Raw genomic sequence first — 57,671 nt, 5'->3', positions numbered from 1 at the left:
ACGGCGAATTTGTGAATTATAAGCGTTACGAAGGCGATGAGAGCGACGGCTCTGACGGTACTATGTGGGTTCTCACTGATCTGACAATGACCCCTGAAGCAGGTGGCACGACTCCTGCCGAGAAGTACGCTGTTACCTACACCGACGGCGTGGACAATGAGGAAATCTTCAAGGATCAGGTTTATACCGTGGAATTCGGCAAGGCTACCCCTGCCTTCAACGGCACTCCTACCCGTGACGGCTATAAGTTCACCGGCTGGACTCCGGCAGTTGCCGACACTGTGACCAGGAATGCTACTTACACCGCACAGTGGGAGAAGCTGACTCCTGCCGAGACCTTTACCGTTACCTACACCGACGGCGTGGACAATGAGGAAATCTTCAAGGATCAGGTTTATACCGTGGAATTCGGCAAGGCTACTCCTGCATTCAACGGCACGCCTGCCCGTGACGGCTATAAGTTCACCGGCTGGACTCCGGCAGTTGCCGACACTGTGACCAGGAATGCTACTTACACCGCACAGTGGGAGAAGCTGACTCCTGCCGAGACCTTTACCGTTACCTACACCGACGGCGTGGACAATGAGGAAATCTTCAAGGATCAGGTTTATACCGTGGAATTCGGCAAGGCTACCCCTGCCTTCAACGGCACTCCTACCCGTAAGGGCTATACCTTTGCCGGATGGAAGCCTGCGGTTGCAGCCACAGTGACAAGCAACGCTACCTATGAGGCAACTTGGAAGTCCGACTCTGCAACGACAACGCCGAGCGATAACAAGCCGAGCACTGGCGAAACAACAAGCCCGAATACCGGCAATGGGACAAAAAGCCCAAAGACCGGCGATAACAGTAACCTTGCTTTGTGGTTTGCCGTTCTGTTCATCAGCGGCGGCGTCCTGACTGTGCTTGGCATCGCAAGCAGAAAGAAAAGTAAAAATGCCTTGAAATAAGGCTTTTATAAAGGAGGAACTCTTATGAAAAAATTAAAAAACCTTAACAAAAACTCAGGAGGGAAAGTCAGTATAAAATTGAAATCGGCACTTTTGTTATTACTCGTAGCAATATTCAGCATTTCAGGCATAATGACGGTCAATGCCGCTACAGTCAAGGACAACGGAAAATACACGCTGCTACTCACCTGCGGCCTTAACGGTATGGACGGCAAGGTCGACGGCGATTATGCAAAAATGATAAAGTTTGATGCTGCCGACGGGGACACAACGGTAAGCTTATCCGAATTGACTGCGGGCGTACTTCCATTCAACGGCAGCACCAAATTCGCCTATTGGGCAACGGATTGGACGGGCGAAACAAAAGTCGCAGAGGATATACCTTTGTCGGATTTCAATTCGGAGGGTACATTTTGGGTAAGCGACGGTGAGGTGGCATACACCAACGGCTTTGAGATTTACGCAGCATTCTCCGAGGAACCGTTAAAGGGAACAGGCACATATTACCTGACGCTTGACGGCGTCGGCGGCAAAGTAAACGGCAAGTATGAAATGACCCTGACAAGCAGCTCGGGCGAGTATAAGACGGTTGATTTAACCAAATACACCCCCGTAAGAGACGGCTATACCTTTGTCGGTTGGGCTTTGAACGGCGAGTTTGTAACGGAAATATCGGCTGATTGCTTTAAGGAAAGCGACGCTGTAACGGTTCTCGCAACCTATACCAAAAACACCTTTGACAACGACGGTATCGTAGTAACTCTCAATGCTAACGGCGGACAGCTCAACGGTAAGGAGTCTAACACATACGACTATGTAGGCGGCAGAGACTCCGGCGCATTAATGTCACTTTTGCCCTATGTTCCCGTAAGAGAGGGGTATACCTTTAACGGCTGGAACACCAAAAGCGACGGTAGCGGTACTATGGAGAAGTATATTTATTGGAGAATTTGGGACAATAACGAGGAGACCAATAAGAAATATGATAAGGATACCTTGATTACGGAAGACAACGATTATGTGCGGTATAAAAATGTGACCTTGTACGCCTCCTGGACGAAAGCCTCCGGAGAGCCGGAAAAACCCGGTAAGGACACGGTAAAGGAAATTCAAAGCACGGGAGAGACAAAGGCAAAAATCGAATTTGCAACAGAGGTCAGCAAGGATTACAAGCTGGATATCAAGTCCATTGAGGTCAAGAAGGAATTGGCAGACAAGAATGTGAAATTTATTGCGGACATCAATGTGCTGGACGGAAACAACAATGTTGTGAAGATCAGCGATACCAAAATGAAGATCAGAATTGCTCTGCCGGAAGATTTGAAGGGGTATGACAAATACGAAGTCGTTTACATTGTAAATGATGAGATTAAAGAGACCTTGCCTGCTACGGTAGAAAACGGTTATATTGTATTTGAGACAAACCATTTGAGTCAATATGGAATCATTGCGACAAATACCGGCAATGGGACAACAAGCCCGAAGACCGGCGAAACAACAAGCCTGAAGACTGGCGATACAACAAGTCCGAAGACCGGCGATACAACAAGCCCAAAGACCGGCGATACCAGCAATATTGTTCTGTGGGCTGCGCTGCTGTTCATCAGCTGCGGTGCATTGGTCGGTACTCTGGTAATTGATAAGAAGAAAAAGACCATGAAATAAGCGACCTTTTGAAGGGCGGTTCGCCGACTGCATGACAGGCGGTGAGCCGCCTTTTATAGCCACATATCTTTCAAAATTTTACACAATCCCTGTAAAAATGTGTTGCAGGATGGTCAGAACCAGATTATAATTATTACGGTTTTTTGTACATTTGTATGACAAGGTAAACGCGATTCCCGCCAAGCAGTCAGAACTGGAAAAGCAGCTACAGCTGCAGTACTTAAACTTAACATAAAAGAAGAGTACAGAGATGATGCGATTTCTTTAGCTGAAAATCTTGTAAACGGCGAATGTGACTTTACACAGGCTTTAAATAATGTTATTGCAAAATATCCGCAATTTATTACAACAACTACACCAAAATTAAATTTAGGCGGTCCAACAGGTGGACTACATAATATTACAACAAATGACCGTGACGCTTTTGTTTCAGGTGTAAAAAATATGGCAGTAAATTACGCTGAAAAATATTCTGATGTTATTGATGAACGCTTTAAACAAGGAGCGTTGACCGATTCGGTATTAAACACACAATATGAATTTGACGGAGTAAATAAAGTAAATGTTTATTCTATTGAAACTGTTCCGCTTAATGATTATAACATTAATGCAGCGGCAAACAGATACGGTCAGCCAAAGGAACTGGGCAATGATATTCAAAGTTTGAAATTATCACAGGATAAGTCTTTTACATTTACTATTGACCGAAAAAACCGTGATAATACAATGATGGCAAACAGTGCAGGTCTTGCCCTTAACCGTGAAATGGACGAAGTTGTTATACCTACAATTGACAAATACCGTATTAAAGTTATTGTTTCAAATGCTGGCACAGTAGAAAAGCAGGAGATTACAAAAGAAAATGCTTATGAAAGTTTTTTGCTTGCTTCTGCTGCTATGGTTGATAAGAAAGTACCAATTAATGACCGTGTAGTATTTGTTACACCGCTTTATTATACATACCTTAAACTGGACAAGCGTTTTACTTCATACGGTGACAAAGCACAGGAAATAGCAACTAACGGAGCAGTTGGAAAAATTGACAATACCGAAGTTGTAGTTGCTCCAACTGATTATTTTCCCGAAGGTGTCAATTATATTATTATTTACAAAACTGCACTTCTTTTACCACTTAAATTATCAGAATACTTACAGCACGAAAACCCGCCAGGACTTTCGGGCTGGCTCTGTGAAGGAAGAATTTATTTTGATGCTTTCGTTTTAAAGAATAAGAAAGACGGTATTTTTGTATCAGTTAATTCAAGTTATGTTGCTGATAAAGCCGTAACAGGCGAATAAAATAACGCTTTTTCCTCTTTTTAATACATTTAAAACCACCCTTGCATTTAGTTTATACTGTTGCAAGGGTGGTTTGATTTTACATTGAAGATGTTGCATTTTATGCATATTCATCCGTTTTGTAACGGTGATTTTACACGCTTTTATCTTTAAGTTTACAGTTATAACGGCTTTTTGCGGTTATAGTTTTGGTGAAGTCAATTATTGATTAGCTGACGGGCAACAGCAACCGTACACAGAATTTTATGGGATGCATTTATTTTGCGTTATTTCTTTTTCATACAGTTTTTAAAACATTTTTTATCAAATGACGGGTTGAATGCGTAGAAATTCTTTTCGTCAAGTTTGTCGGTCATAAGTCTCAGATTTTCACCGAAGCGTTGATAGTGTACTACTTCACGCTCACGCAAAAATCTTATTGCGTCTTTTACATCGTAATCATCGCAAAATCTTAAGATATTATCATAGGTCGATCGCGCTTTTTGTTCGGCCGCCATATTTTCGTGGAGATCTGTAATTGGATCGCCTTTTACCTGCATAGATGCGGTTGTATAAGGTGAACCTCCTGCCGATTGCGGATATACGCCTGTTGTATGGTCAACAAAGTAATCTTCAAAGCCTTGCTTTTTGATTTCATCTTCCGTGAGGCCTTTTGTAAGCTGATATACAATTGCACCTATCATTTCAAGGTGATTTAATTCCTCGGTACCGATGTCGGTTAAGGTGGCTTTTAATTCCGGCAGCGGCATTGTAAATCTCTGACTTAAATATCTGAGTGATGCGCCGAGTTCTCCGTCAGGTCCACCGTACTCCGAAAAGTGATAATCAGATATAAAGAAATATATCAACCGAAGAAGTTGAGCGGTTAAAGACTATGCAATCTACAAAGCCTTTTAGTATTTCGTTCTTTTCTTTTTCGCTTATTGCAGGGCTTTTTAGAGTTGCTAAAAAGTTTTTCTTTTCTTTTACATTTTCTTTTCTTGGTTTAGTTTTTTCTTGTTTTAATTGAACTTGACGGGAAGAGAGATTTTTTATTTTATCTTCTACAGACTTTTTGTATTCTTTTACTTCTTCAACGGTGTAGATTCCTTCAAGATATGCGTTTTTTATCCGTTGTATTTTTTGATTTTCTTTTTCGATTAAGTTAATGTAATCAATGCAGTCAGCACAAGTTTGAGATAAAGACTTGACCGAAAGTTTAAAATCTTTGTTTTTAAAAACCTGTTCAAGTCCGAGTATTACAAGATTATTAATATTGGTAAGGCTGATGTAATGTGACTGTTTACATATTGATTTTGAGTATTTAATGCATTGCAGTCCTTTGTTTGAATATGCTAATGCAGAGCCGCAGTTGCTGCATTTTATAAAACCGTGCAGCATATATTCTTGTTTAATATTATTGTGTATGCCTTTTCTTTGTTTACGACCGTTAGCTTCTATCAAATTTTGAACTTTATAAAAAATTTCATCGCTGACAATAGATTTATGTACTCCTTGAGTGTACACAATATCTTTGTTGTTTGAATATCTGTAATCTGTTTTTCCGTTTTGATTCCAACGGATTTTTCCTATATAAACGGGATTTTTCAGGATATAATCTATTGTTCTGTTTTCAAAAGGATTTCCTCTTGTAGTTTTGACACCGATTTCGTTTAATTCGGATGCAATTTGCATGCTGCTCTTTCCGTCTATATAATCGGTAAAGATTTTACGAACAATTGTTGCTTTTTCTTCGTTGATAACATATTGTTTATCGACTATATCATAACCGAAAGAGGGAATAGTCACCGGCTGACCTCGTTTGACTTTTTCTGACATTCCTCGCAGCACTTCCCCGGAAAGGCGGATTGAATAATATTCGTCCATCCATTCTATGATACGCTCAATAAGTGAGGAAAACGGATTTTCTTCATCAAGAGTTTCGGAACAGCTTATTACCGAAACATCATTCTTTTTAAGCATAGATTTATATACAATGCTTTCTTCTTGATTCCGTGCAAATCTACTGAACTTCCACACAAGTATTGCACTAAACGGTGCAGGCTTTTGCTTTGCAAGCCCTATCATCTCGATAAATTGTGGCCGTTTTTTGACATATTTGCCTGACAATCCGTCTTCTCGAAATATGTACTCTGACGGGATATTGTAACCGTTTTGTTTTGCGTATTCTTTTATTATACGCAGTTGACTGTCAGGAGAAAGCTCGGTTTGTCGGTCTGTAGATACTCTGATATATGCCGCAGCGGTTTTAAGTTCTTTTTCCATAATAATCACTTTCTATCGCTTAATCTAAGTGAATTTGCTATAAGTCATAATATGTTTCAGAGATAAAAATGTGTTGATTTTTGCTATATATGTTGCTTGGCATCTGCTAATTGATTTTGCATAGCACATAATATATATGTAGGAATAGAATAAAGTTAAGGGGTGGTTATAAATTGTCAAAGGGGCAAAGTTTTATGGTTAGAATACATTTACCGATTAACGGGAAATATTATTTGTGGTATGAAGTTGACGAAGAGAGAAATGTAAAATGGTATTTGCCTCGTGACGAGGCAGTGGCACAAGAGGCTGTACAGAAAATGCTTGAAAATGTCGGAAAACATATGAGTAATTTTTACTCAAACAATTCAGAGTACATTAAAAATCTGTAAATATTGATATTTCAAAAAAATCAGGTCAATCTTTTATCAGATTGACCTGATTTAATATAATAGAATTTTGTATAAACAGTTTTATTTAGAAAAATCCCAATCAAGGAGTCGGTTACCTTTTACGATAAATGCCTTTTCGGAAATTTTAGCAAGTGGAGTGTCACTGTAGCTGTCGGAATAAAATTCGTAAATTTTTGTGTCACCAAACATTTCTCTGTATCGCCTTACTTTTTCTTCACCGTGGCAGTTTATACCGCTGTATTTGCCTGTATGTTCGTCAACGACAGATGCCATAAGATAATTTATTTTGAGAGTTTTGCATATTGGTGCAAGTAAAAATTCAGGGGAGGCGGATATTATTACATCATCTTTTTGCTGTTGATTTTTATAAAACGGTTTGATTTTGTCAATATTAATATTCCAAAAGTCGTTTATGTCTTTTTGTATGTCGCAGTATTTTAAAAATTTATACATTTTTTCTTTAAACTGCGTTTTTGTGCCGATTTTAAAAACATAGAATTTAAGAAAAGCACCGATAAGTGAGGGGGCAAGCAATAAAATTTTTTTATGCCTTTTTAGAGAAAAAATATAGAAATCGGCGGTTGAGTCGCCGTCATATATTGTTTTATCAAAGTCATATACATTCATAAATAAACCTCTTAGTAAATTATTAGCTTTATAAATACTTATATTTTTATATTTTATAATTAATTATAGATTTTTGCAATACCCTTGTTCACCTAATAATCACTTATTTTCGGCATACTTACTGTTGCTTTTTACCCTGAAATATAGTATAGTATAATGTGAGTAATAATATAGGAGTAATACAGTGTTCGGTTATTTACAGATTGAAAAAGAGGAACTTCTTGTAAAAGAGTTTGAAACATATAAGGCTGTTTATTGCGGACTTTGCAAGCAAATGGGTAAAGATTATTCTTTTTTAACCCGTCTTACATTGAGCTATGACTGTACTTTTTACGCAATGCTTTTGATGTCATTACATTCTTCGTGCGGCGGTTTTAAGAAAGGCAGATGTACCTGCAATCCTATTAAAAGATGTAATTTTGCTTACAGCAAAAATGACGATTACCAAAAGGCTGCGGCTTTTTCAATTATTACCGTTTACTACAAACTTATTGATGATATAAATGACAGCGGATTTTTTAAATCTCTGTTTTCGAGAATGATTAAGCCGTTTTTCTCACATCAGAGAAAGAAAGCTAAAAAGCGTTATCCGTGGATTGACGAATATGTGGCTGAAATGATGGAAAGACAGGCTGTTATTGAACAGGATAAAAGCTCTTCTGTTGATATTTCGGCAGACCCGACAGCCCAAATGCTCGGAAAAATCCTTGCAAAAGACGGTAATGACGAAACCGAGAGCCGAGTTTTATACGAATACGGATATAATATAGGCAGATGGATTTATCTTATGGATGCGGCAGACGATATAGAAAAAGACGCTAAGTCATTAAGTTTTAACCCTTTTATACAAGAGGACGGTTTAACTTTAGACAACAATATTATTTCGCTCACTCTTAATCAGTGCCTTGCAAGGGCATATGATGCGTATAATTTACTTGATATAAACGGTTTTAAGGGGATACTTGACAATATGATGCTTAGAGGATTCCCGAAAATTCAGAATAAAATTACAGATAAAACCCAAAAGGACTCGGACAAATCTTTTGAGTCGCAGAAAGGAAGTAAAGATGAATAATCCTTATGAGGTTCTTGGCGTATCTGAAAATGCCAGCGATGAAGAAATTAAAGCAGCGTACAGAAAGCTTGCCAAAAAATATCATCCCGACAATTATGCGGACAGTCCGCTTGCAGATGTTGCCGAACAAAAAATGAAGGAAATCAATGAGGCTTATGATACAATAAATCAATTAAGGCAAAAGGGCAGAGGCTCGGGTTCAACTTCAAATGCAACCGGCGGATATTCTCACCAATCCACAAGATTTCACGGTGTAAGAATTTATATTCAGCGCAATATGATTAACGAGGCCGAACAGATTCTTGATAATACAGAGCAACAGTACCGTGACGCAGAATGGCATTACCTTAAAGGTATGTGTGCATATCGCAAGGGTTGGGCAAATCAGGCTTATTCTTACTTTACACAGGCTGTAAATATGGACCCTAACAATCAGGAGTACCGTGCGGCTCTTAATAATATGAATAATCAGAGGGCTTATAATTACGGCGGCTACACTCAAGGTACACCAAATACAGGTGACGGTGCTATGTGTGATTACTGCACCACATGTCTTTGTGTAAACTGTCTTACAAACTGCCTTTGCAACTGTTGCAGAATGGGCTGTTAATATGAAAAAGTCATCTTCAAGTCCGTTAAAAACAACCTTTAAAGTTACAATTTCGGGTGTGTTGTCGGCACTTTCGCTTGTCTTTATGATGCTCACATCATTAGTGCCGCTCGGTACTTTTGCCTTTCCTTGTATGGCAGGAATTGTGCTTATGGTGATTGTAGTCGAAGCAGGTCATAAGTGGGCGTGGGGCGCATTTATATGCGTTTCACTGCTTTCGCTTTTCCTTGCGGGCGACAAGGAAGCTGTTGTATATTACATTATGTTTTTCGGTTATTATCCGATAATTAAAGGTGCAATAGAGGGAAAAATAAAAACAAGAGCCGTACAGTTTGTGCTTAAATATGCGGTATTCAATGCAGCGGTAATAGGAGCATTTTTTATAGCGGCTTTTTTACTTGCCGTGCCTGCAGAGGAATACACTATAGGCGGAATGTATGTACCGTGGATTTTCTTGCTTGCAGGAAATATATTCTTTACAATTTATGACTTGGCGGCAACAAAACTCGTTACATATTATATAGTTGTACTCAGAAACAAGCTTATAAAACCAAAATACAGAAAATGACAGAGGGGTAGTATTATGAGAAAAGTAAGCGCAAAAAAATTAATAATCCCGATTCTTGCCGCCGTATTGTTGTTTTTTTCACTTCCCGTAAATGCGGCTGAACTTTCACAGACAGAGCAGGCTGTGAGCGCAAGTGTGACAGCAGGAGCGTCAGGTTATGTAAATGATGACGGAGTAAATCTTCGTTCGGGAGCGGGTACAAGCTACAGTGTTGTGACTGTTATGGGATACAAAACAGAATTTACCTTTGACGACGGAACTCTGTACAACGGCGAGTGGTACAAAATCACTCTTTCGGACGGTACAAAGGGATATATTTACTATGAATATGCTACCGCAAAAGAGGTTACAGATACTCTCGGAACGGGTTACATAAATGCAAGTGATGTAAATATGAGATCGGGTGCGGGTACAGATTATTCTGTTATTACTACTCTTGATTACGGTACAAAAATTACCGCCGTTTCAAAAAGCGGTAATTGGTATTACATTGAACTTAGCAGCGGTACAAGGGGATATGTTTATGCGGATTATGTAACGCTTAATGCCGATGAACCGCAAAAGTCGGGACTTTCAAAGACAAGTCTTAGTATGTACAAAGGAAACTACAGCACTTTGTATGTAAACGGCGCAAAAGGTAATGTAAACTTTGCTTCATCAAATTCTAATATTGTATCTGTAACTTCGGACGGACTTTTATATGCAAAAGCTGCGGGTTCGGCAGTTATTACTGCAAGATATGACGGAATATCAGAGAGTTGCTATGTAACGGTTACAAGCGGAAGTTATGTAGGTATTTCCGATTCTGCGGTTCATATAAATAAAGACAAATCTGTTTTTCTTACCACAGATTCATATGTAGATTGGAAAACTTCAAATTCAAATGTAGCTACAGTCAGCGACGGTGTTGTATATGCCAAGAGCGAGGGTACTGCCGTAATTTCGGCAGAAACAAGCTACGGTGCAGGTACCTGTATTGTAACTGTAGAAAAAACTGCGCCTGTTCGTTTCGTATATGCCACACCTAATTCGGCGCCTCTTAACAGCCTTGTTACTTTGAATGCCATAACCGATAATACAAAGCGTGGTTTGTATTTTACGATATCCAATGAAAAAGAAAGCTATACACTTCACGCCGATTCAATAGAGAAAGACGGCGACAATATTATTTGGTCTGCAAAAACTGTGCTTGATACTTCGGGTACATGGAACTATACAGCGTATTCGCTCGCAGAGGACGAAAACTATTACAGAACTGTCGAAGATGATGCAGAGGGCGAAGTTTTTGTTACAACTTCAACCGATACTACAACTGCGGTTCTCGGTGAACGCCGTGCAAGCGATGAAATAATCTCTCTTATCGCAAATTATGAGGGATTTTTGCCTACGGTAACACCTGACTATATTACGGGTGACGCAACATTAGGTTATGGCAAGGTTGTGTGGTCCGGCGAACAATTTTACAATAATCTTTCAAAAACCGAGGCATATGCTTATCTTTGCCAAACCGTAAACAGTGGCGGATATACTTCTCGAGTTAATAAGTTTATGATTTCAAATAATGTAAAGTGTAACCAACAGCAGTTTGATGCACTTGTGTGCTTTACATATAATGTAGGAGCATATGCGCTTGAAAATGACAGCGATTTGTCGGACACTTTACTTAATACAGCATATCAGCCTGCATTAAAACCGTCTGCAAATGCTCAAGGCTATGTAAGCGGTGACGGCGTAAATTTGAGAAGCGGAGCGTCAACATCTTATTCTGTTGTATCCGTTATGTCTTACGGTACAACCTTTACTTTCGTTGACGGCAGTCTTTATAATGATAATTGGTATAAAATTAAATTGAGTGACGGCACGGTGGGATATATTTATTCCGACTATGCCTCTGTAATGTCAGCAAGCAGATGTCTTGATAATGTAAGTCAGTCTGCATATGCTAAGAATTTCTTTGCATATCACCATGCGGCAGGCGATTGCTATGAGGGACTTTTATACAGAAGAGTTGATGAGGCTGAAATATTCTTTTACGGTGATTACATAAGGGACGGTTACGAAAACAAGTACGGTTTCAGTTACACTTGCGCCCGTAACCCGAGCTTTGGATTGTGATAAATATTTAATTGGTATTACTTATTTGAAAGGGAGTATTATAATGAAGAAAATCGGTTTTATTGGTGCAGGAAATATGGCAACTGCAATTATCGGCAGTCTTATGGGACAGAATGACGGCAAGGCTGATTTTATTAATGTTTTTGACCTTGACAAGGAAAAATGCGATATTATGAGCAAAAAAGGCATTAATATTAAAAAATCCGCCGCTGATGTTATGCTTGAAAGCAACATTACCGTTCTCGCTGTTAAGCCGCAGAATTATCCCGAAGTGCTTGAGGCATTAAAGTCACAGGTAACAGCTGACAAAGTTTTTGTTTCAATTGCGGCAGGTATTTCTATTGCATATGTGCAGAATCTTCTTGATTGTAAATGCCCTGTAGTAAGAGTTATGCCTAATACTCCGCTTTTGCTCGGCAAGGGTGCGTCTGCACTTTGCCCGTCAGATAATATCTCCGAAGAAGACAAACAGATTGTTTATAATATGTTTGCGGGCAGCGGTGTTTGTGAATATATTGCAGAAGAGCATATGAACGAGATTATATCTGTAAACGGAAGCAGCCCGGCATATATTTATCTCTTTGCAAAAGCTATGGCAGATTATGCTCAAGAGTGCGGCATTGATTATGACAAGGCAATGAATCTTATTTGTGCAACTCTTGAGGGTTCGGCTAAAATGCTTAAAGAGAGCGGCGACAGTGTTGATACACTCATTGAAAAAGTAAGTTCAAAGGGCGGTACTACCATTGCTGCTCTTGATGCAATGAAAGACCTCGGCTTTTATGATGCCGTTAAAAAAGGTATGGCTGCCTGCACAAAGAGGGCAGAAGAGCTCGGTAAGTAATTACATTAATAGATAATTAGCATACAAGCAAAATATTCCGCATATTTTTATTAAGGATAATTATATGGAGGAATGTTTTGTGAAAGGCTTTATATTTTCGATAAAGGAAAAAACAGATTTAATCAGAACAGGCAGGTTTTCTCTGACAACACAAGATATAAAATATTACATAAAGAGATACGGAATTTATATATTGTTTATTTCAATGTTGATTGTCGGACTTGCCTGCGGAACTGTGTATGCAATGTCTGCCGACAAGGAAATGCTTGCTTCTCTTGATTTTTTGTTTTTTACAAATCTTGACGCACGGCTTTCACAAAATGTAATTAACACATTTTGTGCCTGCTTTGCATCTGATTTTATATTTTTGTTCGCAGTATTTTTACTCGGATTAACCCCTTGGGGAATCCCTGTACTGCCTTTTATTGTGTTTTTAAAGGGCTTCGGTACGGGAATTACTGCCGGATATTTGTTTTCGGTTCATTCGTTAAAAGGTATAGTTTTCTATCTTTTTGTACTGTTGCCCGGAACATTTTTATTTTGTCTGGCACTTATTTTATTTTCTTCCGCCGCTTTTACCGCATCGGGAAATATGTTTTGGCAGATTATAGCGGATAAAAAAATGGGCGGATCTTCGCACAGGTATATATCGGACTTTCTTTCAAGGGGAGTGAGTTGCCTTATACTCGCTTTTCTTTCTGCCGTGCTTGACGCTGCATTATGGGGAGTTTTTGCGGGGAATTTTAATTTTTAACCTATGGAGGTCGAACAATGGCAGGGAAAAAAGCAAAGTTCGCTTTGACTGATTTTTTCAACAACCTATTTAATAATTTCGGTAAAATAGTTTTTACAAACCTATTGTTTGCCGTACCGCTTGCGGTGTTGGTTACGGCTTTTTATTTTCTTGACAGTGCACTAAAACTTAACGGATATTTTATTCTTATGCTTTCGATTATTCCGCTTTCACCTTTTTTTGCAGGCGTAACCCTTGTTACCTCAAGACTTGCAAGAGGAAAAGAAAATGTGGATGTTTTCAAAACATTTATTGAGGGCATAAAAAACAATTGGAAAAGATTTTTAATTCACGGTGTAATTACATACTTTGCGGTTATATTCAGTTATTTTTCAATAAGGCTGTACAGCGCATTAATTTCACAGCCGAATGCAGACTCGTTTTTCCTTGTAATGCTCTATGTTTGCCTGATAATTTCAATTATTATTGCAGTTGCATTTCTTTTTATTTTCTTTTATGTACCGTCAATGACAGTTACATTTGATTTGTCACTTAAAAATATTTATAAAAACAGTGCGCTTATGTCATTCGGTGAGTTAAAGCATAATATTATTGCAACATTCGGTCTTTTTGTAATTGTGCTTTTTTGCGCTACAATTCTTATTTTTGTAGGCAATACAGACAGCAGTATTGCGCTTATAATTACAACCGCAATTCTTATGTTTGTACTTGTGCCTGCGCTTGCTTCTTATGTTATAAATGCCTCGGTTTATCCCGGAATGTATAATCTTATGACAGAAAAAGAAAAACGCTCTAAAAAAATTGATAAGAAAATGGACAACAGAAGAAAAGGTCAGTTTATTGACGAGGAAGATGAGGAAAACAATATAGCCGAGGAATTTCTTGACCTTGATGTCGAAGAGAATAAAGACGGCGATGAATATATTTTCTATAATGGAAAAATGGTTAAGCAAAGTGTAATCATTAAGATGAAAAAGGAAAGAGAGAAAGCAGAGGGGAAATCTGATGAAAGCAAAACACGCTGAAAAACGACCTAAAATAACAATAAGTCTGTGGCTTTTTATTGCTATAATTGCGTTTTTGGTGCTTTTGATTATCGGTATTACTTTTTATTCGGTACAGCGAGAACTTAATTCCGATAATAAAAACAATAACTCAACGATTGCTGCAACAGAACAGACGACGGCAGCAGAAACCACACAGGCTGTTACAGAAGAAACAACCGAGCAGTCGATACAGAAAACTACAGAGGAAAGCACTGAAAAGGAAGAAGCTTCTGTTGAGCCGACCACACAGGCAATTGTAGTAAGCGGTGCAGAGAGTGCGGACAAAAATCTGAATTTTGACGCAGAGATGTATCCGTATAAGGCTTTTGACAATGTAGGCAAGCGTGATGCATCTGTAAAAGAAGTTTTCGGCTCGGTATATGGCGGAGAGGGAATTACCTTTGATAAAAACGGACTCTTTTCCGATAATATTACCCAGTCGGAGTATAACTATGGTGCATATACCGTAACTGACGGCGTAATTAATATGACATACTCAAATGACAAAAATAAATCTGCGGAAATTATCTCGTACAAAGGCAATGTTCCGAGTGAAATAAAGATTGATTATGTCGGATATGATGTTTATTTTAAAATTGGAAGTGCAAATTAATGAGCAAAACCAAAAAGAATAAAAAAAGAAACAAAGTAAATCATACCGATAATAAAAATAAATTTAACCGTAAAAAGGCAATTACAGTCACTGTTGTTCTGCTTGTAATTGTCGTAGCGGTAGTAGCTTTGATTTTTACAATACATAATAAAGCGAATGATATTGTCGGTACAGATTGGGTATCATCGAGTGCTGTAAATGCAAGCGGCGATGAAGTGAAAATGGCAGAGGTTTATAATACAAGCTATACTTCGTATCAAGGCTCGCTTTCATTTAAGGATGACGGTACTTTTTCGCTTTGGCTCACACCCGGCACATCAGAGGACGGTACGCACTCCGGAAAGTATACTGTAAACGGCGATACAATTACCGCCGCTTTTGATGACGGAGAAACTACAACAAGTTTTTATATTCACCGTAACGGTGATAAAATTGAATCAATTTCATTGAATTATGAAGATTACGAAGTTTATTTCACTTTAAATAATTAATATCAAAGCAACAGGCTGTCGCACTTTTATAGCGGACAGCCTGTTTTTTATATGTTTTGGAGTATGCACCACCGTACTGCGTAATAATGATTTTAGCAAGTTTTGCATTGGTTTGTTTGATGTTTACGGGATACTGCAATTTTTTTTCATATACAAACATTACAAATCCTCCTCGTTATCCCACGGCCAAGGATTTTTAACCCACTGCCATTTATTAGCTGTATTTGCCTCTTTGCGTAAAGGTCCGTATTTTTCTTCGTATTCTTCAATCAAGGGCAAAAGTTTTTCTTTACATTCTTTTATCTGCGAGAGTACCTGTTGGTCGTATGGGTGAGTGTCAAGAAAAATCTGTAAATCAAGAATTGAGAATTGATATGTTGATATTTTCTTTAAAAGAATTTCTCTCTCAGTCATTTTTTACACCACCGCATTTATTACCGTAAAAAGGCTTGTTCAATTCCGGAAAAACTGTGCCTGCGTCAAGCGCCTGAACAGGGGAGTAGGTTTTTGGATTACTTTCCTGAAACGGAACATATGCCATTGCCGGAGGTGTTTTTTCAGGAAATTTTGATGTTGCGTATCTTGAAATTACTGTATTGATAATGTCCACATAAATTTCTCCTTTCCGAGCTTGTTTACTCAATAACATATTATGCACTTGTATAAAATTAGTACCAAACTGCTTTTACGGGAATACTTTTTATGGCAAAAACTTGAATTGTCAGTGAAATTTTGATAAAGTATATAGGGAAGTTTTGTGTACGAAAGGATGATTTTATGAGCTGTGTTTATTTTGTAAGACACGGTGAAACCGTATGGAATGTTGAAAATAAAATTTGCGGTTCTACGGATATTGACTTAACGCAAAAGGGTCATGAACAGGCTATAGAAACAGGTAAAAAGATTTTAAACGATAACATAAAGGCAGATAAAATCCTTTATTCTCCGCTTATCAGAGCTAAAAAAACGGCAATGCATATTTCAGAAATAACAGGTATTCCTGCTTTTGAAGAGCCAAGACTTACAGAACAGAATTTCGGAAAATTTGAGGGAACTCCAAGAAACGGTGATGAGTTCAGAATTGCCAAAGGCGAGTTCATTTGCCGATACAGCGGCGGCGAATCTATGTTGCACCTTGCGCAAAGAATTTATAATCTGCTTGATGATGTAAAAGCGAGCGGTGAAACCTGTATTCTTGTTGCGCACAACGGAATATCAAGGGTGATTAATTCATATTTCTATGAAATGACTAACACTGAATATGCAAATTTCGGAGTTAAGAACTGTGCTGTTTTAAAATATGAATTTGAATGATTTGTGGAGGCAAATTTAATTGGATAGGGTAAAGAAAAAAGAATTGGATTTCGGCAATGATAAAATATTCAGTATATTGTTAAGACTTGCACCCCCTGTTATGCTTGCCCAACTTATACAGGCATTGTACAATATAATAGACAGCTTTTTTATAGGTAATTATTCAGAATCGGGACTTACGGCGCTGTCAATAATTTATCCGATACAGTTGTTGATGATTGCGCTTGCGGTCGGTACGGGCGTTGGTATAAATACTCTCATGGCGCATTTTCTCGGTGTTGACAACAAGGAAAAAAGTGATGAAACCGCAGGCGTAGGAAATTTCCTTGCGTTTGCAATGTGGTTTGTTTTTGCTCTTATATGTTGGTTTATAATGCCGTTTTATGCACAAATATCAACAAATTCACAGGAAATTATAGATGAAGTAATTGTGTACGGCAGAATAGTTTGTGTATTTAGCTTTGGTTTGTTTTTTGAAAGCATTTGGACAAAAGTTATGCAGGCGACGGGAAATATGAAAATACCTATGATTGCTCAAATTGCGGGTGCTTTTGTTAATATTGCTCTTGACCCATTGTTAATTTTCGGTATCGGATTTTTCCCCGAATTGGGCATTGCCGGTGCAGCTATCGCTACAGTAGTAGGACAGATTGCGGCGGCTTTAATTGTAATGAAAAAAGGCTGCAAAAGATCGCCGAAAATATCCAAATACAAAGAATACATAAAGAGAATTTACCACTTAGGTTTTCCGAATATTCTTATGCAGTCTGCATACACATTGTATATATTCGGATTAAATCTAATATTAAAGGGATTTTCCGATCAGGCAGTCACCGCTTTGGGTTTATATTATAAATGGCAGACAATATTTTTTATTCCTCTCGGTGCAATGCAGACCTGTATAGTGCCTGTTATCAGTTTTAATTACAGTGCAGGAAACAGAGAAAGATGCGGAAAAACTCTAAAAGATTCGGTTATACTTGGAATGGTACTTATGCTTATCGGTGTACTGTGCTTTGAAATAATGCCCGATGTACTTATGGGTACATTCTCAAAGGACAGCGAGGTAATCAGAATAGGCTCATATGCGTTAAGGGTAATTGCCGTTTCTTTTATACCAATGGTTACATCACTGATTTTTCCTGTATTTTTTCAGGCAATCGGTTCGGCTTTTAAAAGCTCCGCACTTACAATTCTGAGAACAATTGTGCTTTTTGTACCGCTTGGTTGGGTGCTTGCACATTTTGGACTTGAAAGTTTTTGGTTTACATTCCCGATAACAGAAGTTATTACAACCGCAGTAGGTTTTATTATGTACAGGAAAAGCAGATTTGGCAGAAGGTTAAGTAACGGATATACGATATAATGCTTACAAATTATACAAATTGCCCTGTAATGTTATTGACAAATTTCGCATAATGTGGTATTATAATAAAAATATAATCTTACAAGGAGTATGATTTTCTATGAAAAGAATTAAGACTATTGAAACTCGTGACCTTAAGAAGAGCGTTAAAACAGGCGGTTGCGGTGAGTGTCAGACATCTTGTCAGTCAGCTTGCAAAACATCTTGCGGCGTTGCTAACCAGCAGTGTGAGAAGTGCCTCAGCGAGAAATAATTTAGCTGTGCAAATTTTGCATTAAAAAGGATTTTCAGCCGTTTCACCTTTTGGAGAACGGCTTTCCTTTTGTCTATAAAAAGGATTTGGAGAAAATATATGATACACCAGTATAAGTTAAACGGATATAACATAGTGCTTGATGTTTTCAGCGGCAGTGTTCACTGCGTAGATGACCTTGCTTATGATGTTATTGAAATGTACGAAAATTCCGATAAAGATAATATTATCAAGGCTATGCTTGAAAAGTACAAAGATAACCCTGAAATTACAGCAGAAGAAATTTCGGATTGCTATGATGATGTTACAGAATTAAAGGATAACGGCAAGCTCTTTACTGCTGATAAATATGAGGACCTTGCATTTGATTTTAAAAAGAGAAACACTGTTATTAAGGCTTTGTGCCTACATATTGCTCATACCTGTAATCTTAATTGCGAATACTGCTTTGCAAGTCAGGGTAAGTACCACGGTGACAGAGCTTTAATGAGTTTTGAAGTAGGCAAGAGAGCTATTGATTTTCTTATTGAAAATTCAGGCAGCAGAGTAAACCTTGAAGTTGACTTTTTCGGCGGCGAACCGCTTATGAACTTTGATGTGGTTAAGCAGATTGTCGCTTACGCAAGAAGTATTGAAAAGGAAAAGAACAAGAATTTCCGTTTTACTCTCACAACAAACGGTATGCTTGTTGACGATGATGTAATTGAATTTGCAAATAAAGAATGTCATAATGTTGTACTTAGCCTTGACGGCAGAAAAGAAGTACATGACCACCTTAGAAAAACCGTAAGCGGCAAGGGCAGTTACGATATTATTGTACCAAAGTTCCAGGAATTTGTTAAAAAGCGTGGTAACAAAGGTTATTATGTGCGTGGTACTTATACACATAACAATACTGATTTTACAAATGATATTTTCCATATGGCAGACCTTGGCTTTACAGAGCTTTCAATGGAGCCTGTTGTTTGCTCACCGGAAGACCCGTATGCGCTTACATACGATGATTTACCTGTTCTTTTTGAGCAGTACGAGATACTTGCAAAGGAAATGCTTAAGCGTGAAAAAGAGGGCAGACCGCTTACTTTCTATCACTATATGATTGACCTTACGGGCGGACCTTGTATTTACAAGAGAATTTCGGGCTGCGGTTCGGGTACAGAGTATATGGCAGTTACACCGTGGGGTGAGTTATATCCTTGTCATCAGTTCGTAGGCGACCCTAAATATAGTCTTGGAAACATTTATGAAGGTGTTACAAATACTGCTATTCAGGACGAGTTTAAACTTTGCAATGCGTACGCAAGACCGAATTGTAAAGATTGTTGGGCAAAACTTTATTGCAGCGGCGGCTGTGCTGCAAACGCGTACCATGCTACAGGCTCAATTACAGGCATTTATGAATATGGCTGTGAGCTGTTTAAAAAGCGTATGGAATGTGCAATTATGATGAAAGTTGCCGAAGCAGAGCTTTAATACAATAATTTTAGCGGTATGGGTTTTCTCATACCGCTTTTTGGTGAGTGATTTTATAAATGAGTAAAATATTTACTTTTTTAAAAAAAGAGATTGTGCTTACTGTATCGTTTGTGCTTGCGATTATTTCAATGATTTTTGTAACGCCAAACGAAAAATATTTTGATTATATAGATTTCCGCACGCTTGGACTTTTGTTTTCTCTGATGACAGTAATGGCTGGGTTTAACAAAATGGGTGTATTCAAAGTGATTGCTGAATATCTGCTTAATAAAGTCAATACAATGCGAGGTGTTACGCTGTCGCTTGTACTGTTATGCTTTTTCAGTTCCATGATAATTACAAATGATGTTGCATTGATAACATTTGTGCCGTTTACAATAGTGCTGTTAAAACTTGCGGACAAGCAAAGCCGAGCAATATATGTTGTAACGCTTGAAACAATAGCCGCCAATCTTGGCAGTATGCTGACTCCGATAGGCAATCCGCAAAATTTGTACTTATTTTCGGCTTATAATATGAATATATCTGATTTCTTTAAGACGATTTTGCCGTATGCCTTGATTTCTCTTGTTATGCTTGTATGTTGTTCACTATTTTCAGGTAAATCTCCAATTGTATATAATGAAAATAGGGAAGAATTAAATTTTGATAAAAGACTTATAGCAATGTATATTGCATTGTTTGCAATTGCTCTATTAAGTGTTTTTCGAGTATTAAACTATCTTATACTCCTTGCTGTTGTAATTGTTTTTGTACTTATATTTGACCGCAAGGTGCTTTTAAAGGTAGATTACAGTTTGCTGTTTACTTTCATATTTCTTTTTGTATTCATAGGTAATCTCGGTAATATAAGTCAAATTAACGGTTGGTTTTCGAGTGTAGTTAATGGCAATGAAGTGCCGGTTGGAGTGCTTGCAAGTCAGGTATTTTCAAATGTGCCTGCCACAATTTTACTTTCAGGTTTTACAAATAATGCTACAGATTTAATGATTGGTGTAAATATCGGAGGCCTTGGTACATTGATAGCATCAATGGCAAGTCTTATATCGTTTAAATTCATTCAGAAAGAAAATGTAAGTATCGCAAAATACTTTGGATTATTTACTTTATTTAATGTTTTGTTTTTGGCGGCAAATATAATTTTATGGCTTGTGATTAAATGATTTTGTGTTTTGTTTTTATGTTTGATAACATTAAAAATTGTGGTTTAGCGGAATAAATTGGAAAAGCAATTATAAAAGTTTGGTCGACCTTTTCAAAGGTCGTGGGTATGGGCAAAGCCCACAAATACTTTCCGTTTATGTAATCTGACGATAGCCAAACAGCTTGCTGTTTGGCGGCTTGAAAACAACGGCGTTAGCCTTTAAAAATGCGATAGCACCAAGAAAAGGAATTCGTTATTCCATTAATAAAATATAGGCTTTTTTAATGGCTGTCGCCTGTTTTAACAAACTTAGTTTTAGCACGCAAACAGCCACGCTGTTTGCACCTGAAGAATTGTAATATCGGAAGATTTTATGGGCGCTGCCCAAACCCGCAATTTTTGAAAAAATTGAGTAAACTTTTTTTGTTTTTGGACGGATAATTTAGCGTTAGTTAAATTTCAATGCCCAACCGACACTCCGCTAAACCATAATTTATTCAACTAACTATTGATAAAAAATTTTTCCTTAAAATAGTAAAATCCCACTCTGTTTTTTCAGAGTGGGATTTTTTTAAGCATTTTCTGCTTGTGCTTGTTTTTCTTTTTCAGCCTGTGCTCTTTTTAGTTTTGTTCTCTTAATAACCTTAAGACGGCTGAATTCTTCTCTTTCCTTTTCATCAAGAGCATCAGAAATAAACTTTACGGTTTCTTCAAATTTAGGAATCATAATGTTCTTAAGAGCGTTGGCTCTCTTCTGTGTTTTCTTGATTGAAACCGCAAGACGGTAAACACTGTTTTCTATCTCGGCAAGCTCTGCGGTAAGATACTTAACTTCGGTGAATTTCTCGTAAGTTTTATCAATACCTGAGTTTGTAAGTCGCAGTCCGTAGTGCAGGTAGGTTTGAGGTTTTTTCTCGTCAATGGTGAGAATCGGAATTTCAACACCCATTACACTTCTTGAATCAAGTTTTAATGAGTCTTCTTCAGGAATCGTGTTTGAAAGGTCATCGCAAAAGCCGTTTGTAACATTGGCAGTCTGAAGTGCTATGTAAGCTTCTTCATATGCATTGTCGATCTTCTCCTGAATTGCATTGGCGTGGTCGATAAGCGTCATCATCTCTCTTATAAGAATATTACGCTTACGGTCAAGCAGTTCATAGCCGTTTTTGGCAAGAGCAAGCGACTTTTTGGTGTTCATCAGATTACCTTTTGTAGGTACAGCCTGTACAGCCATAGATGCTCAGCACTCCTTTCTGACGGTTATTTCTCAACATAATACTTGTCAAGAATCTGATCGTCAACACGGTCAAGTTCTGATTTCGGAAGTGTAGAAAGTAATTCCCAACCGAGGTCAAGGCTCTGTTCAATACTTCTGTTTTCGTTGAATCCCTGATTAACAAACTTTGATTCAAACAGTCTGCCGAATTCAATATATTTCTTGTCGATAGGGGAGAGTTCTTCCTCGCCGATAACAGATGCAAGTGAACGAGCGTCAATTACCTTTGCATATGATGCAAAGAGCTGGTTTGCAAGTGCCTGATGATCTGCTCTTGTGTAACCCTCACCGATACCGTCCTTCATAAGACGGGAAAGTGAAGGAAGAACGCTTACAGGCGGATAAAGACCTTGTCCCTGTAATGAACGGTCAAGTACGATCTGACCCTCTGTGATGTAACCTGTAAGGTCAGGAATCGGGTGAGTAATATCATCGTTAGGCATTGTAAGAATAGGAATCTGTGTAACAGAACCGTTCTTGCCTTTAATCATACCTGCACGCTCATAAAGTGATGCAAGGTCTGAATAAAGATAGCCCGGGTAACCTTTTCTCGCAGGAATTTCACCCTTTGATGATGAGAACTCACGAAGAGCCTCGGCATATGAGGTCATATCTGTCATAATAACAAGAACATGCATCTCAAGCTCAAATGCAAGGTACTCGGCAATAGTAAGAGCACATCTTGGAGTAAGTGTTCTTTCGATAATCGGGTCATTAGAAAGGTTTAATAGCATTACAACTCTTGAAAGTACGCCGCTTTCTTCAAAACTCTTTCTGAAGTATTCAGCAACATCTTTCTGAACACCCATTGCTGCGAATACTACGCAGAAGTTATTAGCATTTGCACCGCTGATTTTTGCCTGACGAACAATCTGTACTGCAAGGTCGTTGTGCTTCATACCTGTACCTGAAAAGATAGGAAGTTTTTGACCTCTGATAAGTGTCATAAGTGTATCAATGGTAGAAATACCTGTGTTGATGTAGTTCTTAGGATAAATTCTTGAAACAGGGTTGATAGGTGTGCCGTTAATGTTAGCACGCTTTACAGGGAAAATATCTCCGAGTCCGTCAATAGGTCTGCCTGCACCGTCAAGTACACGACCGATAATTTCAGGAGAAAGAGGCATTTCCATTGGGTGACCTGTAAGTCTTGTCCTTGTATTTGTAAGGCTGATTCTTCTTGTACCCTCAAATACCTGAACAACAATCTTTTCGCCCTCAATCTGTACGACACGGCCCTGTCTTACTGTGCCGTTTTCAAGGCGGATGTCAACAATTTCCTCGTTGGAAACGCCTTTTACTCCGTCAAGAACTATGAGTGAGCCGTTAATTTCTTTAACGCCGACATAATCTATAATCATTGTGCGTTTCCTCCTTACATAATTGAGTCAAGCTTTTCATCAATTTCCTTGATATATTCATCAAAGAGTTCAGGCTTGCTGTTAGGAATATCATATTTCATCTTTGTAAGTTTATCGAACAAACCAAGCTCAATAACCTTTGAAATAGGAATTTCCTTTGTAACAACCTTCTTTGCCTTATCGTAAAGGTGAAGAATTGTTTTCATCATAAGTTTCTGCTTTTCAAGCGGAACATAAGTATCATCAGCGTGGAAAGCATTTTGCTGTAAGAAACCTACACGAACTACTCTTGCAGCTTCAATGACAAGTTTCTGGTCATCAGGAAGTACATCGGAACCGATAAGTTTTACGATTTCCATAAGCGAGCTTTCTTCCTGAAGAAGTGCGCTGATTCTGTTACGATACTCAATAAAGTCTTTACCGAGGTTTTCTTCAAACCAAGGGTCAAGGTCGTTAAAGTATTCGCTGTAGCTGTTCATCCAGTTAATAGCAGGATAATGTCTTGAATAAGCAAGCGACTTATCAAGTGCCCAGAAACAACGGGTAAATCTTTTTGTGTTCTGTGTAACAGGCTCAGAGAAGTCTGAACCCTGCGGAGAAACCGCACCGATAAGTGTTACAGAACCCTCACCGCCTGAAAGAACTTCCGCACGGCCGCCACGCTCATAGAACTCGGCAAGTCGTGAAGGCAAGTAAGCCGGGAAACCTTCCTCGGCAGGCATTTCCTCAAGTCGGCCCGAAATCTCACGAAGAGCCTCGGCCCAACGAGAAGTTGAGTCAGCCATCATAGCAACATGGTAACCCATATCTCTGTAATATTCGCCAAGTGTGATACCTGTGTAAATTGATGCCTCACGGGCTGCAACAGGCATATTTGATGTGTTGGCAATAAGAACGGTTCTGTCTGTCATAGGACGCTGTGACTTAGGGTCGATAAGTTCAGAGAATTCTTCGAGTACCTGGCTCATCTCGTTACCACGCTCACCGCAGCCTACATAAATAATAATATCAGCGTCGCACCATTTTGCGAGCTGGTGCTGTGTCATAGTTTTACCTGTACCGAAACCGCCCGGTATAGCGGCTGTACCGCCCTTAGCAATAGGGAAGAGAGAGTCAATAACTCTCTGACCTGTAATAAGCGGAATTGAAGATGCAAGTCTGTCCTTTACAGGACGAGCGGTTCTGATAGGCCATTTTTGACAAAGTGTGAGGTTGTGCTCAACGCCGTTATCATCTTTAATAACAACAATTGTGTCAAAAAGCTTGTATTGACCGTCAGGCATAACCTTGGTAACAACGCCTGAAAGTTCAGGGTGAACCATAAGTCTGTGTTCAATGATTGGTGTTTCGGGGAGTGTAGCATAAATCTGACCACCCTCGAGCTTGTCGCCAACCTTTACTTTCATTGTAACATTCCAGAGCTTTTTGTCATCAAGAGAAGAAACAGATGCACCTCTGTCAATGAAAGCGCCTGCCTGTTCCTCAATAGCCTTAAGAGGACGCTCAATTCCATCAAAAATATTATCAATAATTCCCGGTCCGAGAAGTACATTCATAGGTGCGCCTGTACCTGTAACAACATCTCCCGGTTTAAGACCGGTTGTTTCTTCATATACCTGAATTGTGGTAAAATCAGAAGTTATACCGATTACTTCACCGACAAGGTTCTGTTCACCTACATGAACCATTTCCATCATTTCAAAGCAATCAGCATCTTTTACGGTAACAACAGGTCCGTTAATTCCATAAATAACATTATTTTCCATTTGTATTACCATCTTCTTTCGGATAAAATCAAGAAGGTCAATTAGTTAAGAACGCTCAGACCTGAGTTCTCAATAAACCATTCTCTCTGTGCAGAGAGCTTTGTGTCGAGTGTTTCATCGGCAACAATTCTCATTGATTTGCAGTAGCCTTTAAGACCGCCGATTTTGATTGAGTTGTCTTTAACAAGTTCAGCCATTCCGTGGAATGCGGCAAGGATTTCTGTTGAATACTTCATATCCTTTTCATTTATATAAACAACACAACGGTTATCGTCAAAAAGTTCTGCAATCTGTCTTGCACTGTCAACAAGTTTTAATTTATATTCTTTGGTTTCTGTGTATTTAATAAGCTTTTGTGCAGCCATTTCAAATACTTCGTCAGTCATTTTTGCTCTTTCTCTAAAGAGTTTTTTCTGACTTTCCTGAACAAGTCTGGCAAGTTTGCTTGTTTCTACATACTTTTTAGCTTCAAGCTGCTGCTGTATGTAGCGTTCGCTGTCACGCTTGCCGTTTTCTTCGGCTTTTTTGAGTTTTTCTTCCTTTAAAAGCTCAACTTCAGTATTGGCAATAGACTTTTGTTCTTCGGTGTATCTTTGTATGGCTTGCAAAAAGTTATCGGTTTTTGTGGTATTTTCCATATTAATAACCTCTCAGCTCATTCAGAGTTTTACGCCAATAGCGTCCTGAACATATTTTGTGATACTGTCTTTGGTGCGTCCGTTGCCATGACGGTCGGGGATTTCTACAATCAAAGGCTTTTTGCGGTTGAGCTTTAAGTCATAGATAAGGTCAGGGCAGAGAGAAACAAGAGTTTCTGTCATAAGAATAACAGCCACATCTTCTCTCTCCATAGCCTTAGTAAGCTCTCGTGTAACCTCTTGTTCCGTATGAACAACTACACCGTCAATACCTGCAAAACGCATACCCATTTTAGTATCAACATTATCGCTTATAAGAAAAAATTTCATTTTTCGTCATATCCTTTATTTCTTCAATTAGCTGAAGAGAATCAAGATTGAGATAAGCATACCGTAAAGGGCAACACCTTCACCGAGAGCAACGAAGATGATTGCTTTACCAAATGCCTTTGGATCTTCACTTGTTGCACCGATAGCTGCAGGAGCTGCGTTACCTACGGCAATACCACCGCCGATACATGAAAGGCCAACTGCGATAGCTGCGCCGATATATGCAAAGCTCTTAGATGACTGCTGAGCAACCTGTACTGCCTCTGAAACTGTGTTTGCATCTGCTGCACCTGCTACGATTGGGCAAAGAAGGCAAATTGCAAATACTGCTGCGAATGAAGCAATCTGCATTAAAACTGTTTTCTTTCTGTTATGACCTTTTTCGTAAGCCTTTACAGCTACAACTACTGATGCTACAAGAAATACAACAGGGAGTGCCAACATAACTAAATTTAAGATGCTCATAATGATTTACCTCCAAAAATAAATAAACAATAAAATATATAATTAAGTTTTTCAACTTAACTGTTTTGTGTAAGTTTTAGCTTGACAGGTTCGTATGGTCTGCCTTCGCCTGAATAGAAACGGCTGAAAAGCTCATAGTATTCAAGTCTTAATACCTGAATTGCTACGAGGAGAGCCTCAAGTACCATTACTATAACATTACCTACTACAACAATTGGCCAGTAGGCAATAGGACCTGCGGTTTCGGCAAGAACAAATACAACCATCATCATACCTGCGTGAACAAGAACGAATGCGCCTACACGCAAGAAACTCATTGTGTTTGTTACATAGCTTAAAAGAACTTCAATTGATTCAAAAATATTTTCAACAATGTAGTCCTTCCAGCTTTCCGGTTTCCAGTCAGGTTCTTTGTTTACCAATCCGCCAAGCGGCTCGGCAAAGAAAATTAAGATAAACGGAATTACAATCAGGAATATAATGTACGGAGCGTTGAATACGGGAAGTCCGAACAAAAGCTGACCTGCAATACCGAATACTATTGCGCTGTAGAAAATTATACCTGCCACACCGCTCGTGCTGAACAATGCTCTGCCATAATCCTTTTGACGGATTGATGTGTAGACATTGAGGAACATTGCGGTAATTAAAAGGAATACGCCAATGCCTATGGCTACAAGAATAATCTTTGTTGCCATTTCGGAGCTCATTACCTCAATAGGCTTTTCTTCAAGTCCGAAGAGAGCTTTGTACATGGGGTCGAGCAAATGCTCAAATCCGAACACACTGCCGAATACAAGTCCGAAGAATGCAGATGAAATACCGCACGGTGCAAGTATTTTACCAATTGCCATCTTTTTGATTTTATACATCAATATACCTACAATAGTAAGGCAGATACCCTGACCGACATCGGCAAACATAATACCGAATATAATAATGTAAGTTATTGCAACAAAAAGTGACGGGTCAATTTCATTGTATTTTGGCACGCCGTACATTGAAGTATAAAACTCAAACGGTCGTGCAAGGAAACAGTTTTTGAGTTTAACAGGCGGAGATTTTTTAATCTCGTTCTTTGCGTCTGAAAATTCAACTGTAACGCTTCTGTGTTTGCAAAGTCGTTTTTTAAGCTGTTTTGCAAACTCGGTCGGCACCCAGCCTACAATAATAAAGCTCTTGTTGTACTGCAAAGCTTTAGTTCTTATAGTTGAGTACAAAGAAAGTTCTTCAAGTTTTGACAAATATTTTAAAATTCTTTCTTTGTTAATGGAAAGATAATCGTCAATACGCTTTTCGGTATCTTTGTAAACATCCTCAAGGTGGGGAATAAGTGCCGTAAGTTTTTTCATATGCAGAGTTGGCGTTGAATTAACACCGATTATGTCGCATCTCTCAAAGAAAAGACTTGAAAAAACTCTGTCAATTTCTTCTGTCTTATCAGCCGGAGCAAGATAAACGCCCCAATAATAAGCTTTATCTTCTGTACACACCGAAAAATCAATATAAGGGTCATCCTTATAATTTTCCAGTTTTACATAGCTGTCCTTAGGAAGTCTTCCGAATCTTGCATTTACATATTTAAGCTCAAGCAGCTTTTCTATTTCAATGTCAAGTCCGACAAAGTGCTTTGTTTCGTCAAGATTTTGTTTTGTCTCAAGCAATTGCTCGGCGGCAAAATCTCTGTCTTCAACAAGCTCGTTTAGTTCATCGCAAATCTTATTGCAAAACAATTGAATATCCTGATATGTCGGATTAAAATTGCTTACATCGACAAGCGGGAACTGCCTTTTTGTAAGTCCTAATGAAGCCTTGAGGTTAGTGAGATGTTCGGCATAAATATTTTTGGTCTGAAGATGTGAAAAACCTTGGGTATTGTTGTAAAAAACAGACACATCATCGGGATGAAAAACTCCCGATTCTCCCAAAACGGTAATAACATCGTCAATCTCATCCATAAAGCCGATTATATTAACAGCTTGCATGGTTGATACAGCCAAATAAAATCACCTCTTTGTTAGTGGTACTGCTTACTAAACGATAAGCAGGGACTGTATTTTTTTAGAATCAAGTTTATATCGTGTACCTTCAATCAAGGTTATAATATTCATAAGCTCGGTTTCGGCAACGAACATATATGAAATCATCACAACAGAAGGATTGTTTGAGAAATACATATTCTTTCTTGCAAGTTTGTATTTTACTCTTGGGCTGATGTCACTTGCGTAAACATAACCTATTTGTTCAATCATCTTACCGGTGTGAGTTTCCTGCATTACGGAGAATACTTCTCCGGAGGATTCCGCACGGCACATTCTGTCGAGAGTTTTTTCACTGATGCTTGAGAAAGGGTAGAGCAGGTTGTTTTTTATTTGCTCCGGTGTAAGGTTATAATACTTTTTAAGACGAAGTACACGGGAGAAATTATTGTAATCGTTGATTACGGTAAAAAGCTCCATAAGCTCTTTTCTTTCAGTGCCTTTTGTTTTGCTCTTTATTACCTTTTTGAGGTTGGAGAAAACAAAAGTATAAAGATCATTTTCAATATCCGATATAGGCAAAAGATTGTTTTCGTCGGGCTTGTATTTTTCAAATATTTGAGAATACTTTGTATTGCTCAAAATGGTGAGAAATTCATCGTAATTTCTTGCAAGCGCGAGTTTCTGCAAATCAATCTCCGTATGTTTTGCAAAATATGTCGGATACTGATAAATAAACTTTTCAGTAGATGAAGTATTCAGCAAAGTGAGAAAGCGCATTATCTGTTCAATCTCGGTTCTGCTTATAACATAAGCTGAAAAGCCGGTGCTCATCTGGGAATCATATCTGCAAAGCGAGTCAAACTCATAGAAAAGATGCTGCCTTAAAAGAACCTCAAGTCTGCCGCGGTGAACATCACGCTCATTTATATCACGCAATGCCTCCGCATAGTGCGTATATGACTTAAGATAAGACATTACTTCTGCAACACTGTTTGAGTTAAGCAAACTGTTGTAGTCCTTTTCGGTAAGTCTTTTACCAAACTTTGCTCTTGCTTTTGCAAGCACCGCAAACGAAGTGGAAGACACAGCTTTCGCACCTCCTTTAAAATAATATGCTTAATAAATGGATAGTTATCCGATAGTTCGTTTAGCAATTTCATCTGACCATTTGTCAGCATTTGCCTCGAAATCAGATTTAAGTTTAATTAAAACAGATTTATGCTTCTGACGAGTATCCTGCCACTGATGTCTGATGTCCTTGTCAATATAAGCACTCTGGCGCTCAATGGTTTCGTCAGCTTTTGACATATAGGAATCGTAGATTACCTTTGCTTGAGCGTCAATCTCTTTGGCAAGTGCTTCTTTGTTTTTTTGATTTTCTTCATCGAAGGCTTTTGCCTCAGCGTCTGCTTCAACAATCTGTTTAATCATATCCTTCAAAAAATCACCCCCTGAAATTAGTTCTTGAGAGCCTGAAGCGGTGCAGGAATTCTTCCTCCTCTGTTGATAAATTCAGCCGGTGAGCCTTTTCTTAGCGGCATTACAGGACCGTAGCCGAGAAGTCCGCCAAAGTTAAGTGTTTCGCCTGCTTTTTTACCAATAGCGGGAATAAGTCTTACAGCGGTTGTCTTAGTGTTTACCATACCGATAGCTGCTTCGTCTGCAATAATTGCAGAGATAACCTCGGCACTTGTGTCACCCGGTACAATAATCATATCAAGACCAACTGAACATACGGCTGTCATAGCCTCAAGTTTAGTTATGTCGAGATATTCGTTTTCAGCTGCATAAATCATACCTGCATCCTCCGATACCGGAATGAAAGCGCCGCTAAGTCCGCCAACATGTGACGAAGCCATTACGCCGCCTTTCTTAACAGCATCGTTAAGAAGTGCAAGAGCAGCAGTTGTACCGTGGCATCCGCATACTTCAAGTCCCATTTCTTCAAGAATATGTGCAACACTATCGCCGACTGCCGGTGTAGGTGCAAGTGAAAGGTCAACGATACCAAAAGGTACGCAAAGTCTTTTGCTTGCTTCTTTTGCTACAAGCTGACCCATTCTTGTGATTTTAAATGCGGTTTTCTTAACCATATCGGCGATTTCGGCAATATTTTTGCCTTCGCCGCCCTTAGCAAGAGCAGCTCTTACTACGCCCGGTCCCGAAACACCGACATTGATAACGGTATCAGCCTCGCCGACACCGTGGAAAGCTCCTGCCATAAACGGGTTATCTTCAGGAGCGTTACAGAATACTACAAGCTTTGCAGCGCCGATGCAATCACGGTCTGCTGTAGCTTGAGCAGCCTGAACTACAGTTTTACCCATCATTTTGACTGCATCCATATTGATACCGGCTTTTGTTGAACCGATATTTACCGAAGAGCAAACAAAATCGGTAGTTGCAAGTGCTTCAGGGATACTCTCTATAAGCGCATAGTCACCGCTTGCGAAACCTTTTTGTACAAGAGCGGAATAACCGCCGATGAAGTTTACGCCGAGTTCTTTTGCGGCTTTGTCGAGTGCGTGAGCAAATTTTACTACCTTTTTACTCTGGCATGGTGCAGCTACCATTGCGATAGGGGTAACTGAAATTCTCTTATTTATAATAGGAATACCGTACTCCCTCTGGATATCCTCGCCTGTTTTTACGAGGTCTTTGGCAGAACGGCAGATTTTGTCGTATACCTTTGTGCAGGCTTTGTCAATATCGTCATCAATACAGTCTAAAAGTGAAATGCCCATTGTAATTGTTCTTACATCGAGATTTTCGTTATCAATCATATTGATAGTTTCAAGTATATCTTTTGTTTCGAGCATAGGTGTTTATCCTTTCAATCCATATTTAAGGGCAAATTAAATTCTGTGCATACTGTTGAATATATCTTCGTGCATTACATGAATCTTAGTTGCGGTAGCCTCTCCGACAGCGTCAAGGTCGGTTCTTAACTTTTCAAAATCAATTTTCTCTTCATTGAATTCAATAAGCATAACCATTGCAAACATATCCTGAAGAACGCTCTGTGTTACCTCAACGATGTTTGCGTTGTCAGCAGCACAAGCAGCTGATACCTTTGCAAGTATTCCGACTGTGTCCTTACCGATTACTGTAATTATAGCTTTCATAAGTTACCTCCGTATTTGCAAGATTTTAATTTTATTCCTGCAAAAGAATTATAAAAGAATTATATGATTGTTTATTATCATTACCTTATTATATAACTAAAATCTAAGAAAGTAAAGCCTTATATTGCATAAATTTGGCGAATATGGTATTATTTATTACGGAGGCTTGATAACTATGATTTTATGTGATGTTCATACTCATTCAAACAATTCTTTTGACGCTGAAAGTACAGTGGAAGAAATGTGTAAATCTGCCCTAAATAAGGGATTTTACGCAATAGCAATTACCGACCATTGCGAAGCACCTTTTATCAAGTTTGCCTATAACAAAGAATTCGGAGATTTTAACGAAAGAATACCTTTGTCATTTTTGCAAACCAAAAACGCACAGATAAAATATAGACAAAAACTCAAGGTTTTATGCGGAATAGAGCTCGGCGAGCCTATGCACGATCCGGAATGTACCGAAAAAGCGCTTTCTTTTGGCGATTTTGACTTTGTTTTAGCGTCTTTGCACAATTTAAAAGATATGGAAGATTTCTATTTTATCGACTTTAATAATTGTAATATTTCCGAAATTTTGAAATTATATTTTAATGAACTTGCAGAAACAGCGACCTTCAGTGACTTTGACAGCCTTGCTCATCTTACATATCCTTTAAGATATATTTTTGAAACAACAGGGGAATATCCCGACCTTACACCTTATCAAGATGTTATTGACGATATATACAGAACACTGATTTCAAACAAGAAAGCTCTTGAAATTAATACTTCGGGTTTATTCAAACCCATCGGCAGAACTTTGCCCGATGAATTTCAGCTAAAGCGCTATCGTGAACTCGGCGGAAAGCTTATCACTATCGGAAGTGATGCCCACACAAGCACTGCTGTCGGAAACGGAATAGATGAGGGAATAAGACTTGCACATAAGTGCGGATTTAAGTCGTATACTATCTTTGAAAAGCGCCGCCCGATTACTATACCGATAGAATTTTAATTAAACTATATCGTATATCTTAATAGATATTGTGTTGTTTATCATATTATAACGCAAGTTTAAAATAATTCAACCACTAATTTCGGTTACTGTATCTATTAATGTACAAAACTATAAATATTGTTTAATAAACCGAATAAAAACAAATAAAAAACAGACATTTCTCAAAAGTTGGAAATGTCTGTTTTGTGCTTTAGTTTAATTATATTATGTCAAGACAGCTTATTATAATGTTTTTGCAAGTTCTTTTATGTATTCTCTTAATTGGTCTTTAGTTTCGGGATGTTCAAGACCTACTTCGATTTGAGCCTGAAGAATACCGAATTTATTGCCCATATCGTATCTTCTGCCCTCAAATTCAACGGCTGTCATACCGTCTGTAACAGCGATTTCACGCATTGCGTCTGTAAGCTGAATTTCACCGCCTATGCCCGGCTGTGTTCTTTCAAGAATTTCAAAAATTTCTGACGGAAGAACACATCTGTCTATGATAGAGTAAAGTGAGAGAACTTCCTCCGGAGTTTGCGGTTTTTCTTTCATATCTGTGCATTTAAATACATTGTCATAAATATGCTCAACTTTAAGTGAACCGTATTTATGAATGTCTTTTGCATCAACTTTTTTAACGCCGACAACACCTTTGCCAAACTCGCCGTAATGTTCAATAAGCTGACCTATGGCTGGTTTTTCGCCTACGATTGCGCCGTCGCCGAAAAGTACGGCGAAAGGTTCATTACCTACAAAAGACTTTGCTTTTAAAATAGCGTGGCCTAAACCCTTCATTTCTTTCTGACGAATGAAAGTGATATTTGCGAGATTTGAAATACCTCTTACTGTTTCAAGAAAATCAAGTTTGCCGCTTTTTTCAAGTATTGCCTCAAGTTCAGGGGATGCATCAAAATGGTCTTCGATAATGCCTTTACCTCTGTTTGTAACGATAAGAATATCTGTTATTCCGGCTGCAACTGCCTCTTCAACGATATACTGAATGGTCGGTTTGTCTACGATCGGGAGCATTTCCTTTGGCATTGATTTTGTCGCGGGAAGTACTCTTGTGCCGAGTCCTGCTGCAGGTATAACTGCTTTTGTAATTTTCATATTTTCCTCCGATATTTGTTTTTAAACGAACAGCGGCATATAAGCGATTGCTAAAAATACAAATGTTGCCACAACTGCTATGGCAAGGTTTACGCCACCCTTGTTTTCAATCTGCTCGTTAATTTTTGACTTTGTGGTTGCTGCTTCTTCGTCTGATTCTTTATCAAAACTCGAAGCGTAGTTTTTAATTGATGAAATTTTCTTTATGCAGTGTTTAAAATACATTCTGTTTGTTCTGAAACCGCAGATAAGCATAATGGCAAATCTGATTGCTCCGAGAATGTACGGAACAGCAAAGTACAAAAGATTTGTAGAGGACATACCGGCAAATAAATCGCCGACATTAGCACCGCTGTATCCGCTTTGAAGTATGGCAGAGTAATTATCCATATAAATGTTATATGCCTCTGTAAATTCAGGTGTGGTTTGTATAATAAGTGTGCCTGCAAGCAATCCTACCACGATTACCGATATAACAATGCCGATTGCGTACATTTTCCTGTAAAGCATATATGCACCGGGTAAAATAGCGGATACAAAGCTGAATCGTGATTTATTTGTTCTTAAGATTGAACCGAAAACACGCATAAAGTAGTTTGTATTTTTGCCGACAAATTTTGAAACCTCACCTGCGGTTACATTATCTGCCATTTTTTCGTCTGCCTTAAAACCTGCCATCGGATCAAACGCAATAAAAGGTATTCCGCCGTTTTGCGGATTTTGACCGAAAGGAAAACCGTTCATATCCGGCGGAACATTATTATTTCCGTTTACGGAATCATTCTCGGGTTGATTGTCTTTTAACAGAGGCGCTCCGCAATGTTCGCAGTAAAACAAAGTTTTGTCGTTTGGATGACCGCAAATTTTGCAGATTACTTCATTGTCTGTGCCGCTCTCTTTGTCAGCTTCAAAGTCATCGGAACTGTCCGGTTGATCATTTTCAAATGAAAAATTTTGTGAATGTTTATCCTGATAAAAGCAGTGTTCCTCCTGCTCGTAGCATTCTCTGTGGTGCGGCGTGCCGCATTCAGGGCAAACTACTATATCATCGCCCTCTTTAAACTGTTTGTTACAAACAGGGCATTTATATTTATAAAAATCCATATTTGCCTCCGGGTATTTTTATACAAACTAATTATAACAAATAATCTTATTAATTGCAACCATAATTTATTATAATATTTTAAATGTATATAATTTCTGAATTTTATTATTTAACCGCAAAAAGAATATATTTATTTAGAAAATATTGTAATAAATTGGTAAATCTGATATAATGAAAATGTTAAAATTTTTGAGCAAGGAGGATTACTTGTGAATGATAAAGTGAGCGTACAAGTGGTAACCTTTGGAGCAATGAATTTTGCAATGCAGCAAAACTATGTTCCGCTTGTGCGCAGCGTAACGATAAAAAATAACAGCGATGAGGAAATTAAAGATATTATGTTAAAAATTTCCTTTGAACCTGAATTTGCAAAGCCGTTTACACATAGAATTGAGGTTTTACCTCCGCATACCGAAATTGAGGTAAGTCCAGTTAATATTATAGTATCTACGGAGTTTCTGTTCTCACTGACAGAGAGAATTGTTGCACAGATCAGCGTACAGCTTTTATGCGGCGAAGAAGAACTTGTAAATGCCGGTGACAATATTGATTTGCTTGCCTATGATGAGTGGAGCGGCTGCTATATAATGCCTGAACTGATTGCGGCTTTTGTAACACCTAATCATCCCGCTATCTCGGGCATCCTTAAAATTGCAACCGATTATTTAAGAAAATGGGGAAAAGACCCGAGCATAACAGGTTATCAGAGCCGCAATGCAGATGTTGTAAAACTGCAAATGGCTGCTGTTTATGCCGCTTTACAGTCAAAAAATATTGTGTATAATAATCCGCCTGCAAGTTTTGAAAAAGCAGGTCAGCGTGTGCGACTTCCTTATTCTGTAATTGAGCAGAAACAAGGTACTTGCATTGACCTTGCGGTTACATATGCGTCTTGTCTTGAGGCGGCAGGACTTTTCCCTTTAATAATGATAAAAAAAGGTCACGCATACTGCGGCTGCCGCCTTGAAGAGGAAACTTTTGCCGATTGTGTAATTGATGATTTTTCGGCTATAGACAAACGAACGGTACGCGGAAATGAAGATATTTTGCTTGTAGAATGTACGGATTTTACGGCGGGAGAAAAGATTGATTTTGACAGAGCGGTAAAGCACGGAAAAAATAATCTGTCAGATTCGGAAAATTTTATTTGTGCTGTTGATGTTAGAAGAGCAAGAGCGGGAGGACTGCGACCGATTCCGCAAAAAATAGATAGCAACAGTATTTGCGGTTATGACGGGACGGTTGCTTCGGTTTCTGATTATCAGGCAGCTGCACCTAAAAAACTTAACAGAAGCGGTACAGGTGTAATCGGATATGAGGAAAGTTCGCTTTCAAGAATACAGATATGGGAGAGAAAGCTGCTCGATTTCAGTTTGAGAAACTCACTTTTAAATTTCAAAATTACCAAAAACTCTTTGCCGATTTTAACTCATGATCTTGCCGCTCTTGAGGACAGTATTGCAGACGGAGTATCTTTTTCAATACGGGAATTGCCGAGCGAATGGACGGCGTCGCTTAGAGATGCAAGGCTTTATGAGATAGAAAACGAAAATGACCTTGCAACAAATATTGCAAGCGAAGAGTTTAAAAGCAAAAGACTTTGTGCGGTTATGCACGACGAAGAACTTGAAAAAACTCTGAAAAATATTTACAGAACAACAAAGTCGAGCATAGAGGAAAACGGTTCAAACACACTTTTCTTAGCACTTGGATTTTTAAAGTGGTACGAAAGCGATATTTCGGAAAAGCCACTCTATGCACCGCTTATTATGATTCCTGTTGAGCTTGTAAAAAGTTCGCATAATAAAGGCTATTTATTGAGAAGCAGACAAGAGGAAACCCAGATTAATGTTACATTAATTGAGTATTTAAGACAGATTTTCGAACTGAAAATACCGAGCCTTGACCCACTGCCCGAGGACGAGCACGGTACGGACATTCCGCTTGTTTTCAATACGGTTCGTAATTGTATTCTTGACAAAAAGCGTTGGAATGTTGTGGATACGGCTTGCTTGGGACAGTTTTCGTTCGGTCAGTTTGTAATGTGGAGTGACCTTAGAAACCGTGCCGACGAATTAATGCAAAATAAGGTTGTTGCAGGTCTTGTTGATAAGAAAATTACTGTTGAGCAGGAAGAAAATCCGCTGACGGTGTCTGAACTTGATGAACGCATCGCACCCGATGACCTTGCAATACCGTTGAGCGCAGATTCTTCACAGATGCTTGCCATTGCAGAGGCGGCAAAGGGAAAAAGTTTTGTACTTCACGGACCTCCCGGAACAGGTAAGTCGCAGACAATTACAAATTTAATCGCAAATGCGCTTTATCACGGTAAATCTGTTCTTTTTGTCGCAGAAAAAATGGCGGCTCTTAATGTGGTTCAACACAGACTTGAAAATATCGGTCTTGCTCCGTTCTGCCTTGAACTCCACTCAAATAAGGCGAGCAAAAGCAGTGTGCTTTCTCAACTCGAAAAATCACTTGAAGTCGGCAGAATAAAGCACCCCGAAAAATACAAAGCAACAGCAGACAGGCTGAAAGCTATGCGTGTGAGTATGAATTCTGTAATTGACGGACTTCATAAAAAGCACGAGAGCGGAATTTCCGTGTATGACGCTATAGAACAATATGAAACCTGTGCCGAATTTAAGAATAAAATAACAATTCCGCAAGAAGTTATTAACACTGTTAATGATGACAGAATAGAACAGCTTTTATCTTTAATTTTAAGTTATAAAAATTCTGTTGACGGTGTAGGTGATATAGTTAATAACCCGCTTAAAAATATTTCTCTTACGGAATATTCTATACCGTTAAGAGAAAAGCTGTATTCGGATTGTGTAAATTTGCTTAATCTATATAATAATGCAAAATCGTGCATTGAAAGAATTTTCGGTACATTTAATATCAATGCCGAATTAAGTGAAAAATCAATCAAAAACATTTTAAATCTTTGCAGAGCGTTGCTTATTCCTTCGGCTTTTTCACCAAGCCTTATTCTTGAAAATAATTACAATGCGGTAAGTCAAAAGCTGAATAATTATTATGAAAGCATTTGTAACGAAAACAGAGAAAAACAAGAGATTGAAAAAGTGTTTACAAGCGGTATTTATGAGTATAACTGTATTCAGGCTCTTAATGAATGGAATGTCGCTCAATCAAGTTGGATACTTAGCAGACATTCAAAACAGAAAAAACTTTTGAAAGAAGTTGCAACATTTTGTGTTATGCCAAATGCCGTTACCAAAGAAAATATTATCAATTGGTATCAGCGACTTATTAATTTTAATAAATTGCACAATGATAATATGACTTGCGGTAATGAGCTTAGGTATATACTTAATGAATTAGGTTCTGATTTTAAACAGGCAATTGATAAAACCGATTCCGTCTACAATGCGATAAGTGTGTATAACTATAATGAAATCAGAACAATATTGAATGCTTTTAAGAATATTAATCTTGCACAGCTTGGAAACGATGTTAATTGTGCAGAAAATTATATATTAAAATGGAATGAATTTTCCGACATTTTCAAAGTTAATATTGATAATGAGCAGAGCGACAATTGGCTTAACCGCACCGGAAATATTCTTAATAATATAAGTAAGAATATTGACAAATTGTATGCGGTTACGGAATATAACGCTAAGCGTGAACAGCTTGCAAACGAACAGCTTGAGTGTATTTGTAATGCGGTTGAAAGCGGTATTGTTAATAAGGAAAATGCAGTTGACGCTTTCAGATGCAATGTGTATTATGCGCTTGCACTCAAATATATTTCTGTTGATGAGAGCTTGAGCACATTCAGAAGTAACAGCTTTGAGCAGACGATAAAGGAATACCATTCATTAATAGACGAGTATTCTCAGCTTACTGTTCAGGAGCTTGTGGCAACCTTGTCGGCGCAAGTGCCTGTATCGGGTTCGGCGGGTGCGTCGTCTTCCGAACTCGGTATTCTTAAAAGAGCGATAAAAAGCAACGGCAGAATGATGTCGATAAGAAAGTTGTTTAACGAAATCCCTGCATTATTACGCAGACTTTGCCCGTGTATGCTTATGAGCCCGATTTCTGTTGCACAATACATTGACACGTCATTTCCTAAATTTGACCTTGTGGTGTTTGATGAAGCATCACAGCTTCCGACAAGCGAAGCTGTCGGCACGATTGCAAGAGGTGAAAATGTTGTGGTAGTCGGTGACCCTAATCAGTTGCCGCCGACAAGTTTCTTTAAATCAAACAGAATTGATGAAGAAAACATAGAAAACGAAGATCTCGAAAGTTTGCTTGATGACTGCCTTTCAATTTCAATGCCGCAGATGTACTTAAAATGGCACTACCGTTCTCGCCACGAAAGTCTTATCGCATACAGCAATATGAAGTATTACGATAATAAACTTTATACATTCCCGTCGCCGAACGACAGAGTGTCGGCGGTTAAACTTGTACACATTGACGGCTACTATGATAAGGGCGGTACAAAGCAGAATAAAGCCGAGGCAGAGGCTGTGGTAAATGAAATTATCCGCAGATTATCCGATGAACAACTGCGTACAAAGAGTATCGGCGTTGTAACTTTTAATATTATTCAACAGAATTTAATTGAAGATATGCTTGCCGATGAATTTTCTAAAAAGCCCGAACTTGAAAAATACGACAACGAATCCGCAGAACCCGTATTTGTTAAAAATCTTGAGAATGTACAGGGCGATGAGAGAGATGTAATTCTGTTTTCAGTCGGCTACGGTCCCGATAAGGACGGCAAAGTTTCTATGAACTTTGGCCCGCTTAACCGTGACGGCGGTTGGCGCAGACTTAATGTTGCAATTTCAAGAGCAAGACAGGAAATGATTGTTTATTCCACTCTTACTCCCGAGCAGATTGATTTGTCACGCACAAGAGCACTCGGCGTTGAAGGGCTTAAAGGCTTTTTGAAATTTGCGGGACAGAACCGAAATATTGTTATACCCGACGGCAAAGTTTCTGTTCATAACGATAATAGAGTTATTGAAGAAATTGCCAAAGAGATAGAAAAACTCGGTTATAAGGTGAACTGCAATATCGGTTGTTCGGAATACAAGATTGATATTGGTATCGTTGACCCTGAAAATCCCGACAGTTATCTGCTCGGTATTCTTGCCGACGGTGAAAACTGCAAAAATTCCGCAACATCTAAAGATAGATTTGTATTACAGCCCGATGTGCTTGCAGGTCTTGGCTGGAAAATTATGCGTGTATGGACTCTTGATTGGCTCGATGATTCGGCTCGTGTAATTGAAAAGATTAAATCAGAAATTGAAAATGCGATTTTGGGCAAAAATACCAAGCAAAAAATTTCAGAGCAAAACAAAACTCAAAATTTAGAATTTGAAAAAATTGATACATCAACACAGATTGAACAGACAAGACAGCGAAAGTACGAAACAGTCGATTCTCAAATTCTCGGAAGTTCTGAAAGCTTTTATACAGCAGCGGCAGAGGTCGAAATTCAAAAGCTGATGTTTAAAATTATCTCTGTTCAAGCACCGATAAGTAAAAAAGCATTGTACAAAAGTGTGCTTTCGGCTTACGGTGTTTCTCGCTCGGGTAACAGGGCAGAGGCGATACTTGACGGTATTCTCGGCAGAATAATGCACTCCGAAACCTCTGACAACGGGGTGATATTCGTATGGCAGCCCGAACAAAAACCTGATGAATACAATGTTTATCGTGTGTCGGAGCAAAACGAGAATAGGCGCAATATTGACGATATTTCCTCAAAAGAAATATTAAATGCAGTCATTCAAGTTTTGAGCGAACAAGGCGGTATGCAAAAATCTGACCTTATTAAAGAAAGTGCCAAAAAGTTCGGTTTTACAAGAACAGGCACGCTTATTGATACAACGGTCGGTTTTGCTGTCGATAACGCAATCAAAAACGGCAAACTTGTTGTATCGCAGGACGGAAAAATTACAGATAAAACATAATTACAAGATAGGAAAAATATAATGCCGGATAATGAAGAAAAGATTTTTCAATAAAATCTCAATGAAAAAGCGCCGCAACCCGGTATGATGTTTTTTGTGCATTTGCTTTTTGAAGAAAAATGTGAAATGCCGCAGCAGTCGGTAATGAATGAAATAATGGAAAAACATCTTGGCAAAACCGAATGTTTTTCTTATTATAAATTATCGGCAGGTTTTATGCCTAAAAATTATATAGCGCATTTTAAAGACGCTGATGTTAATACGGGAGAATATGCGGCGGGAAAGCGGGAATAAATTATTTACACAAATTCCTTATTATAAAAAACAGTTTACATTTATCGGCTAATTTGCTATAATAAAATTGTATGTAAAATAGTAATCTGATTTTTAGAGCTATATATCAAATTAAGACAGGAATGGTATATTTTATGGTACAATTTGAGGAATTATTGTTAAAGGTTCAGGCACTTAAACCTGAAATTGACGATTTGTCAGACGCTCTCGGTATGAAAGGTATGCTTTCTGAAATTCAGCAGCTTGAGCTTAAAGCTACCGAACCGGGGTTTTGGGACGATGTAGAAAAATCTCAAAAAGTTTTACAGCGTACAGGCACACTAAAAGGTAAGGTTGAGGCTTACGAGGCTTTGGTGGCTAAGTATGAAGATACCTGTGCTTTGATTGAACTTGCAAATGAGGAAGAGGATCTTTCGCTTCTTGAAGAGGCTGAAAACGAGGCAGAGGGAGTTAAAGAAAGTCTTGAAAAGCAAAGACTTCAAACTCTTCTTACAGGCGAATATGATAAGAACAATGCAATTCTTACTTTTCACGCAGGTTCGGGCGGTACAGAGGCTCAGGACTGGGCGGAAATGCTTTACAGAATGTACAACCGTTGGGCAGATGCTCACGGATTTAAAGTAAAAGAAGTTGACTACCTTGACGGTGACGAGGCGGGCCTTAAAAGTGCCGTTCTTCTTGTTGAGGGTGAAAACGCTTACGGTTACTTAAAGAGCGAGGCAGGCGTTCATCGCCTTGTACGAGTATCTCCTTTTGATTCGCAGGGCAGAAGACACACAAGTTTTGCCTCTCTTGAGGTTATGCCTGAAATGGACGATAACATTGAAGTAAATATTGCTCCCGAAGACATCAAAATGGATGTTTACCGTGCGAGCGGCGCAGGCGGACAGAAAGTCAACAAGACTTCATCTGCCGTTCGTCTTACTCATATTCCGACAGGTATTGTTGTAGCAAGTCAGGTTGAAAGAAGCCAGTATCAAAACCGTGATGTGGCTATGAAAATGCTTATTTCAAAACTTATGGAAATTAAAGAGAGAGAACACCTTGATAAAATTGAAGACATTAAAGGTGTTCAAAAAGAAATCACATGGGGCAGTCAGATCCGCAGCTATGTGTTTATGCCATACACAATGGTTAAGGATCACCGCACTTCATACGAAACCGGTAATATTCAGGCTGTTATGGACGGTGACATTGACGGATTTATTAACGCATATCTCAAATGTGCAAGTCTTGGCACATTGCAAAAATAATCATTAAAGAGGTAGATAAAAGTGAAATATTTGGTAATGCTTTGTGACGGTATGGCCGATGAGCCAAACGAGGCACTTGGAAATTCTACACCGATGGAAAAGGCAAACAAGCCTTGTATGGACAGCCTTGCCGCAAAGGCTGAGGTCGGTATTGTTAAGACTGTAGCAGAGGGCTTAAAACCCGGCAGCGATGTAGCAAACCTTTCGGTACTCGGTTATGAACCTGCCGTATATTACAGCGGTCGTTCTCCGCTTGAGGCTGCAAGCATCGGTATTGATTTAAAGGATACAGATGTAACTTTAAGATGTAATCTTGTTACTCTTTCAGATGATGAAGATTACGAAAATAAAACAATTCTTGATTATTGCGCCGATGATATTTCTTCGGAAGAAGCTAAGATTCTTATTGAGTATATTCAGGAAAAACTCGGAAATGATGTATTCCGTTTCTATCCGGGCGTATCTTATCGTCATTGCCTTGTTTGGAGCAACGGTAATCCGCATCCCGGTGTGCTTACACCTCCGCACGATATTACAGGCAAGGTAATTACAGATTACATTCCAAAGGGTGAGGCTGTTGATGAGCTTTATGACCTTATGAAGAAGAGCTATGACCTTTTAAAGGATCACCCTGTAAATCAGGCGAGAATAGCAAGAGGCAAGCGCCCTGCAAACTCAATTTGGCTTTGGGGCGAGGGTACTAAGCCTTTACTTGATAATTTCAGTGAAAAATTCGGTATAAAGGGCAGTATGATTTCTGCTGTTGACCTCTTAAAAGGTATTGCAATCTGTGCAGGAATGAACAGTGTTGATGTTGACGGCGCTACAGGTTACCTTGATACAAACTTTGACGGTAAATGCAAGGCTGCTATTGAAGAATTTAAAAACGGCGCCGATCTCGTTTATATACATGTTGAAGCTCCTGACGAGTGCGGTCACCGTGGTGAAATTGAAAATAAGGTAAAAGCTATTGAAATGATAGACGAGCATATTCTCGGTCCTGTAGTTGAATTTTTAAAGGGCTACGATGATTTTGCTGTTTTGGTATGTCCTGACCATCCGACTCCGCTTTCTATCCGTACACATACTTCTACTCCTGTTCCGTATCTTATTTATGACAGTAAAAATGAGATTAACAGCGGTGTAAAAGTATTCTGCGAAAAAGAAGCAAGAGAAACAGGCAACTACATTGAAAAAGGCTTTACTATGATGAATTATTTTCTTACAAAATAATTTTTCGTCTACATAATTCATTAAAAAATTTACATCCTCACATTTATAATTGAATTAATCAATAAAAATGTGAGGATGTTTTTATGCGTGAATTTATATTAATTGTAACCGCTGTAATCATAATTGCACTTGTTGCCGTAGTGTTTGTAATAATGTATATAAACCATAATAAAAAGAACGGTAAGTCCAACAAGCCGACAATTATTTATTACAAAGTCAAAGAAAACGAAACCGAAGATAATACAGAGAATAATTCTGTAAAAGATAATTAATATTATTTTTCGGAATCTGCAAATACTTTATCGCTGATTTCTAAAAGTTCGGAAAAATTGTGAATGGTGTAGTCGGGATTTTCTGTATTGCCAAAACCGTATTCGGCAAATACAAACGGCACCTTTGCGTCTTTTGACGCTGTTTGATCACCGATAGTGTCGCCAACATAGAAAGCACAATCAATGTTATTTCTGCTAATAACAAGGCTGATATTTTCGCCTTTTGTGAGTTGGGTTCTGCCTGACATTTCAAAATCAGAAAAATATTTTTCGAGTTTGTGAGCTTTCAAAAATGATTCAATATAACCGCACTGACAGTTACTGATTATACCGAGAAAATATTTTTCGGAAAGTTTGCTAAGCACATCTTCGAGGTTATCGTACAAATGACCGCCTGACTTTTCAAGATACGGAACTTCTACGGCACAACATTCTTTTATAATGTTTACGCCGTTTTCTTCACTAAGCTCCGGCAACATAATGTTTGCAATCTGCTCAATAGTTTTGCCCATATAGCTGTTCATTTCTTCAAGCGTTATTTGCTTTTGAGTTTCTGGATGCTTTTTAAGAACTTCGTTCCATATAGGAAGAATTACATCGCTTGTGTGCCACAATGTTCCGTCTAAATCAAATAAAATTGCTTTTTTCATAATAATTACTCCTGATTTATTATAAAAATTTTCAAACTGATAATATCACACTCTAAAATTAATGTCAACATGAGGTGTGTTTTGTAAAAAATAAAATTGTTAAAAATTAAAAGTTTTTTTAAAAATCTGTTGACAAAGTAAGTAAGCAGTGATATAATATTTATCGTTGTCGACAGACAATATTTGCGAGTGTGCTGGAATAGGCAGACAGGCACGTTTGAGGGGCGTGTGTTTCACGACGTACGGGTTCAAGTCCCGTCACTCGCACCATAAAAACAGATTAGCTTTTTGTTAATCTGTTTTTTTGTTTTACAAGTAAATTAATAACGGGACTTGAAGGCGACCGTTAAGAAAACAGTCCGGTGGACTGTTTTTAGGGAGAGCGTTGATGATATTTATAAATTTAACAAGCCGTATCAAACGAGGCAGAAAGTGTACTTATTTTTTTCACTCCGTCACTCGCACCATAAAAACAGATTAGCTTTTTGTTAATCTGTTTTTTGTTTTACAAGTAAATTAATAACGGAACTTGAGGCGACCGTTAAGAAAAGGAACTGTAAAAAACAGCCCAAATAAAAAACGACTGCATTCTAATCGAAAGGTAGGAATGCAGTCGTTTTTGTGATATAATTTACTATCAATGAAAAACCACATCAACAAGGTACATTATACACCGTATCAATTAAAATTATAACCGGAAATTGAAAAAATAATAGAAATTTCTGATCCGGTATATACATTTAACGAGGTTTTTCATCATATTGATCTAAATAATCACCTTGCTGTTAAGGAAAGCAGGATATGTCGCATATCTACATAGACGGAACAAAGATAACTGCCAATGCAAATAAGGGTAACGACCGATTATTGTCCGGATACAATATTCAGCAATGCAAGCAAAAAAATCACCGAGACTCACTTTTTCGTGAATCTCGGCTTTTTAATATGCTGTTTCTTTACAGCACCTTTTGTGGAGCGGATGATGGGAATCGAACCCACACGATCAGCTTGGAAGGCTGAAGTTCTACCACTAAACTACATCCGCTTATCTATATAACAAATAGTATTATATCATTACAGATAATATTTGTCAAGCGTTAATTTCAGATTATAAAATTTTTAAGAAAATTTTAACTGTTTTATATTAAACTCTAAGTTTAACATGATTATAATTTTAACATACATCAAGATATATAATATCATTTATACAAATTACTTACTTATAATTTTTCTGAATGATAACTTATTATATCTTTGATAATCAATTATAAAATGTTGGTAACACAGAAAAATAGCAGAAAATACCAAATATCAAAGTTGTGAATATTAACTTTGATTTAAAACCACATTTATAAAAAATTTATAATATAATATAATATCTCAAATAGTATTATATATACAAGCGGCTAATTTTTAATAGTAATAATATACTAAAAATACATCTGTATATTTAAATAAATGCGTTATTATGTTAGAATATACAAAGAAATATATCTTAAATTGTGCAAGCGTACAGATGTAAACTTTTCACTCGGTGTAAGTATGATTTCAATGTGGATATTCAGAATAGTTTGCAGTTATATACTTGTTATGGTTCTTGATATGGGTGTTTTAGGTGTATGGATCGGTATGTTTGTTGATTGGTATGCTCGTGCTGCAGCATAGCTTGCAAGGTATTTGTCAGGCAGATGGAAAAAGCATAGAATGATTTAAATATTTAAAAATGGAGATAAATTTTGTTTCCCTACCGTCACAATTATAAAAGTTTGACCAAACTTTTATAATTGCCGTGCAAAATATTCCGGTAAATCATAATTTATAAACATTACTCCAACATATATAACGAAATATGATTTTAAAAAGCAAAGGCCCTCGAATTTTTATCGAGAGCCTTTTATCTTTTTTATAAATCAAATTCAAAGTACGGATTATGGTACAGTGAAAATGTTATAATATGGTAAAGACAAACCTAAATTGCCAAAGTGAAGTTCGGATTTTTGAGGAAAAAACGAGAAATACCACGGGTTCACCTTGACAAAAGAGTATGGTAAAGACAAAATCCAATTTGGATAGATTAAAAAAGTGGTGTAAATAAATATTATTTAAAATCCATTTTGGAAAGATTTATTAAATTATATCATAATTAATTGTAAATATCAAATGTACTAAATTTATAAAAATAAATGTATTTATAAGCTTATTTATAAAAAATTTTCTTAGAAAATATATATTAGGTATTGACAAACAAAATTGTGAACGCTATACTGTAATTAGAGTTGTGAAATATCATAACTCTAATAACAAAATCTAATACTATTAAAATAATAAATGGAGGTAAATATGAAAATCTTATTGCGATTTCATTTGCAAAACAATAAGCTGCCGATTGATTATCGACGAATTATGCTTTCGTTTTTTAAACGGTCACTGTCAGATATTGCCGAGGGAAAATATTATGAAAAATATTATTTTACACCGGAACGCAGAAATTTTACTTTTGCGGTGAATCTGCCTATGCCGAAGTTTTCTAAAACGGAAATTCAACTCGGGAAAAATCAACTAAACATTACTTTTTCAACAGCTGACTATAATACGGGATGTATTTTTATGTCTGCTTTTATAAAGCAAAAGGACAAGCCGATTCCCGCTCCGCTCGGCAACGAAATGAAACTTGTCAGTGTTAATCTTGTGCCGGAAAAAAATGTTACTTCATCATCCGCTGTTGTGAAAATGCTTAGCCCTTTGTGTATCAGATTACATAAAGCCGAGAATAATTCGGATAAGTATATTTCGGTTGCTAATCCGGATTTTACGGAGATTGCAAAACAGGTAATTAAAGAGCAGCTTGTTGAAAGCGGTTTTGACGAGAAGTTAATTTCAAACTTTGAAATTAAACCGTTAAACGCAAAAAAAACAGTGGTTTATCACTACAAAAACTACATTGAATGCAGTTTAGGCAGTTTTAGTATTAATGCCGATAAATCGGTTATTAATTATCTGCTGAAAAGCGGTATAGGTTCACGAAAATCCGCAGGATTTGGCTTTGCCGAGCTTTTATCGGAGGGAGGTGAACCGAATTAATGAAAACAAAGATTGATTACTTTGATTATGACACTTTGCTGCAGCCTACCGATTGGAGGTTTGCAGCAGCCGTTGTCGGTTTATGTAAATATTTTGATTACTTTGGAATTGATTACAAAGTCCTCTATGATGTTGAAGAAAAGCCCGATAATTATATCCACGGCTTTGACGGTATTATTTACAAAAGTGAAGATATAACAGAAGAAAAATATCTTGAGTTTGCAGAGAACTATTTTGAAAAATATATGACTCACAAAAATATTTTAAACATTCTCGAAAGTCAAGAATTCAGTGAAGAACAAATTAAATTGGTAAACGACCTTGTTAAGAGCAAAACAGTTCTTAAAGGGTTGCTTGGCAAAACAAAATTCGACGGAACAAATAAAGATATTTTTATTTCAACCATTGAAGAAAACAGGGCGGAAATTATAAAGAATATCTTTAAAAACGGCAATAACCTTTATAAGAATTACTGCAATGAACGACTTATTTTTACCGAAGATAACAGCACTTGCAGACTTAGAGGCTACAATGTTGACAAAGACAGAAAAACAAGTAATCTCGGCTTTTGTTTTTCAAAGGAAAGTTTTGAGAGCAATGATATTTTAGAATTTGATTTTATACCGTTTGCTTTTTCAAATTCTGATATGAGAGAAACTTATTTTGTGAATAACAATTTTTCTGTTAAGTCTTTAACTCAAACAAACTATGCTTTTTCAAATCAACTTAGCAGTACAGAAAATAAAGACGACAAAAACAAACTAATGCTTGTTTTGCAAAACTCAAAGGATTATATAAGCTATGATGTTGAAATTATATCAAAATCACAGGATAAGGCTTATTACGAAACATTCTTTGTGCGACTTGAAAGATTAAAAAAGTTAAGAGAATTATCGGGGAAATCATTAAACTTTGTCAAAAAAATCAATGATGATTATTGGTTTAATCTTGAGAAAGAAGTTTATATGCGTTGTCTTAACAATGTGTTGCTTGACGATGTAATTTTAATGATGCTTAAGTTTTATTTTGATGATAATGCCGTTAAAGGCTATATAAAAAGCAGAACTGATATGCTAATAGACATAAATGTATCTTGGAAAGGAAATGATATTATGGATGAAATTAAGTCAGCAAAAAGTTGTGGATTTTTAACTTCTAAAAAACTAATTGAAATGAAAAGCAGTAATAAAATTAATTCATATAAGCAAAAAATAATCAGTGCTCTTTGCGCACATGATTACGACAGAGCAAAAGAGATTATACTTAGTTTGTCTGCTTATGTCGGAATGGAATTTTCATTTTTCTATACATTTCTTGAAAATGCGGAAGAAAATAAAGATCTTGCATTTGCTTTTGCAAGCGCATTAATTGAAGTAAGCTCAAAAAATAACTAATATAAAGGAGATTTTATTATGAAAAATAAAGCATTAACATTAACTGTAATCGCAAATATGACAAGCAACTACGGCGAAAGCCTCGGTAATATTTCAAGTGTACAAAAGGTATTCAGAGGCGGAAAAGAGTACGCTACAAGAAGTCGTGAGAGCCTTAAAAACGCTATCTGTGTTCAGTCGGGTTTTTATGATGATTTACAGACATCAATCGACGGAGCAATGCAAAAACTTGTTAATGAAGATGTAAATGCCGCAACATGCCGTGCGCTTGAGGGTGGATATATGTCAACAAAAGATGTTACATACATCCGTAACAGTTCTTTCTATCTTACAGACGCTGTTGCTACAGAGCCGTTTATTAATGATGCCCGTTTTCACAATAACCTTTACCTTGCAACCAATTATGCTATGGCACACGGTTTAAATGTTCAAAACAATGCAAAGGATTGCGGTCTTATGCCTTATCAGTATGAATATGACAAATCATCTAAAATTTACAGTCTTACAATTGACCTTGAAAAAATCGGTAAGGACGAAAACTTTGGTGCAGAGGCAGATAACGCCGAAAAGTGTGAAAGAGTAATTGCTCTTATTGACGCAGTAGAAAATCTTTCACTTGTCGTTAAGGGAAATCTTGATAACGCAGAGCCGATTTTTGTGGTAGGCGGTCTTTCACCACGCAAAACCCACATCTTTGAGAATGCGGTTTCTGTTTCAGGAAAAAAGCTTATTATTGAGCCTGTCAAGGAAAAACTTGCGCAGGGTTACAGCTGTGCACTTATGCGTAACGGCGAGCTTTCAAACGAGGACGAAATTGTAAGAGAACTTAATCCAGTAAGTATGACAGAATTTTTTGAAAATCTCAGAGGTCAGGTTAAAGAGTATTTTTCGGAGTAAGGCGGAATTAATATGAAAGCAATTAGACTTCATATAAAACAAAACAGTGCAAATTACAAAAAAGAAGAAACTGTACAAAACCGTATGACATTTCCTTTACCGCCGTATTCAACTGTTATCGGAGCACTTCATAAGGCTTGCGGTTATACATCTTATCATCCTATGCAAGTAAGCGTACAGGGAAAGTACGGTTCTCTAAAAACAAAAATGTATAAGGACGATTGTTTTCTTAACAGTCTTAATGATGACAGAAATTTGCTTGTAAAAATGAAAAATCCCGAGATGCTTTCAAGTGCATATCAGGTTGTGGCTACTGCACAAAAGGCTCAAGGAAACAGCTTTGAAAAAGGCATTACAATTAATGTAATTAATGAAAAATTGCTTGAAGAATACCGCTTTTTAAAGCGTACAAAACGCAGAATAGACAAGCATAAAAAAATCATTAATAAAATGAAAACTCGGCTCAAAGAAATGAAAGCCGATGAAAATATTTCTGCCGAAGAAGTAAAAGAATTTGATAAGCGTATTAAGCATATAAAGGCTGTGTATGATGAGTACGAAAAGGTAAAGTATACTATTCCGTATTCCCATTTCAGAACGCTTGCAAAAGGCCCTAAGTATTATGAACTTCTCTGCGATATTGAACTTATCATTCATATAGTTGCAGATGAAAATACTATGAATGATATTATGGATAATATCGGAAATCTTACTGCAATCGGCAGAGGAGAGGATTTTGTAGAAGTGCTTGAGTGTACGGAAACAGAGCTTTTTGATGTTGACGAAGATGTCGATTACGGAGAAGCTGATTTTGATGTTTATATGCCTGTCGAGTATCTCGAAATTAATAAAGACGATATGGATATAATCTCTAAAACGGAAGGCGGATACACAGGCGGTACAAAATATTTAATGCCAAAGGATTACAAAACTGTGCAGTTAAAGGGCGGTATGAGAAAACGAGTGTTTAATCGTGTACCTATTATTTTCTGTCAACTTAACTATATTGAAAACGGTTGTAAAGGCATAATGCTTGACAAAACCGAGAACGGTATATATTCAGTGTTTTTAGCTTGAGGTATTTGTAATGAATATAGAAGATAAACTTGCAAAACCCGACAAAACAATCGGACAACATTCAAATGAGCTTATAGAGCAGGCAAAACTGCTCTATAAGCTCGGCTATATAAAATCTGATGATTTATACTCTGATTTACTTGTTTCATGTTTAAAACATGATAACGGTAAGGCAAATTCTCAATTTCAAAAAAGAATTACTAAAGGCGGAAATTTTCAACCTGAACAAGAAATTCCCCATAATATACTTTCAACTTTTTTTATTGATAAATCAGAATGTATAAACCCTGTAAGTGTATATTTTGCTGTGCTTTATCATCACTATAACAAAGACTCTCCTGTTACAGTGTTTAAAGAAAACCGTGAGCTTATAGAAAAATTCCTTGCTGAATTTGGCTTTGATACAAACTCTTACAATAAAATGAAGAGGAATATTAAGAAAATCAAAGATTTATTTGAAACCGAACTTTCTGATGAAGAAAAACAATACGCTGTTTTATTAAAAGGTCTTTTACATAAATGCGATTACAGTGCAAGTGCAGGTCTTGACTGCGAAAAGGTCAACGATTTTTTGACTGATTCTTTAAACAATTGGAAAAATACCCGAAATATACATTACAATGAATTGCAAGAATTTTGCATTAAAAATACCGACAGCAATTTAATTGTAACAGCACCTACAGGTATGGGCAAAACCGAGGCGGGATTGCTTTGGTGCGGGGACAATAAATGTTTTTTCGTTTTGCCGTTAAAAACAGCTATCAATGCGATGTACGAAAGAATTAAAAAACTTTGCGGAGATAATTCGCACGAAGATTACAAGGAAAGAGTGGCACTTGTTCACTCCGATATGAAATCCTATTATTTGGAAGATTCAATAATTAGCGGAAAAAATTATGATTTTGCGTATGCACAATGCAGTAAACAGCTTGCACTTCCGATTACAATTTGTACGCCTGATCAGATATTTGACTTTGCATTGAAATATGCAGGTTATGAATACAAACTTGCGGTAGCGTCATATTCAAAGTTTATTATTGATGAGATACAGATGTATTCACCTGATGTTTTGGCTGCAATTATTTATGCAATTGAGATGATTCATACTTTGGGTGGTAAAGTGGCTGTAATTACCGCAACTTTGCCTCCGTTTGTAAGAAACGAGATTGAAAAAATACTCGGAACAGATGTAAAAACATCCGATTTTTCTGATAAAGGAAAGCTAAGGCATAATGTAAAAGTATATGAAAAAAACTTGCAGTCTGACGATATTATAAAAATATTTGATGATACAATATGCGATAAAGTAAAAAAATATCTTGTCGTTTGCAATTCAATTGATATTGCAAATAAGATGTACACCGAAATAAAAAATTCGGATATTAACGCAAGTGTAAATCTGTTTCATTCCAATTTTACAAAAAATGACAGAAAAACTAAAGAAAATGCGATTTTGGCAGCCTCTGAAAAAACTAACGAAAGTATGAATATACCTGAAATATGGATTTCAACATCCGTAGTCGAAGCAAGTCTTGACATTGATTTTGATATTCTTATTACCGAGTTATCAGATTTATTTTCCCTGTTCCAACGCTTTGGCAGAGTAAACAGAAAGGGTAATAAAGACTTTTCATCTTACAATTGTTTTGTATTTACTGAAATTCAAGGTAATGCACATCGTTTTGTTGACGATGCTATTCATTCGTTGTCAAAACAGGCAATTTTAAGCGTTGACGGAATTATCTCTGAAGTTCTTAAAAAAGAACTTATAGATGAGTACCTTTCGGTTGAAAAAATCGAAAAATCAAAATATTTTCAAGAATATCGTAAAATTTATAAATATTATAAAGAAAATGTCGATTATCTCTCTCTTAAAAAAGATGGAATAAGAAGTATTGACAGAAGTGACGCTGTGCCGATTGATGTTTATAATCAAAATGAGAGTGCCATAGAAAAAGCTTTGGAAGTTTTAAAATCAGATACTTATTCAAGAGATGATAAACTTAAAGCAAACGAAGAAATACTTGGCTTCACGGTTTCCGTACCTAAATTCAGAATTGACGATTACGAAATAAAAAAATTAAAAATGCCATATACTGAATTACCTGTTATTAACAGCAGTTATGATTCCGAATGCGGCATCAGATTTGATAAGGAAAAGAAAACCAAAAAGCAAGATAAATCTGATGATAACGGAGAACCTGATAATTTTATATGAGGTATGATTATGGACGAAAATAATATTTCGGGTATGCATATTTATTATTACTATGTGTGTAAAAGAAAGCTGTGGTATTTTTCAAACGGTTTGGCAATGGAAAGTGAAAACGAAAATGTCAAAATCGGAAAACTTATAGATGAAACCACTTATAAGCAAAAGAAAAAACATATTATGATCGACAACACAATCAATATTGATTTTATTACCGAGCATAAACTTTTACATGAGGTAAAGAAAAGCAGAAAGATAGAGGAAGCGGGTATTGCTCAACTTAAATACTATCTTTATTATCTGAAAAAGCGTGGGGTAGAGGGAATAAAAGGCAGAATTGATTATCCTTTGCTAAAGCAAAGTCTTAATGTTGAACTTAGCGAAGAAGATGAAAGAGAGCTTGAAAGTGCGGCAGCTGATATAGTAAAAATTATATCGGCTGCTTTGCCGCCAAAATTTAAAAGTAAAAGAATTTGCAAATCATGTGCTTACTATGATTTGTGCTGTATTTGAGGTGATAAAATGCAGGAAAGTTATTACATATATTCGTCAGGCAATTTAACTCAAAAAGACAACACATTAAGATTTACTGCAATTGACGGAAATGTAAAAGATCTTCCGATAGAAAATATTAAAAAAATTTATATTATGAATGAAATAACGGTTACATCTAAATTGCTGAACTTATTTTCAAAATACGGAATACTTGTACATTTCTTCAATTACTATCAATTTTACATAGGAAGTTTTTGCCCAAAGGAAACAAAACTTGCAGGTCAGCTTTTGGTTAAGCAAGTGCTTGCTTACGGCGACTATTCAAACAGATTATCAATAGCAAGAGAATTTATAGTTGCTGCGTCTTATAATATTTACAGAAACTTAAGATACTACAACGGCAGAGGCAAGAATGTGTCAGAGCAAATGGCTGCTATTGAAAATTTGAGGAGGAAACTTGCAGATGTAGAAACCATAGAAGAGTTGATGGGAATTGAAGGCAATATTCGTCAGGAATATTACAAAGCGTGGAATGTAATTATTGATCAAAATATTGAATTTGATAAAAGAGTTTATCATCCTGCCGACAATATGATTAACAGCCTTATTTCATATGTCAATTCTCTTGTATATACAAAAACTCTGGCGGAAATTTATAAAACCCAACTTAATCCTACAATAAGCTATCTTCATCAGCCGGGTACAAGGCGATATTCTCTTGCACTTGATGTTTCGGAAATTTTCAAACCGCTGATTGCGGATCGTCTGATCTTTTCTTTGCTTAATCGAAAACAAATAACAGAAAGCAGTTTTGTAGAAGGACTTAACGGTTTGCAACTTACCGAAAGAGCGTCACGAATAATTACATCTGAATTTGACGAAAAATTAAAGACAACTATTTTTCACAAAGAACTTAATAAAAATGTTTCTTATCAATTCTTAATCAGACTTGAACTTTATAAACTGATAAAGCACATTATAGGAGAAAAAGAATATAAAGGCTTTGAAATGTGGTGGTAAATATTGTATGTAATTCTTGTATATGATATAATATGTGATGAAAGGGGCAGAAAAATACTTCCAAAGGTATTTAAGATTTGCAAAAAATATCTTGTACATATTCAAAACTCTGTTTTTGAAGGAAACTTAAGTAAAGCAAACTCACTTGCTTTGCAAAAAGAACTTGATGTTTATATCAGAAAAGACAAGGATTCGGTAATAATGTTTCATACCCGTGAAGAACGGTGGATGAATAAAGATTTTCTTGGAAAAACGGATGATAAAACATCAAATTTTTTGTAACGCTTTTATTGTCGACCTGACATAGCACAAAACCCCCGGCAGGTTGACAGAACCTAAAAATCAAGTAATCATCGGTATAGTTGCTTTTGATATATTGAAATGGCAGTAGTATTTGATAAATATTTGGTATATCGACAAAACAGCACAGAAAAATGCCGATGATTACTTATCCTTTTATCCCACGGCTATAAATCTATCCATATTGGATTTTAAATAAATTACATATACATTTTACGCACAGCATAGCAAACTATAAATCTATCCATATTGGATTTTAAATATAACTGAACATTTCATAATTATAACTCCTTAATATCTATAAATCTATCCATATTGGATTTTAAATGCGTATCTATCTTGCAGATCTGTATATGTGCCTTGTCTATAAATCTATCCATATTGGATTTTAAATGCTTGAGGTGTTCAAAGATTTCACGCTCAACAATGACTATAAATCTATCCATATTGGATTTTAAATTAAGTTGAGCTATAAACGGAAGCAATTCCTCAATCCTATAAATCTATCCATATTGGATTTTAAATTTGATAGTTACGCCAAGGCATTTACCTGCAGCTTTGCTATAAATCTATCCATATTGGATTTTAAATGAAATAGCTTGTTTCTTTCGTCCTGCAATATTTGACTATAAATCTATCCATATTGGATTTTAAATTTCATTCGTAAGATTCAGACGAAATTCCTATAATTCTATAAATCTATCCATATTGGATTTTAAATTTTTAATTCAGAAAATTTTTACGGAAATTGCACTAACTATAAATCTATCCATATTGGATTTTAAATACAGGTATTCTCACCTGCACGCCTCCAGCAGGTCAGACTATAAATCTATCCATATTGGATTTTAAATAGAAAGTCACCAAGTGTGCATACTTGAGTGTAGCCGCTATAAATCTATCCATATTGGATTTTAAATTTCGCTCTGCTGTCGGAAAATCATATCCGCATCGAGCTATAAATCTATCCATATTGGATTTTAAATGCCGATGATGGCTCGCTGGGAGAACATTGACGCAACCTATAAATCTATCCATATTGGATTTTAAATGAAGGTAATGGGTACAGAGCAAAGACAAGATTTGCTCTATAAATCTATCCATATTGGATTTTAAATCACAGCTGCAGACGAACATTCTCTACCCGAATGTCCTATAAATCTATCCATATTGGATTTTAAATTCAGAATATTTTACTATATATCCCTTGTCATTTGCTATAAATCTATCCATATTGGATTTTAAATGCGTATCTATCTTGCAGATCTGTATATGTGCCTTGTGCCTATAAATCTATCCATATTGGATTTTAAATAAGTGTGAAAAATGCGGTGCAGATGTACACCCAATGCTATAAATCTATCCATATTGGATTTTAAATACCCTGAACTGAAAACAACCGCCTCGGGTGTTGAAATCTATAAATCTATCCATATTGGATTTTAAATACAAAGAAGTTAAACATATGATATATTTGGACAGGCTATAAATCTATCCATATTGGATTTTAAATATCGCTTATAGCTTCATAAACTAACGATGGTGTATACTATAAATCTATCCATATTGGATTTTAAATACGTTGCAAACATTAATTGATATTCAGCAATATTTTCTATAAATCTATCCATATTGGATTTTAAATCTGACTTGTCAAATTCCGATAGCATAACAATTTTCTCTATAAATCTATCCATATTGGATTTTAAATAAAAAAATTTCAATCAAAAAGACTTTTGAACTTGTCTATAAATCTATCCATATTGGATTTTAAATAAACGGGAAATTGCGCCGTTGATGTAAATATGACGGGCTATAAATCTATCCATATTGGATTTTAAATATTATAACATTATAATCGGCTTGCTTTCTATCAATACTATAAATCTATCCATATTGGATTTTAAATTTAAAAACGGAAGAAGGATTTTTTATTGGCGATTACTATAAATCTATCCATATTGGATTTTAAATATTTTGTTATCGCAACTGCTCAGATTGATAAAATACTATAAATCTATCCATATTGGATTTTAAATATCTCTGAAAAATATATACAATATTTGTTAACTGTACTATAAATCTATCCATATTGGATTTTAAATGGAATATAGCAAAAATTGATTATAGTTATATTTGTCTATAAATCTATCCATATTGGATTTTAAATATGATTCTCTTCTGCATTTCCGAAAGTTTTTCAAAACTATAAATCTATCCATATTGGATTTTAAATAGATTGAAAGAGCACCCTCTTGCTCTTTCAGGCGAAACTATAAATCTATCCATATTGGATTTTAAATACTCAAAAAAGCCTTTGCGTTAAAACCGTTTTCTTGCTATAAATCTATCCATATTGGATTTTAAATAAATAAGTTTATATGACTTGAGAGTATATCTCTGCACTATAAATCTATCCATATTGGATTTTAAATAATTGAAAGTTACACAAAGAAAGATTTTCAGTTAACTATAAATCTATCCATATTGGATTTT

At 37.0% G+C, this 57,671-nt stretch carries 52 protein-coding genes, 2 tRNA genes, 1 pseudogene and 1 CRISPR repeat array (2 of these 56 cut by a window edge); of the genes and pseudogenes, 34 read left to right on the top strand and 21 right to left on the bottom strand.

Going from position 1 to position 57,671, the window contains the following annotated elements; genetic code table 11:
• The 3 genes from I2E21_RS04200 to I2E21_RS04190 all read left to right on the top strand — a co-directional run.
• On the top strand, nucleotides 1-950 hold the 3' portion of the coding sequence (locus tag I2E21_RS04200; protein ID WP_195410516.1) for an InlB B-repeat-containing protein. The gene continues 2,575 nt to the left of window position 1, outside the view; the window shows 950 of its 3,525 coding nt (coding positions 2,576-3,525); its start codon lies beyond the left edge, outside the window; it ends in the stop codon at nucleotides 948-950.
• Between the two features lie 24 nt (nucleotides 951-974).
• Nucleotides 975-2,615, top strand: a complete 1,641-nt coding sequence (locus I2E21_RS04195; RefSeq protein WP_195410515.1) for an InlB B-repeat-containing protein — start codon at nucleotides 975-977, stop codon at nucleotides 2,613-2,615.
• A gap of 444 nt (nucleotides 2,616-3,059) precedes the next feature.
• A complete protein-coding gene (locus I2E21_RS04190; RefSeq protein WP_195410514.1) occupies nucleotides 3,060-3,914 on the top strand; it encodes a N4-gp56 family major capsid protein in 855 nt (284 codons plus the stop codon).
• 266 nt (nucleotides 3,915-4,180) lie between these two features.
• On the opposite strand, the gene I2E21_RS04185 is transcribed toward I2E21_RS04190, so the two are convergent.
• Nucleotides 4,181-4,759 (bottom strand): manganese catalase family protein, encoded by a 579-nt coding sequence (locus I2E21_RS04185; protein ID WP_347708277.1) that lies wholly within the window; start codon nucleotides 4,757-4,759, stop codon nucleotides 4,181-4,183.
• Nucleotides 4,740-6,179: a recombinase family protein gene (locus I2E21_RS04180; protein WP_195410512.1), complete on the bottom strand. Its 1,440-nt coding sequence runs from the start codon at nucleotides 6,177-6,179 to the stop codon at nucleotides 4,740-4,742. Before I2E21_RS04180 ends, I2E21_RS04185 begins: the two co-directional genes overlap by 20 nt.
• Nucleotides 6,180-6,373: 194 nt before the next feature.
• On the opposite strand from I2E21_RS04180, the gene I2E21_RS04175 reads away from it, so the two are divergent.
• Entirely contained in the window at nucleotides 6,374-6,568 is a 195-nt protein-coding gene (locus I2E21_RS04175) for a hypothetical protein (protein WP_195410511.1), read from the top strand.
• A gap of 81 nt (nucleotides 6,569-6,649) precedes the next feature.
• On the opposite strand, the gene I2E21_RS04170 is transcribed toward I2E21_RS04175, so the two are convergent.
• The gene (locus I2E21_RS04170; RefSeq protein WP_195410510.1) at nucleotides 6,650-7,216 is read right to left on the bottom strand and encodes an HAD-IB family phosphatase; all 567 of its coding nucleotides are present in this window, start codon (nucleotides 7,214-7,216) and stop codon (nucleotides 6,650-6,652) included.
• A gap of 184 nt (nucleotides 7,217-7,400) precedes the next feature.
• Here I2E21_RS04170 and I2E21_RS04165 point away from each other — a divergent pair, with 184 nt between their 5' ends.
• The 9 genes from I2E21_RS04165 (at nucleotide 7,401) to I2E21_RS04125 (ending at nucleotide 15,332) form a co-directional block, all read left to right on the top strand.
• Complete coding sequence (locus I2E21_RS04165) at nucleotides 7,401-8,291, top strand: DUF5685 family protein (RefSeq protein ID WP_195410509.1); 891 nt, start codon at nucleotides 7,401-7,403, stop codon at nucleotides 8,289-8,291.
• Nucleotides 8,284-8,901: a DnaJ domain-containing protein gene (locus I2E21_RS04160; RefSeq protein WP_186934939.1), complete on the top strand. Its 618-nt coding sequence runs from the start codon at nucleotides 8,284-8,286 to the stop codon at nucleotides 8,899-8,901. Before I2E21_RS04165 ends, I2E21_RS04160 begins: the two co-directional genes overlap by 8 nt.
• Nucleotide 8,902: 1 nt before the next feature.
• Nucleotides 8,903-9,469 carry a hypothetical protein gene (locus I2E21_RS04155; protein ID WP_195410508.1) on the top strand — a complete coding sequence of 189 codons (567 nt, stop codon included), beginning with the start codon at nucleotides 8,903-8,905 and terminating at the stop codon, nucleotides 9,467-9,469.
• 15 nt (nucleotides 9,470-9,484) lie between these two features.
• Nucleotides 9,485-11,584, top strand: a complete 2,100-nt coding sequence (locus tag I2E21_RS04150) for an SH3 domain-containing protein (RefSeq protein ID WP_195410507.1) — start codon at nucleotides 9,485-9,487, stop codon at nucleotides 11,582-11,584.
• A gap of 43 nt (nucleotides 11,585-11,627) precedes the next feature.
• Nucleotides 11,628-12,428, top strand: a complete 801-nt coding sequence (proC, locus tag I2E21_RS04145) for a pyrroline-5-carboxylate reductase (RefSeq protein WP_195410506.1) — start codon at nucleotides 11,628-11,630, stop codon at nucleotides 12,426-12,428.
• A gap of 79 nt (nucleotides 12,429-12,507) precedes the next feature.
• Nucleotides 12,508-13,182, top strand: a complete 675-nt coding sequence (locus tag I2E21_RS04140; protein WP_186934935.1) for a stage II sporulation protein M — start codon at nucleotides 12,508-12,510, stop codon at nucleotides 13,180-13,182.
• 17 nt (nucleotides 13,183-13,199) lie between these two features.
• Entirely contained in the window at nucleotides 13,200-14,207 is a 1,008-nt protein-coding gene (locus tag I2E21_RS04135; protein WP_195410505.1) for a DUF624 domain-containing protein, read from the top strand.
• Nucleotides 14,188-14,841: a hypothetical protein gene (locus I2E21_RS04130; protein WP_195410504.1), complete on the top strand. Its 654-nt coding sequence runs from the start codon at nucleotides 14,188-14,190 to the stop codon at nucleotides 14,839-14,841. Before I2E21_RS04135 ends, I2E21_RS04130 begins: the two co-directional genes overlap by 20 nt.
• Nucleotides 14,841-15,332, top strand: coding sequence for a lipocalin family protein (locus I2E21_RS04125; RefSeq protein ID WP_195410503.1), 492 nt, complete (start codon nucleotides 14,841-14,843; stop codon nucleotides 15,330-15,332). The genes I2E21_RS04130 and I2E21_RS04125 overlap by 1 nt, the downstream gene beginning before the upstream one ends.
• A 67-nt stretch (nucleotides 15,333-15,399) precedes the next feature.
• On the opposite strand, the pseudogene I2E21_RS04120 reads toward I2E21_RS04125, so the two are convergent.
• From I2E21_RS04120 to I2E21_RS12225, 3 genes and pseudogenes are all read right to left on the bottom strand, one after another.
• Nucleotides 15,400-15,492: pseudogene (locus I2E21_RS04120) on the bottom strand (manganese catalase family protein); the annotation flags it as partial.
• Nucleotides 15,492-15,746, bottom strand: coding sequence for a spore coat protein CotJB (locus tag I2E21_RS04115; RefSeq protein ID WP_186934931.1), 255 nt, complete (start codon nucleotides 15,744-15,746; stop codon nucleotides 15,492-15,494). The gene I2E21_RS04115 and the pseudogene I2E21_RS04120, both read right to left, overlap by 1 nt.
• Nucleotides 15,739-15,942: a spore coat associated protein CotJA gene (locus I2E21_RS12225; RefSeq protein ID WP_294657101.1), complete on the bottom strand. Its 204-nt coding sequence runs from the start codon at nucleotides 15,940-15,942 to the stop codon at nucleotides 15,739-15,741. Before I2E21_RS12225 ends, I2E21_RS04115 begins: the two co-directional genes overlap by 8 nt.
• A gap of 167 nt (nucleotides 15,943-16,109) precedes the next feature.
• Between I2E21_RS12225 and I2E21_RS04105 the strand changes: the two genes are divergently transcribed.
• The 5 genes from I2E21_RS04105 to I2E21_RS04085 all read left to right on the top strand — a co-directional run bounded on the left by I2E21_RS04105 (nucleotide 16,110) and on the right by I2E21_RS04085 (nucleotide 20,904).
• Complete coding sequence (locus tag I2E21_RS04105; RefSeq protein WP_195410502.1) at nucleotides 16,110-16,646, top strand: histidine phosphatase family protein; 537 nt, start codon at nucleotides 16,110-16,112, stop codon at nucleotides 16,644-16,646.
• A 19-nt stretch (nucleotides 16,647-16,665) separates the two neighbouring features.
• Nucleotides 16,666-18,012 carry an MATE family efflux transporter gene (locus I2E21_RS04100; protein WP_243240585.1) on the top strand — a complete coding sequence of 449 codons (1,347 nt, stop codon included), beginning with the start codon at nucleotides 16,666-16,668 and terminating at the stop codon, nucleotides 18,010-18,012.
• A 100-nt stretch (nucleotides 18,013-18,112) separates the two neighbouring features.
• On the top strand, nucleotides 18,113-18,265 hold the full coding sequence (scfA, locus tag I2E21_RS04095) for a six-cysteine ranthipeptide SCIFF (RefSeq protein WP_022234662.1): 153 nt from the start codon (nucleotides 18,113-18,115) through the stop codon (nucleotides 18,263-18,265).
• A gap of 99 nt (nucleotides 18,266-18,364) precedes the next feature.
• Nucleotides 18,365-19,738, top strand: coding sequence for a thioether cross-link-forming SCIFF peptide maturase (scfB, locus tag I2E21_RS04090; RefSeq protein ID WP_195410501.1), 1,374 nt, complete (start codon nucleotides 18,365-18,367; stop codon nucleotides 19,736-19,738).
• Nucleotides 19,739-19,797: 59 nt separating this feature from the next.
• Complete coding sequence (locus tag I2E21_RS04085; protein WP_195410500.1) at nucleotides 19,798-20,904, top strand: SLC13 family permease; 1,107 nt, start codon at nucleotides 19,798-19,800, stop codon at nucleotides 20,902-20,904.
• Between the two features lie 552 nt (nucleotides 20,905-21,456).
• On the opposite strand, the gene I2E21_RS04080 is transcribed toward I2E21_RS04085, so the two are convergent.
• Genes I2E21_RS04080 through I2E21_RS04030 form a run of 11 tightly spaced genes read right to left on the bottom strand, consistent with a single transcriptional unit; the run spans nucleotide 21,457 to nucleotide 31,828 of the window.
• Nucleotides 21,457-22,119: a V-type ATP synthase subunit D gene (locus I2E21_RS04080; RefSeq protein ID WP_195410499.1), complete on the bottom strand. Its 663-nt coding sequence runs from the start codon at nucleotides 22,117-22,119 to the stop codon at nucleotides 21,457-21,459.
• Between the two features lie 26 nt (nucleotides 22,120-22,145).
• Complete coding sequence (locus I2E21_RS04075; RefSeq protein ID WP_195410498.1) at nucleotides 22,146-23,522, bottom strand: V-type ATP synthase subunit B; 1,377 nt, start codon at nucleotides 23,520-23,522, stop codon at nucleotides 22,146-22,148.
• A gap of 14 nt (nucleotides 23,523-23,536) precedes the next feature.
• Complete coding sequence (locus I2E21_RS04070; protein WP_022234484.1) at nucleotides 23,537-25,288, bottom strand: V-type ATP synthase subunit A; 1,752 nt, start codon at nucleotides 25,286-25,288, stop codon at nucleotides 23,537-23,539.
• Nucleotides 25,289-25,329: 41 nt separating this feature from the next.
• Complete coding sequence (locus tag I2E21_RS04065) at nucleotides 25,330-25,926, bottom strand: FliH/SctL family protein (protein ID WP_022234485.1); 597 nt, start codon at nucleotides 25,924-25,926, stop codon at nucleotides 25,330-25,332.
• Between the two features lie 21 nt (nucleotides 25,927-25,947).
• Nucleotides 25,948-26,256: a V-type ATP synthase subunit F gene (locus tag I2E21_RS04060; RefSeq protein WP_022234486.1), complete on the bottom strand. Its 309-nt coding sequence runs from the start codon at nucleotides 26,254-26,256 to the stop codon at nucleotides 25,948-25,950.
• Between the two features lie 27 nt (nucleotides 26,257-26,283).
• Entirely contained in the window at nucleotides 26,284-26,721 is a 438-nt protein-coding gene (locus I2E21_RS04055; RefSeq protein ID WP_022234487.1) for an ATP synthase subunit C, read from the bottom strand.
• A gap of 56 nt (nucleotides 26,722-26,777) precedes the next feature.
• Nucleotides 26,778-28,721 carry a V-type ATPase 116kDa subunit family protein gene (locus I2E21_RS04050; RefSeq protein ID WP_195410497.1) on the bottom strand — a complete coding sequence of 648 codons (1,944 nt, stop codon included), beginning with the start codon at nucleotides 28,719-28,721 and terminating at the stop codon, nucleotides 26,778-26,780.
• Between the two features lie 33 nt (nucleotides 28,722-28,754).
• A complete protein-coding gene (locus tag I2E21_RS04045; protein WP_195410496.1) occupies nucleotides 28,755-29,789 on the bottom strand; it encodes a V-type ATPase subunit in 1,035 nt (344 codons plus the stop codon).
• Nucleotides 29,790-29,834: 45 nt separating this feature from the next.
• Nucleotides 29,835-30,143, bottom strand: coding sequence for a hypothetical protein (locus tag I2E21_RS04040; RefSeq protein WP_022234490.1), 309 nt, complete (start codon nucleotides 30,141-30,143; stop codon nucleotides 29,835-29,837).
• Nucleotides 30,144-30,160: 17 nt separating this feature from the next.
• Nucleotides 30,161-31,522 (bottom strand): PFL family protein, encoded by a 1,362-nt coding sequence (locus I2E21_RS04035; RefSeq protein WP_022234491.1) that lies wholly within the window; start codon nucleotides 31,520-31,522, stop codon nucleotides 30,161-30,163.
• A 36-nt stretch (nucleotides 31,523-31,558) separates the two neighbouring features.
• Complete coding sequence (locus tag I2E21_RS04030; RefSeq protein ID WP_195410495.1) at nucleotides 31,559-31,828, bottom strand: ACT domain-containing protein; 270 nt, start codon at nucleotides 31,826-31,828, stop codon at nucleotides 31,559-31,561.
• 175 nt (nucleotides 31,829-32,003) lie between these two features.
• Here I2E21_RS04030 and I2E21_RS04025 point away from each other — a divergent pair, with 175 nt between their 5' ends.
• The gene (locus I2E21_RS04025; protein WP_195410494.1) at nucleotides 32,004-32,828 is read left to right on the top strand and encodes a histidinol-phosphatase HisJ family protein; all 825 of its coding nucleotides are present in this window, start codon (nucleotides 32,004-32,006) and stop codon (nucleotides 32,826-32,828) included.
• Nucleotides 32,829-33,053: 225 nt separating this feature from the next.
• Here the strand turns inward: I2E21_RS04025 and galU are convergent, their stop codons facing one another.
• Both galU and I2E21_RS04015 read right to left on the bottom strand, forming a co-directional pair.
• Nucleotides 33,054-33,926 carry a UTP--glucose-1-phosphate uridylyltransferase GalU gene (gene galU / locus I2E21_RS04020; RefSeq protein WP_022234494.1) on the bottom strand — a complete coding sequence of 291 codons (873 nt, stop codon included), beginning with the start codon at nucleotides 33,924-33,926 and terminating at the stop codon, nucleotides 33,054-33,056.
• Nucleotides 33,927-33,947: 21 nt separating this feature from the next.
• Nucleotides 33,948-35,030: an RING finger protein gene (locus tag I2E21_RS04015; RefSeq protein ID WP_195410493.1), complete on the bottom strand. Its 1,083-nt coding sequence runs from the start codon at nucleotides 35,028-35,030 to the stop codon at nucleotides 33,948-33,950.
• Nucleotides 35,031-35,240: 210 nt separating this feature from the next.
• On the opposite strand from I2E21_RS04015, the gene I2E21_RS04010 reads away from it, so the two are divergent.
• The 5 genes from I2E21_RS04010 (at nucleotide 35,241) to I2E21_RS03990 (ending at nucleotide 44,049) form a co-directional block, all read left to right on the top strand.
• Nucleotides 35,241-40,997, top strand: coding sequence for a DUF3320 domain-containing protein (locus I2E21_RS04010; RefSeq protein ID WP_347708276.1), 5,757 nt, complete (start codon nucleotides 35,241-35,243; stop codon nucleotides 40,995-40,997).
• An 84-nt stretch (nucleotides 40,998-41,081) separates the two neighbouring features.
• Nucleotides 41,082-41,291, top strand: a complete 210-nt coding sequence (locus I2E21_RS04005) for a hypothetical protein (protein WP_195410492.1) — start codon at nucleotides 41,082-41,084, stop codon at nucleotides 41,289-41,291.
• A gap of 134 nt (nucleotides 41,292-41,425) precedes the next feature.
• Nucleotides 41,426-42,544: a peptide chain release factor 2 gene (gene prfB / locus I2E21_RS04000; protein WP_195410491.1), complete on the top strand. Its 1,119-nt coding sequence runs from the start codon at nucleotides 41,426-41,428 to the stop codon at nucleotides 42,542-42,544.
• A 21-nt stretch (nucleotides 42,545-42,565) separates the two neighbouring features.
• Nucleotides 42,566-43,777 carry a cofactor-independent phosphoglycerate mutase gene (locus tag I2E21_RS03995; protein ID WP_195410490.1) on the top strand — a complete coding sequence of 404 codons (1,212 nt, stop codon included), beginning with the start codon at nucleotides 42,566-42,568 and terminating at the stop codon, nucleotides 43,775-43,777.
• An 83-nt stretch (nucleotides 43,778-43,860) separates the two neighbouring features.
• Nucleotides 43,861-44,049 carry a FeoB-associated Cys-rich membrane protein gene (locus I2E21_RS03990; RefSeq protein WP_022234498.1) on the top strand — a complete coding sequence of 63 codons (189 nt, stop codon included), beginning with the start codon at nucleotides 43,861-43,863 and terminating at the stop codon, nucleotides 44,047-44,049.
• Nucleotides 44,050-44,051: 2 nt separating this feature from the next.
• Here the strand turns inward: I2E21_RS03990 and I2E21_RS03985 are convergent, their stop codons facing one another.
• Nucleotides 44,052-44,699 carry an HAD family hydrolase gene (locus I2E21_RS03985; protein ID WP_022234499.1) on the bottom strand — a complete coding sequence of 216 codons (648 nt, stop codon included), beginning with the start codon at nucleotides 44,697-44,699 and terminating at the stop codon, nucleotides 44,052-44,054.
• A 185-nt stretch (nucleotides 44,700-44,884) separates the two neighbouring features.
• Between I2E21_RS03985 and I2E21_RS03980 the strand changes: the two genes are divergently transcribed.
• Nucleotides 44,885-44,969: transfer RNA gene (locus I2E21_RS03980), tRNA-Leu, on the top strand.
• Nucleotides 44,970-45,670: 701 nt separating this feature from the next.
• On the opposite strand, the gene I2E21_RS03975 is transcribed toward I2E21_RS03980, so the two are convergent.
• Nucleotides 45,671-45,744: transfer RNA gene (locus I2E21_RS03975), tRNA-Gly, on the bottom strand.
• A gap of 413 nt (nucleotides 45,745-46,157) precedes the next feature.
• On the opposite strand from I2E21_RS03975, the gene I2E21_RS03970 reads away from it, so the two are divergent.
• From I2E21_RS03970 to cas2, 9 genes are all read left to right on the top strand, one after another.
• Entirely contained in the window at nucleotides 46,158-46,364 is a 207-nt protein-coding gene (locus I2E21_RS03970; protein ID WP_022234500.1) for a sugar transporter, read from the top strand.
• 675 nt (nucleotides 46,365-47,039) lie between these two features.
• Nucleotides 47,040-47,780, top strand: coding sequence for a CRISPR-associated endoribonuclease Cas6 (cas6, locus tag I2E21_RS03965; RefSeq protein ID WP_195410489.1), 741 nt, complete (start codon nucleotides 47,040-47,042; stop codon nucleotides 47,778-47,780).
• Nucleotides 47,780-49,174, top strand: coding sequence for a type I CRISPR-associated protein Cas8a1/Csx8 (cas8a1, locus tag I2E21_RS03960; protein ID WP_195410488.1), 1,395 nt, complete (start codon nucleotides 47,780-47,782; stop codon nucleotides 49,172-49,174). The genes cas6 and cas8a1 overlap by 1 nt, the downstream gene beginning before the upstream one ends.
• Before the next feature lie 18 nt (nucleotides 49,175-49,192).
• Nucleotides 49,193-50,071 (top strand): type I-B CRISPR-associated protein Cas7/Cst2/DevR, encoded by an 879-nt coding sequence (gene cas7i / locus I2E21_RS03955; RefSeq protein WP_195410487.1) that lies wholly within the window; start codon nucleotides 49,193-49,195, stop codon nucleotides 50,069-50,071.
• A gap of 12 nt (nucleotides 50,072-50,083) precedes the next feature.
• Complete coding sequence (gene cas5 / locus I2E21_RS03950; protein WP_195410486.1) at nucleotides 50,084-51,148, top strand: CRISPR-associated protein Cas5; 1,065 nt, start codon at nucleotides 50,084-50,086, stop codon at nucleotides 51,146-51,148.
• A 10-nt stretch (nucleotides 51,149-51,158) separates the two neighbouring features.
• Nucleotides 51,159-53,366 carry a CRISPR-associated helicase Cas3' gene (cas3, locus tag I2E21_RS03945; RefSeq protein WP_195410485.1) on the top strand — a complete coding sequence of 736 codons (2,208 nt, stop codon included), beginning with the start codon at nucleotides 51,159-51,161 and terminating at the stop codon, nucleotides 53,364-53,366.
• A 9-nt stretch (nucleotides 53,367-53,375) separates the two neighbouring features.
• Entirely contained in the window at nucleotides 53,376-53,873 is a 498-nt protein-coding gene (cas4, locus tag I2E21_RS03940; RefSeq protein WP_022234507.1) for a CRISPR-associated protein Cas4, read from the top strand.
• A 9-nt stretch (nucleotides 53,874-53,882) separates the two neighbouring features.
• Nucleotides 53,883-54,875, top strand: coding sequence for a type I-B CRISPR-associated endonuclease Cas1b (cas1b, locus tag I2E21_RS03935; protein WP_195410484.1), 993 nt, complete (start codon nucleotides 53,883-53,885; stop codon nucleotides 54,873-54,875).
• 3 nt (nucleotides 54,876-54,878) lie between these two features.
• Nucleotides 54,879-55,157, top strand: coding sequence for a CRISPR-associated endonuclease Cas2 (gene cas2, locus I2E21_RS03930; RefSeq protein ID WP_195410483.1), 279 nt, complete (start codon nucleotides 54,879-54,881; stop codon nucleotides 55,155-55,157).
• A gap of 185 nt (nucleotides 55,158-55,342) precedes the next feature.
• Nucleotides 55,343-57,671: a CRISPR direct-repeat array (repeat unit 30 nt; unit sequence CTATAAATCTATCCATATTGGATTTTAAAT) (it continues 5,532 nt past the right edge of the window).

It is taken from the genome of Ruminococcus sp. BSD2780120874_150323_B10 (assembly GCF_015553695.1).
Taxonomy (GTDB): Bacteria; Bacillota; Clostridia; order Oscillospirales; family Acutalibacteraceae; genus Ruminococcoides; species Ruminococcoides intestinale_A.
The sequence above is the reverse complement of the archived record's forward strand: the minus strand, read 5'-3'. Positions and strand labels throughout refer to the sequence as shown.

What these genes read in the sequence shown, in the direction of transcription:
- I2E21_RS04195 (WP_195410515.1), top strand. Translation starts at nt 975, where the DNA reads ATGAAAAAATTAAAAAACCTTAACAAAAACTCAGGAGGGAAAGTCAGT.
- I2E21_RS04190 (WP_195410514.1), top strand. Translation starts at nt 3,060, where the DNA reads ATGGCAGTAAATTACGCTGAAAAATATTCTGATGTTATTGATGAACGC.
- I2E21_RS04180 (WP_195410512.1), bottom strand. Translation starts at nt 6,179, where the DNA reads ATGGAAAAAGAACTTAAAACCGCTGCGGCATATATCAGAGTATCTACA.
- I2E21_RS04175 (WP_195410511.1), top strand. Translation starts at nt 6,374, where the DNA reads ATGGTTAGAATACATTTACCGATTAACGGGAAATATTATTTGTGGTAT.
- I2E21_RS04170 (WP_195410510.1), bottom strand. Translation starts at nt 7,216, where the DNA reads ATGAATGTATATGACTTTGATAAAACAATATATGACGGCGACTCAACC.
- I2E21_RS04160 (WP_186934939.1), top strand. Translation starts at nt 8,284, where the DNA reads ATGAATAATCCTTATGAGGTTCTTGGCGTATCTGAAAATGCCAGCGAT.
- I2E21_RS04155 (WP_195410508.1), top strand. Translation starts at nt 8,903, where the DNA reads ATGAAAAAGTCATCTTCAAGTCCGTTAAAAACAACCTTTAAAGTTACA.
- I2E21_RS04150 (WP_195410507.1), top strand. Translation starts at nt 9,485, where the DNA reads ATGAGAAAAGTAAGCGCAAAAAAATTAATAATCCCGATTCTTGCCGCC.
- proC (WP_195410506.1), top strand. Translation starts at nt 11,628, where the DNA reads ATGAAGAAAATCGGTTTTATTGGTGCAGGAAATATGGCAACTGCAATT.
- I2E21_RS04135 (WP_195410505.1), top strand. Translation starts at nt 13,200, where the DNA reads ATGGCAGGGAAAAAAGCAAAGTTCGCTTTGACTGATTTTTTCAACAAC.
- I2E21_RS04130 (WP_195410504.1), top strand. Translation starts at nt 14,188, where the DNA reads ATGAAAGCAAAACACGCTGAAAAACGACCTAAAATAACAATAAGTCTG.
- I2E21_RS04125 (WP_195410503.1), top strand. Translation starts at nt 14,841, where the DNA reads ATGAGCAAAACCAAAAAGAATAAAAAAAGAAACAAAGTAAATCATACC.
- I2E21_RS04115 (WP_186934931.1), bottom strand. Translation starts at nt 15,746, where the DNA reads ATGACTGAGAGAGAAATTCTTTTAAAGAAAATATCAACATATCAATTC.
- I2E21_RS04105 (WP_195410502.1), top strand. Translation starts at nt 16,110, where the DNA reads ATGAGCTGTGTTTATTTTGTAAGACACGGTGAAACCGTATGGAATGTT.
- scfA (WP_022234662.1), top strand. Translation starts at nt 18,113, where the DNA reads ATGAAAAGAATTAAGACTATTGAAACTCGTGACCTTAAGAAGAGCGTT.
- scfB (WP_195410501.1), top strand. Translation starts at nt 18,365, where the DNA reads ATGATACACCAGTATAAGTTAAACGGATATAACATAGTGCTTGATGTT.
- I2E21_RS04085 (WP_195410500.1), top strand. Translation starts at nt 19,798, where the DNA reads ATGAGTAAAATATTTACTTTTTTAAAAAAAGAGATTGTGCTTACTGTA.
- I2E21_RS04080 (WP_195410499.1), bottom strand. Translation starts at nt 22,119, where the DNA reads ATGGCTGTACAGGCTGTACCTACAAAAGGTAATCTGATGAACACCAAA.
- I2E21_RS04075 (WP_195410498.1), bottom strand. Translation starts at nt 23,522, where the DNA reads ATGATTATAGATTATGTCGGCGTTAAAGAAATTAACGGCTCACTCATA.
- I2E21_RS04070 (WP_022234484.1), bottom strand. Translation starts at nt 25,288, where the DNA reads ATGGAAAATAATGTTATTTATGGAATTAACGGACCTGTTGTTACCGTA.
- I2E21_RS04065 (WP_022234485.1), bottom strand. Translation starts at nt 25,926, where the DNA reads ATGGAAAATACCACAAAAACCGATAACTTTTTGCAAGCCATACAAAGA.
- I2E21_RS04060 (WP_022234486.1), bottom strand. Translation starts at nt 26,256, where the DNA reads ATGAAATTTTTTCTTATAAGCGATAATGTTGATACTAAAATGGGTATG.
- I2E21_RS04055 (WP_022234487.1), bottom strand. Translation starts at nt 26,721, where the DNA reads ATGAGCATCTTAAATTTAGTTATGTTGGCACTCCCTGTTGTATTTCTT.
- I2E21_RS04035 (WP_022234491.1), bottom strand. Translation starts at nt 31,522, where the DNA reads ATGCTCGAAACAAAAGATATACTTGAAACTATCAATATGATTGATAAC.
- I2E21_RS04030 (WP_195410495.1), bottom strand. Translation starts at nt 31,828, where the DNA reads ATGAAAGCTATAATTACAGTAATCGGTAAGGACACAGTCGGAATACTT.
- I2E21_RS04025 (WP_195410494.1), top strand. Translation starts at nt 32,004, where the DNA reads ATGATTTTATGTGATGTTCATACTCATTCAAACAATTCTTTTGACGCT.
- galU (WP_022234494.1), bottom strand. Translation starts at nt 33,926, where the DNA reads ATGAAAATTACAAAAGCAGTTATACCTGCAGCAGGACTCGGCACAAGA.
- I2E21_RS04015 (WP_195410493.1), bottom strand. Translation starts at nt 35,030, where the DNA reads ATGGATTTTTATAAATATAAATGCCCTGTTTGTAACAAACAGTTTAAA.
- I2E21_RS04005 (WP_195410492.1), top strand. Translation starts at nt 41,082, where the DNA reads ATGATGTTTTTTGTGCATTTGCTTTTTGAAGAAAAATGTGAAATGCCG.
- prfB (WP_195410491.1), top strand. Translation starts at nt 41,426, where the DNA reads ATGGTACAATTTGAGGAATTATTGTTAAAGGTTCAGGCACTTAAACCT.
- I2E21_RS03990 (WP_022234498.1), top strand. Translation starts at nt 43,861, where the DNA reads ATGCGTGAATTTATATTAATTGTAACCGCTGTAATCATAATTGCACTT.
- I2E21_RS03985 (WP_022234499.1), bottom strand. Translation starts at nt 44,699, where the DNA reads ATGAAAAAAGCAATTTTATTTGATTTAGACGGAACATTGTGGCACACA.
- I2E21_RS03970 (WP_022234500.1), top strand. Translation starts at nt 46,158, where the DNA reads ATGCGTTATTATGTTAGAATATACAAAGAAATATATCTTAAATTGTGC.
- cas6 (WP_195410489.1), top strand. Translation starts at nt 47,040, where the DNA reads ATGAAAATCTTATTGCGATTTCATTTGCAAAACAATAAGCTGCCGATT.
- cas8a1 (WP_195410488.1), top strand. Translation starts at nt 47,780, where the DNA reads ATGAAAACAAAGATTGATTACTTTGATTATGACACTTTGCTGCAGCCT.
- cas7i (WP_195410487.1), top strand. Translation starts at nt 49,193, where the DNA reads ATGAAAAATAAAGCATTAACATTAACTGTAATCGCAAATATGACAAGC.
- cas5 (WP_195410486.1), top strand. Translation starts at nt 50,084, where the DNA reads ATGAAAGCAATTAGACTTCATATAAAACAAAACAGTGCAAATTACAAA.
- cas3 (WP_195410485.1), top strand. Translation starts at nt 51,159, where the DNA reads ATGAATATAGAAGATAAACTTGCAAAACCCGACAAAACAATCGGACAA.
- cas4 (WP_022234507.1), top strand. Translation starts at nt 53,376, where the DNA reads ATGGACGAAAATAATATTTCGGGTATGCATATTTATTATTACTATGTG.
- cas1b (WP_195410484.1), top strand. Translation starts at nt 53,883, where the DNA reads ATGCAGGAAAGTTATTACATATATTCGTCAGGCAATTTAACTCAAAAA.